Raw genomic sequence first — 53376 nt, forward strand, 5'->3', positions numbered from 1 at the left:
CCCCCTCCCAGAACATTGCGGTTTAAAGGAGGGAGAGCGTCACTTCTCCCCCGAGCACAAGGCGCAGCCTGCTCCTCCGGAGCCAGGATTTTCCATGGTCAGCCTCAGCCGGCCACCCACCGCTCGATCAGGAAGAGCGCGATCGACGACGGCGGCGGCAGCACCACCCCGAGTCCGTCAGCGCCGTCGGCCCACCCGCCGGTCAGCAACGTCGAGACCTCGGCACGGGTGAACCACCGGGCCCGGTCGATCTCGGTCTGGTCCGTCCGGATCCGGTCCTCCGGGTCGGCCACCGCGAAGAAGCCCAGCATGAGCGAGCCCGGGAACGGCCACGCCTGGCTGCCGACGTACGAGGTGCCCGAGACCGCCAGGCCGACCTCCTCGTCGACCTCGCGCAACACCGCCGCCTCGGCCGACTCACCCGGCTCGACGTAGCCGGCCAGGCAGGAGTAGCGCCGCTTGCCGTCCCGGTCGGCCCAGCCGGCGTTGTGGGCCAGCAGGCACCGGCCGTCCGGCCCGGCCACTCCGTCGTGAACCAGGACGATCATCGCGGGATCGGTCCGGGGCCACATCCGGTACCCGTCCTCCTCGGCCCGGGACCAGCCGCCCTCACCGGGCAGGGTGGGTCGACCGGTACGCGGTGAGAAGGCGTGCCGAGCATGCCAGTTGGCCAGCGCGACGGCCGTGGTGAGCAGGCCGGCGTCCCGATCGGACAGCAGGTGTCCGGCGGACCGCAGATCGACCCGCTCGGTCCCGGACACCGTCGGCAGCGGGGCGTCCAGGGCGAACACCGGGGTGCCGTCCGGGTCCACCCCGAGGAACAGCCGGTCGGCCGGCTGGTGCTCGGGCGCCGATTCGGCGTCGAGCAGCGCCAGCACGGGCCGGTCACCGTCCCGGGTGACCAGGACCCGGGCGCCGTTGACCACGTCCACCACCAGTACCCGGCCGCGCTTCCATGCCTCGGCCAACCACTCCGCGTCGGAGCGCCGATGCCCGGCGCGGTCCATCGCCGCCCGCGCCAGCGGCGGCACCACCACCGGCCCGGTCACGACGGCACCTCTTCCGTCCGGACGTCGGCCAGCGCGGACACCGGCTCGGCGATCCGCTCCGCGTCGCCGAGGATCACCGTCACGGCTCGGGCCGGGGCCAGGTACCGGGCGGCCGCCGCGGCGACCTCCTCCCGGGTCGCTCCGGCCACCCGCTCGGCGTATTCGGCCAGGTACGGCAGCCGCAGCCCGGCTCCGGCGTACGCGCTGGCCAGCCCGGCCAGACCGGCCTGGGTGGAGACGCCCAACTGAAGGGTGCCGAGCAGGTACTGCCGGGCCTGCTCCAGTTCCTCGGGCTGGGCCGGCAGCGCGGCCAGCCGACCGAGTTCGTAGCTGGTCTCCAGCAGCGCCGGCGCGGTGACCTCGGTGGCGACCTCCGCCGAGACGACCAGGGCCGACCCGGCGACCGAGTGCTCGACCATCGAGTGTGGACCGTACGTGTAGCCCTTGTCCTCGCGGATGTTCTCCACCCACCGGGACGAGAAGTAGCCCCCGAAGATCAGATTGGCCAGTTGCAGCGCGGCGTGGTCGGGATGGGTCCGCGGTACGGCCGGCAGCGCGATCCGCAGCGACGACTGCACCGAGCCGGGCCGGTCCACCACCAGGACCGGGCCGGGTTCCAGGGGCGGGGTCGGGGGCAGCTCGACCGGCTCGCCGGCCCCGGACCAGCCGCCGAGTGCCTGTTCCGCCGCGTCCAGCGCCCGCTGTGGGGCCACGTCGCCGACCAGCACCAGCACCGCGCCGGCCGGCTGCACCCGGTCGGTGTGCAGGCCGCGCAGGTCGTCCGGATCGACCACCTTGACCTCGCCGGCGTCGGGTGTCTGCACCGCGTACGGGTGACCGCCGTACATCCGCTTCAGCAGCGCCACCCGGGCCAGGTGCGCGGGCTGGCTGCCGGCCACCTGGATGTGGTCGATCAGCCGGTCCCGCTCGGTGGCCACCTCGTCGGCCGGGTAGGAGGCGCCGGACAGCACCTGGGCGAGCAGGTCGAGGATCCGGTCGAGGCCGCTGACCAGCCCGTTCCCGGAGACCATCAGCCGGTCCGGGTCGACACCGGCGGACAGGCCACCGCCGACCGTCTGCAACTCGGCGGCGATGTCCACGTTCGACAGGTCGGCCGTGCCGGACAGCAGCGTCTGGGCCAGCAGCGCGGACCGGGCCAGGTGGGCACCGCCGAACGGCACCCACAACCGCATCTCCACCAGCGGTACGGCGGGGCGGTGGACGGCGAGCACGGTGAGTCCGTTGCCGAGGGTCCGCTCGGCCTGGTCCGGCAGCGTGAGCCGACGGTTGGGACCGAGCGGGGGCAGCGTACGGGTGGTCACTTGGCACCTCCGGCGACGACGTCGATCGAGGCCCGGCGCTCGGGCCGGAGGGTGGCGGCGGCGGCCTGGACCTGCTCCGCGGTCACCTCGCCGATCCGCCGGGGCAGCTCGTTGAGCAGGCCCGGGTCGGCCCGCTGCTGTTCCAGCACGGCCATCGTCAGGGCCCGGCCGAGCACCGCGTCGGTCTCCCGGAGCAGGTGGGTGGCCATCCGTGCCTGGGTCCGCTCCAGCTCGCCCTCGGCCAACCCGTCGGCGGCCAGCCGGTCCAGTTCCTCGTCGACCGTGCGCAGGGTCTTGTCGACCGAACCGCCCGGTGGCAGGTGGGCCTGCAACAGCAGCGCCGTGGGATCGCGGACGTCGAAGGGGTCGCCCATGAAGCCCAGGTAGCCGCCCACCGAGGTGGCGAGACGGTCGCGCTGCACGAGCCGCCGGACCAGCCGGGACGCCTCACCGTCGGTCAGCACCTCGGCCAGCACGACGTACGGCAGGTAACCGGCGAAGTCGGTGACCGGGTCGGGCACCCGCCAGGCGCTCGCGACCGCCGGCAGCGGCGCCAACGGGTCGGTGTACGTCTCGCGACGCTCGCTCGTCAGGTCCGGCTCGGTGAAGTCGGGACGCTCCGGCGCGGGCCGGGCCGGCACGTCACCGAAGTGCCGCTCGACCAGTGCGGTCGCTTCCGCCACGTCGAGGTCACCGGAGATCGCCAACACGGCGTTGCCGCAGGCGTAGTAGCGGGCGAAGAAGTCCGCCGCGTCGGCCACGGTGGCGCTCTCCAGGTCCGTGAACGAGCCGTACCCGTCGTGCGCGTTGGGAAACGTGTCGAACATGACCGGTGGCAGCTTGAGCCAGGGGAACCCGCCGTACGGCCGGTTCAGCACGTTGACCCGGATCTCCTCCTTGACCACGTCGACCTGGTTGCGGAGGTTCTCCTCGGTCAGCCGGGGACCGCGCATCCGGTCCGCCTCCAGGAACAGCGCACGTTCCAGGGCGTTCGACGGCAGCGTCTCGAAGTAGTCGGTGTAGTCCAGGTGGGTGGAGCCGTTGAACGTGCCGCCCGCGCCCTGGATGTGCCGAAAGTGGGCCAGCTTCTCCAGGTTCTCCGAACCCTGGAACATCAGGTGTTCGAAGAGGTGCGCGAAGCCGGTCCTCCCCTCGGGTTCGGACCGGATGCCCACGTCGTAGACAACCGCCACCCCTACCACCGGTGCGCTCCGGTCGGGGGTGAGCACCACCCGGAGGCCGTTGTCGAGGGTGAACCGTTCCACCGGATATGTCGTGGCTGGAATCGCCGATCTCCGCGCCGTCACGGTCCGACCCTAGCGTGTCGCGGCGCGAGGCGGGACCGGTGGTGACCCGGCACGCCCAGCCACCCGGACGCCCCGCCGCGGGCCACCGGACGCCCGGCGGCGCCTCGGACGAACGGGCGGATCAGCCCCGGCGGCGACCCGGGTGGTTGACGAATCCCCCGAGTTGAATCACTATCCCTATCAAGTTAGTCGACATTTAGATGGGACGGCGATGACACGTCTTCCGTACCGCCGGTGGGCAACGCTGGCGACGCTCGTGCTGACCACTGCCGCGCTGGGCGGCGTGGCCGCCTGCGGCGACGGGAACGACGCCAAGGGCGGCGGGTCCGGCCCGGTGACCCTGCGCCTGGGCTACTTCCCCAACATCACCCACGCCCCCGCCATCGTGGGCGTGGAAAAGGGGATCTTCGCCGACAAGCTCGGCAGCGACGTCAAGCTGGAGACCAAGACCTTCAACGCCGGCCCGGCGGCGGTCGAGGCGGTCTTCTCCGGGGCGTTGGACGCCACGTACGTGGGCCCCAACCCCACGATCAACGCCTTCGCGAAGTCGCACGGAGAGGCCATCCGGGTCATCTCGGGCGCCGCCTCCGGTGGGGTTGCCCTGGTGGTCAAGCCGGGTATCAACTCCCCCGCCGACCTGCGGGGCAAGAAGATCGCCACGCCGCAGCTCGGTAACACCCAGGATGTCGCGGTGCGGTACTGGCTCAAGGAGAAGGGCCTGACCACCACCAAGGAGGGCGGCGGCGACGTCAAGATCCTTCCGCAGGAGAACCCGCAGACCGTCGACACCTTCCACAGCGGCGCCATCGACGGCGCCTGGGTGCCCGAACCGTACGTCTCCCGACTGGTCAACGACGGCGGCAAGGTGCTGGTGGACGAGCGCGACCTGTGGCCGGACGGCAAGTTCGTCATCACCAACCTGATCGTCAGCACGAAGTTCCTCAAGGCCCACCCGGAAGCGGTCAAGAAGTTGCTGGAGGGCCAGGTGGCGGCGAACGAGCTGGTCAACTCCAAGCCCGACGAGGCCCAGGCGGCCATCGCCGCGCACATCGGCAAGGTGACCGGCAAGCCGCTCGACGTCAAGCTCATCAAGCAGGCCTGGCCGACCCTGTCGTTCCTGAACGACCCGATCGCCAGCTCGCTCAAGACCGGACTGGACCACGCCGTCGCGATCGGCCTCACCCAACCGGTCGACCTCAAGGGCCTGTACGACCTGGGGCCGCTCAACGAGGTGCTCGTCGCGCAGGGCAAGTCCGGGGTACCGCTGCCGTGACCGCCACCACGACGGCGCCGTCGAGCGCGACCACCGCGCTCGCGCTCGACGGCGTGACCAAGGTGTACGGCCGGGGCGAGCACGCCGTGCTGGCCCTGGACCAGCTGTCCCTGACCGTACGTCCCGGCGAGTTCGTCTGCCTGGTGGGCGCCTCCGGTTGTGGGAAGAGCACGCTGCTGAACCTGATCGCCGGGCTCGACTCGCCGAGCGCCGGCCGGATCACGGTCGCCGCCGCCGCCGACGCGGGCCGGGCCGCCACGCCGGGCCTGATGTTCCAGGAGTCGGCGCTGTTTCCGTGGCTGACCGTGGCCGCGAACGTCGACCTGCCGTTGAAGCTGCGTGGGCTGTCCCGGTCGGAACGCCGGGACAAGGTCGCCGAACTGCTCGACACCGTCCACCTCGGCGAGTTCGCCCGGCGCCGCCCGCACGAGCTGTCCGGCGGGATGCGCCAGCGGGTGGCGCTGGCCCGCACCCTGGCCCTGGACACCCCGGTGCTGCTGATGGACGAGCCGTTCGGCGCGCTCGACGCGATGACCCGGGACCTGCTGCACGACGAGCTGGAGCGGATCTGGTCGCAGCGACGGCTGACCGTCCTGTTCGTCACGCACAACGTCCGGGAGGCGGCCCGGCTCGCCGACCGGATCGTGCTGCTGTCCAGCCGACCCGGCCGGATCATCCACAGCACGGAGGTCGCCGTCCCGCGACCCCGCCGGATCGACTCGCCGGAGATCGCCGCAATCGCGGCGGACGTCACCCGGCGACTGAGGACGGAGGTCGGTCGGCATGGCCGGTGACACCCTGACCCGCGACGCCGGCGTACTCACCGGGCTGGACGCCCTGGAGATCGCCGGCCAGGACAGCGGGCCCAGCCGCGCCGGCCGGATCTGGTCGTCGTTCTGGCCGAAGCTGGCCGCCCTGGCCCTGGCCGTGGGCCTCTGGCAGGTGGTCGTCTGGACCGGCTGGAAGGACCCCTGGGTGCTCCCCGGCCCGGTCGCCGTCTTCGGTGACCTCGGGCGCTACCTGACCACCGCCGCGCTGTGGGAGGGCCTGGCCAACACGGGCCGCCGGGCCGCCATCGGGTTCGGCGTCGCGGTGGCGGTCGGGCTGCTGCTCGGGCTGGCGGTGGCCCGGGTACGGATCCTCCGCGCCGCGCTCGGCTCGATGATCACCGCGTTGCAGACGATGCCGTCGATCGCCTGGTTCCCGCTGGCGATCGTGCTGTTCCAGCTCAGCGAGCAGGCGATCTTCTTCGTCGTGGTGCTCGGTGCCGCGCCGTCGGTCGCGAACGGCGTCATCCACGGCGTCGACTACGTGCCGCCGCTGCTGGTCCGCGCCGGTCGCAACCTGGGGGCGCGGGGCATCGGTCTCTACCGGTACATCATCGCGCCGGCCGCGCTGCCGGCCATCGTGGCCGGGCTCAAGCAGGGCTGGGCGTTCGCCTGGCGCAGCCTGATGGCCGGCGAACTGCTGGTGGTGATCGCCGACAAGACCTCGATCGGCGTCCAACTCCAGTACGCCCGGGAGTTCAACGACGCCGTCCGGGTGATCGCCATCATGATCGTCATCCTGGTGCTGGGTCTGCTGGTGGACAGCGCCTTCTCCGCCGCCGACCGGGCCATCCGGCGCCGTTGGGGCGTACTCGACCAGGCCAACGGCTGACCCCGTCGGCACCCTGACCCGGCCGGCGGACTGACTCGACCGGCGGGCTGACTCGACCGGCGGGCTGACCCGATCGGCGAGCACATGTCCAGGAAGGGCCCTCTCGCTGCACCTGTCAGCAGGGGGCCCTTCCGATACGAAAAGCGATAACAGGGGGCCCTTCCTTTCCGGCGGTCAGGCTGGGCGGACCGAGGCGAGCGCGGCGTCCACCACCCAGTCGTACTGGCGGTGGGTGCCGGGGATCGAGACGTACAGGATGGCGGCCGTCGGGCGACCGACGTCGATGCAGGCCACCGCGGCCAGCTCGTCGTGGGCCCGCAGCCCCGGCGTGCTGAAGTGCAGCCGGAAGACCGTCACCCAGGCGGGCAGCCCGCCCAGGTCGGTGCGCTCGTCCCGCAGCACCTCAGCGGTGTTGGGCTGCGGGTAGTAGCCGGACCGGACATCCGCCGCCACCTGCCGCCCCACGCACTCCAGGTCGAGCGCCAGGGCGTCGTTGTCGGCCGCCGGCACCGACCCGGACAGGATCGAGGCGTGGTAGTCGCTGCTGCCGTCGTACGCGGGCTCGGTCACGAAGTGCTGACCCACCCGGTACGCCACCCGCAGCGTTCCGGCCCGCCACACCGTGCGCCACGGCTCCCAGGGCGCCGGGAACGCCGCGTAGGAGATGCCGGCCTCCCGGTCCACCGTGCGTGGCCCGGTGGGCGCCGGTGCCGGTTGAGCGGGCCCCGACGGGCGGTCCGGCACGACGACCGTGGGCCCCGGGCAGGCCCGGACCAGCGGCGGACGGTTGTCGGCGGCCGCCCGGTGGGGCAACCCTGGCAGCGGACCGGACGCGGTCCGGACAAGGATCAGGATCAGCCCGACCAGCAGGATGGTGCCGGCCGCGCCGGCGAACCACCACAGGGTACGGCGACCGGCCGCCGGTCCCGGCGGTCCCGTGCTGTCGTACCGGCCCGATGGTCCGCTGCCACCGGGTGGACCCGTGGTCCCGGCGCGGCCGCCGGGTGGACCCTGCGCTTCGACGCCGCCGGGCGGACCAGGTTGGTTACGCCGGCCCGCGCCGGTCACCGGACCGGCCGGCCAACCGGCGCCGACGGGCGCACCGCGCCGGCCCGCGCCGGTCACCGGGCCGGCGGGCCAATCCGGACCGGTCGCCGGGCCAGCCGGCCAACCGGCACCCTCCGGTGCGCCACGCCGGGCGGGATCTGGGCCTGGCGTGGCGGATTCCGCAGGGTCCGGAGCGGGTGCGGAGCCGAAGGGTGGGACGGCGGCCATCGTGACCAGTGAACACCATCGGCGAGTGGTCCGCGCCCCCTCAGCCCGCCCGTCGCGCGGACAGGCCCGGTCCGTCCGGCGAACCCGGCGAGTGCAGGTCGACCACGACGGCGTGCGGTCGCTCGTACCAGGGCATGAAGGCGGCCACGCCGGCCAGGGTCACGCCCACCAGGGCCAACAGCAACACCATGGCGATCTCCCGGCGCGCTTCCGCGCCGCGCCGCACGCCCATCGCCGCCTCCAGCGGTCCGGCCCGGCCCCCGCGCCGGACATCCCCGATGCCAGGATTCCGGAACCGGCCGCCCTGGGCAGTCGCCCATCGGACGCAACCGGCCGAATGTCGGAAGAAAACTCGCGAATGCCGACCATCGGCCCAGCGGGCACGATGGGGAACGTGATTACCGTCGAGTTGGCCGGTCGGCTGCGCGCCGCGGGCCTGGTCTGGCGGCCGGTACCCGGTGACCGGTTCGCCATCCCGGATCGCGGCCTGGACGACGAGACCTTCGTGCTGAGTCAGATGACGATCGAGGTGCATCACCTGCCCGAGGGCCCGGTGCTCGGGTTCAACGGCACCACCGAGTGGGCCCTGGACGACATCGAGCAGGACGAGGCGCTGTGGCTGCCGCGCGAGGACCAGCTACGTGAGTTGCTCGGGGGCACCTTCCAGCGCCTCGACCGGTCCGTCGACGGTTACCGGGTGCTGCTCACGCTGCCCTCGGGGCAGGTGGAGGTGTCCGCCGGAAATGTCGAGCAGGCGTACGGCGAGGCGCTGCTGCGACTGATCGAATCCAGCCACTAGCCCGGCGCGAACCGGTCCGGAAATGAATCTTGGACGTGAACCGCCCGCTGGGCGGTTCACGTCCAAGATCTACGCCAGCCTCCGCCGCGATCGTCGTGGCGGAGGGCGGGGCACTACACGAACCGGCCCGGCACCCCGATCGGGGATACCGGACCGGTCCGCAGATGTCACACCGGGCGGATGTTGGCCGCCTGCGGGCCCTTCTGGCCCTGGGTGACCTCGAACTCCACCCGCTGGTTCTCGTCCAGGCTCCGGTAGCCGGAGCTCTGGATCGCCGAGAAGTGGGCGAAGACGTCAGCGCCGCCGTCGTCCGGGGTGATGAAGCCGAAGCCCTTGTCAGCGTTGAACCACTTGACAGTGCCGATCGCCATTCCTACGTCTCCTTGACGCCAACCACCGGCCCGATGTGGGCCGGCGAGCCCGTCCGCGGCCGATGCACGCGGACCGTCGTCGCGTTGGTAACCCGCCCGGAAACGCCGGACACAACAAATGGCGCCTGGGCCACGATCGCACCAGGCGCACACAGAGTCTGCGGAAACCGGCACCGGGCCTTGAAGGGAATCAACAAAAGCTCGTACCGACCTCTGGGAACCAAAACTGCAACGCCTCCGACCATAGCATGTCGCACCGGCCACCGCGCCGTGTCGATCATCACCGGGATCCGAGCGCCGGCAGGCCGGCGACCAGCCGGGCCAGCCCCTCCGCGTCCAGCAGATCGGCCGGGCGGACGGTCACCCCGTCCCGCACGTAGTGGAAGGCGGCCCGGACCTCATCCACCGCCACGCCGGCCAGTTCGGCCCAGGCCAGCCGGTACGCGGCCAGCTGCACCGCCGCGGCCCGGGCGGCCGCCCCGGTGGGTTGCCGGCCGGTCTTCCAGTCGACCACCTCGAACCGGCCACCGGGCGCGGAGAAGACCGCGTCCATCCGGCCGCGCACCACCACCCCGGCGACCACCGTCGCGAACGGCACCTCCACCTCGATCGGGGTCCGGTCCGCCCACTCACTGGCCAGGAACCGCTCCTGCAACACCAGCAGCTCGTCGTCGGGCGCCGCGTCCTCGTCCGCCGAGCCAGGCAGCTCGTCGATGTCCAGCAGCCGCACCGCGCCGAAGCGCTGTTCCAGCCAGCCGTGGAACGCCGTGCCCCGGCGGGCGTACGGATCGGGGCGCGCGGGCAGCGGCCGGCGCAGCGTCCGGGCCAGTTCCTGCGGGTCGCGGTGCAGGGTCACCAGCTGGGACACGGTGAGATGTTCGGGCAGCGGTACGTCCACCGGGCCCGCCCGGGTGGCCAGCCGGGCCCGTTCGGCCAGCAGCAGGTCCGCCTCCCGTCGCCAGCGCTCGGCGTCGGCGGCCACGGGGTCGGCCGGTACCGGGTCCGGCACCACGTCGGGCATCCCCGGCCCGGGATCCGCCGGTTCGGCGGAACCGGCGGTGAGGAACTGCCGGACCAGCGCGGCCCCCTCGGCCACCACCGGGCGCCGTACGCCCAGTGGGTCCGCCGGCCAGTCCGCCCGGGGCACGATCTGGGTCGTCGGATTGGCCGCCTCCGGCGATGGCTCAGGCGCCCACTCGTCGACAGTTCCGCCGCCGGCGAGGCAGAGGTCCCGGATCTCGGTGAGGAATCTGGACGGCCCGCGCGGTCGCTTGGTGCCGTCCCCCCACCAGTGCCCGGAGCAGAGCAGCAACCGGCGCGGCCGGGTGACGGCCACGTACCCGAGGCGACGTTCCTCCCGCTCGTCATGCGCCCGCCACTGCTCGGTGAACCGGCTCAACGCGCCGGCCACCCCTTTCTGATCATCGGCGTCGGCCAGCGCGAACTCGGGCAGCCCGGCCGCGTCGCCGCGCAGCGGGAAGGGCAGCACACCCAGCCCGTACAGGTAGTGGTCGGAGCCGCGGACCACACCCGGCCACACCCCGCGGCTGAGGCCGGCCACGGCGACCACGTCCCACTCCAGGCCCTTCGCGGCGTGCGCGGTGAGCACCTGAACGGCGCCCTCCACCACCTCCACCTCGCCGGGCGCCAGGCCCCGCTCCTCGTCCTGCGCGGCGGACAGGAAAGCCAGGAACGCCGACAGCGGCGCCCCGGCCGAGTCCCGGGTGAACCGCGCGGCCACGTCGCCCAGCGCGTCCAGATGACCCCGGGCCAGGCCCGCGTCGCCGCCCGAACCACCCAGGCCGGCCCGGACCGCCACCTCGACATCCAGCCCCGTGGTGCGCTCGATGTCCGCGATCAGGTCCGGCAGCGACTGGTCCAGCCGGTGCCGTAACAGCGCCAGCTCCCGCCCGTACGCACGCAGTCGCGCGTAACCCTCGGCCGAGTAGAGCTGCGCCGGCCCGAGGTCGGCCAGCGCCTCCACCAGCGTCGCCTCGTCCAGGCTGTCGGTGACGATCTCCGGATCCACGGCGCCGGCCTCGTCCTCGGCGGGAGAATCAGGCCGGTGCTCACCTCCGCCAGACCCCGGCTCCGGCTGCGCCCCGGCGGGATTACGGGGCCGGTGCTCACCTCCGCCAAACCCCGGCTCCGGCTGCGCCCCGGCGGGATTACGGGGCCGGTGCTCACCTCCGCCAAACCCCGGCTCCGGCTGCGCCCCGGCGGTTAGGCGGGGGAGTTCCCGGCGGGCGGTGGCGATCGCCCGGGCCCTGCGGTGCAGTGCCACCAGATCACGTGGGCCGATCCGCCAGCGGGCGCCGGTGAGTAGTCGCAGCAACGCCGCGCCGTCCGTCGGGTCGGCCAGCACCCGAAGCGTGCAGACCACGTCCCGTACCTCGGGGGTGTCCAGCAGGCCGCCCAGACCCATCACCTCGACGGGCAACCCGCGCGAGCGCAGCGCGGCCTCGATGGCGGGGATCTGGCTGCGCAGCCGGACCAGCACGGCCGTGGTGGGTCGCCGGTCCACCGGGATCTGCTCGGGTGGCGCGGTGCTGCGCGCCGCACCGCGCCAGGCCGCCAGCACGCTGTCGGCGATCCACGCGGCCTCGTCGGCGTACGTGGTCAGCAGCGCGCAGCCGACGGTGCTGGCCGGGGCGCCCCGGGCGGTCCGACCGGGGATCGGCTCCGCCACGCTGTACGCGGCGGCCAGCTCGGCGACCTCGGCACCCGCGCTACGCAGCGGCGCGGACATGGCGTTGGCCACCCGGAGGATCTCGGGTCGGTTCCGCCAGCTCGTGCTGAGGGTCAACACCCGGGCCGGGCGCCCGCCGGCGCGGGCGAACTCGGTCGGGAACCGGTCCAGGGTGCCGGCGCTGGCCCCCCGCCAGCCGTAGATGGACTGGCACGGGTCGCCCACCGCGGTCACCGGATGCCCGCCGCCGAACAGTGATCGCAGCAGCACCACCTGGGCGTGGCTGGTGTCCTGGTACTCGTCCAGCAGCACCACCCGGTAGCGCTCCCGCTCGATCGCGCCGACCTCCGGATGGTCCCGGGCCACCCGGGCGGCCCGGAACAGCTGGTCGCCGAAGTCCATCGCCTCGAAAGTGTCCTTGCGCTGCTGGAAGGCTCGGACCAGGGGCAGCAGCTTGAGCCGGATCTGCTGCACCGTGAGGGCCTTGCGGACGTCCGCGTACACCCGGCCGGGCCGGGACTGCACGTCGGCGAAGAACCGGCCGGTCCAGGCCGCCAGGTCTCCCGGCTCGATCAGGTGCTCGGCCAGTTCGGACGCGAGGGCCAGCACCGCGTCGGTGATCGTCGCCGGCGCCCGGTCCACGCCCGTCATGTCACCGTCGTAGGTGCGTACCAGCCAGTCCACCACCTGCCAGCGGGCCGCCTCGGTGAGCAGCCGGGCGGCCGGTTCGTACCCGGCCCGCAAGCCGTGCTCGGTGACCACCCGGGCGGCGTACGAGTGGTAGGTGGCCACCGTCGGCTCACCGCTGAGCAGGTCGCCGTGCTGGTCCCGCGGGTCCCGGCCGAGCCGCCGGACGAGTTGGCCGAGCCGGGTACGCACCCGGTGACCCAGCTCGCCGGCGGCCTTGCGGGTGAACGTGAGCCCGAGGATCTGCTCGGGCCGGGCGTACCCGTTGGCGACCAGCCAGACCACCCGCGCGGCCATCGTCTCGGTCTTGCCCGAGCCGGCGCCGGCCACCACCAGCATCGGTTCCACCGGGGCGGCGACGATGGCCGCCTGTTCCAGGGTCGGTGCCGGCAGCCGGAGCAGCCGGGCCAGCTCGATCGGCGTGTACCGGGGGCCGGCATCGGCCGTTCGCTGGGACGGCGTACCGGCGAAGAGGGAGGGCTGGGTCACCGGCTCACCCCTGCGGGTCCGACGGCGACCCGGCGGTCCCGGACGGCTCGGCGGGTGGCTCGACCACCTGGCGGCCCTGGCCGGAGATCGGGCAGGCGTCCCGCACCGGGCAGACCCGGCATCGCGAGTTCGCGACGGCCGCGAAGGTCGACGCGGCCATCGTCTCGGCGGTGCGCCGCACCATCGCCCGCGCCCAACCCGGCTCGCCCTCGGTGGGCTGGTTCTGTTCCCTGGCCTCCTTGGCGGTCGTGCCGAGCTGTAGCAGGGCCGCTCCGCCCGAGCTGTCGCCGTACTCGGCGAACGCCCCCGCCTCGACCGCGGCCTGGTAACCGGCGAGCTGCGGATGGTCGGTCAGCTCGGCGGCGGCGACCGCGGTGGTACGACCGGTCTTGAGGTCCACCACGACGAGCCGGCCCTGGTCGTCCACCTCCAGCCGGTCGACCCGACCGGTCAGCTCGATCGGCCGGACCGGGTCGTCCAGCCGGACCGCGAACTCCTGCTCGATGGCCAGCAGCCGGCGCGGGTTGTCGGCCAGCCAACGCAGCAGCTTGTCCACCATCTCCTCGGCCCGGGCGCGCTCCGGCCCCACCATCCACCGCGCCGCCAGCTCGATGGCGTCGAACCGGGCCGCCACGTAGTCGATGAGCCGTTCCCGGTCCACCGTCGCGTCCTCGGCCAGCATCGCCGCGGCGTGTACCAGGTTGCCGATCCCCTGCGCCGGGCTGGCCGGCGCCCGACCGCCGTGCCGCTCCAGCAACCAGCGCAGGCTGCACCGCTGCGCGCTCTCCATCGCCGAAGGGCTGACCCGGACCGGCTCGCCCTCGTCGACCAGCGGCCGATCGTCGGAGAGGGCGCGCAGCCCCCACCACTCGTCCGGGTGCGCGCCCGGCACACCGGCCGCGGCCAGCCGGGCCAACTCGGCGGCGGCGGCCCGGCGGCGTTCGAGCGCGGCGGCCGGATCGGTGACCGCGGTACGCAGCTCCGCCACCAGCGCCGCCAGGGTGAGAGCCCGCGGCAGGCGGCCCGCCGGCAGCTCGGCCCCGCCCGCCGGCCCGGTCGACCCGGGTGGCACCGCCGGACTCCGGTCGGGCCCACCGGTCTGCTCCGGTACGCCGTCCCGGCCGGCACCGCCGTTCGACCCCGGCGCACCGTCGGGGCCGGGACCCCCGGCCGGACCAGGGCCACCGCCGGTCGGCCCCGGAGCGCCGTCGGGGCCGGGACCACCGGCCGGGCCGGCCGCATCGCCGGGCTCGGTGCCGGGCTCATCGTCGGGCTCATCGCCGGGTTCGGCGCCGCCCAGCTCGTAGAGGAACCGGCTGGGCTGCTCCTCGTGGTCGGTCCCGCCCACCGACGCCGACGACACGGCGCTGACCAGCAGCCGGCGCCGGGCGCGGCTCACCGCCACGTGGAACAGCCGACGCTCCTCGTCCAACAGTGCCGAGGTCTGCCCCACCAGGGTCGCCGTGGTCCCCGCGCCCTGCGCCCGACCCGCGAGCAGATCGACCAGGCGTTCCGAACCGAGCAGGCTGCCCCGCAGCCGCAGGTCCGGCCAGATGCCCTCCTGGACGCCGACCACGGCCACCACGTCCCACTCCAGGCCCTTGGCCGCGTGCGCGGTGAGCAGGCGTACCGCCTCGCCCCGGTCCGCCGTCGGCGCGAGCGTGTCGGCCGGCAGGTCCTGGCCGAGCACGTGGTCCAGGAAGACCTCGGTACGCGCGCCCGGCAGCCGGTCGACGAACCGCGCGGCGGCGTCGAAGAGCACCATCACCGCGTCCAGGTCCCGGTCGGCGGCCTCAGCCCGCCACCGGACCCCGGCCTCGACGTCACCGGCCGCGGCCCGCCCCCGCAGGGTGGCGGAAAACCAGCGATCGGCCAGCCCGCTGCCCTGCCACACCGCCCAGAGCACATCCTCGGCCGTGGCACCCGGACGGCCGGCCGTCGCGCGGGCCGTCTCGATCAGCCCGGCCACGGCCTTCGCGGGCGCCGCCCAGCGCCGGTCCACGGCGGCCAGCTCGGCCGGATCCCGCAGCGCGGCCACCAGCAGATCCCCCGAAGGCCGCCGATCGCCGGCCGCCAGCGCGAGCGCCCGCAGCCCCTGCCGCAGCCGCCGCTCGGCCAGCGGGTCGGCACCGCCCAACGGGGAGTGCAGCAGGGTGACCGCGGCCTCCTCGTCGAGCCGGTCCGGCTCCAGCGCGCAGCGCAGCAACAGCAGCAGCGGCGCCACCGCCGGTTGCAGATGCACCGGGAGGTCCTCGCCGTGTACCACCGTCGGGATGCCGGCGGTGTGCAACGCGCGCTGCACCGAGGGCAGTTGCAGGGTGGTGGACCGGACCAGCACCGCCATCCGGGACCACGGCACCCCGTCGACCAGGTGTGCCCGGCGCAGCGCGTGGGCCAGATAGGCCGACTCGCTGGTCGCCGAGCGGAACGTGCGGACCTGCACCTCGCCCGGCTCGGCGGCGGGCACCGCCCGCAGGTCACGGTGCGCCACCGGGCCGCGCAACCGGCGGCTCACCCGGTGCAACCCGGCCAGCAGCACCGGACCGGCCCGATAGGAGGTGCCCAGCAGCACGGTCCCGGCCACCGCACCCGACGAGGTGCGGAACCGGTGCGGAAAGGTGGGCACCCCGCTCGGGTCGGCGCCCCGGAAGGCGTACGTCGAGGAGTCCGGATCGGCGAACACGACGAGGTTCTTGCCGCCACCGGCCACCAGCGCCAGCAGGTCCCGCTGCGCCGGGTCGGTGTCGGCGAACTCGTCCACGTACACGTGACTGAGCCGGTGACGCTCGGCGGCCAGCAGCTCCGGCTCGTCGGCGAACAACCCCGCCGCCGCCCGGACCAGCTCGGCCGGGTCGTACGCGACCGAACCCCGGGTCGTGGCGTCCCGCAGCGCCAACACCGAGACGTACTCCCGGAGGAAGCGGGCCGCCGCGGGCCAGTCCGCCCGGTCCACCGCCCGACCGATCCGGGCCAGCTCGTCGGGGCCGATCCCCCGCTCCGCGGCCCGCATCAGCAGGTCCCGCAACTGCTCGGCGAAGGCCCGGGTACGCAGCGCCGGACGCAGCCCGGCGGGCCAGCCCACCGGATCCGCGTCGTCGTCGCCGACCGAGTCCAGCAGCTCCCGGATCACCAGATCCTGCTCGGGTCCGGTGAGCAGCCGGGGGGACGGCTCGCCGCGTTCGGCCGCGGCCCGGCGCAGCAGGCCGAAGGCGTACCCGGGGAACGTCCGCACCATCGGCTCGGCGACCACCCGCCGGCCGGCGCCGGCGATCCGGCGCTCGACCCGCTGCCGCAGGTCCACCGCCATCCGCCGGCCGAAGGTCAGCACCAGGATCCGGCCCGGGTCGACCCCCTCGGCCACCCGGGCCGCGACGGACTCGACGAGCACACTCGTCTTACCGGTGCCCGGCCCACCGACCACCAGCAGCGGACCGTCGGTGTGCGCCACGACGCCGGCGTGTGCGGGGTCGTCGAACCGCACCGGCGCGGCGTCGGCCCGCCGGCGGACCAGCCGGTACGCCTGCACGCCGACAATCAGATCACGCCGGTACGACGCCCGCCCGCACCGAGGCCCCCCGTCGAAAGGAAGGGCCCCCTGTTATCGCTTTTCGTATAGGAAGGGCCCCCGCTCAACTCGGCACGCCGGGCTGGCCGAGCCGTTCCTCGATCGCGTCCAGCGCGGCCGGAACCGAGTCGGCGACCACCAGCCGGTCGGCCGCGTCCCTGGAGACGAAACGGGTGCCGGCCAGCCCGGCCAGCCAGTCGACCAGGCCGGTGTAGAAGCCGTCGATGTCGAGCAGCACGACCGGCTTGCGGTGCAGTCCCAGGGTCGCGGTGGTCCACACCTCGAACAGTTCGTCGAGGGTGCCCAGACCGCCGGGCAGGGTCAGGAAGGCGTCCGACTTCTCGATCATGACATTCTTCCGCGCGAGCATGTCCACGGTGACCACCAGCTCATCGGCGTGTACGTCGGCGACCTCGCGATCCACCAGCAGCTGAGGGATCACCCCGAGGGTGTGGCCACCGCCGGCCCGTACGCCGTCGGCCACCGCTCCCATCATGCCGACGCAGCCACCGCCGGAGACCAGCGTGTGCCCCCGCCGGACCAGCTCCCGGCCGGTCTCGGTGGCAAGGTCCAGCCAGGACTGCTCAAGGGTCCGGGACGAGGCGCAGAAGACGCAGATGGCGGCCATCGGATCACGGCTCCTTCCGGTGGGCGGTCGGCCGGTGACCGGCCGCCGCGCGCTGATCGGCCCCGGTGCGGGCGACCGCCTCGTTCTCCCGGGCCCGCTGCTCGGCGGCGAGCGCCGCGTCCGCGTCAACGATATGCGCCACGGCCGCCGAGACACTGTCGGTGACACACAGCAGCTCGAGGTCGGCCGGTCCGATCATGCCGTTCGCGGCCATCGTGTCGCGGAGCCAGTCGAGCAGACCCCCCCAGTACGCCTCGCCCATCAGCACCACCGGGAACCGGGTGACCTTGCCGGTCTGCACCAGGGTCAACGCTTCGAACAGTTCGTCCATCGTGCCGAACCCGCCCGGCAGCACGACGAACGCCTGGGCGTACTTCACGAACATCGTCTTGCGGGCGAAGAAGTACCGGAAGTCGATGGCCAGGTCGACCCAGTCGTTGAGGCCCTGTTCGAACGGCAGCTCGATGCCGAGCCCGACGGACAGCCCACCGGCCTCGCTGACTCCCCGGTTGGCCGCCTCCATCACCCCCGGGCCGCCGCCGGTGATGACGGCGTATCCGGCCCGGGCCAACTCCCCGCCCAGTTCCTCGGCGAGGCGGCACTCGTGGCTGCCCGGCTTGCTGCGGGCCGATCCGAACACGCTGACCGCCTGGGGCAGGTCGGCCAGCGTGTCGAAGCCCTCGACGAACTCGGAGAGGATTCGCAGGGCCCGCCAGGCGTCCCTGGTCTGCCAGTCGGCCCGCGACCGGGAGTCGAGCAACCGTTGGTCCGCCGTACTCGCCGGGATCGCGTTCCGCCGTAGCGTGACGGCACCCCGATGCCGTTCCTCGGTCGGCTCCCGGGCACCGTCCTCACCGTGTGTCATGCGATAAACCGTAGTGCCGGTGTCCGGCGCCCGCCGGGTGCCCGGCGTTGCGGCTCATCCCGCGTCCTCGGAACCCCGCTGCGGAACCCCGTCGACACCCGCCTCGGCGCGTCACCGGAACCCCTGTTCCCGGCGCCACCCGAAGCCCGACCCCGGTGCCGCCGGCGACCCGTCCGACGCACTCGCGGTGATCGAACGAGTACCGAACGCATTGGTTGATATGCGCGTTATGGAGCGGAATAAGGTGATGTGCCCGCCAAGCTTGGCGGAAAGTTCGGCCTTCTGTGAACTTCCCGACGGAAACATCCGGCTCCGACTCAACCAATTATGTCGCAGGAACGTCATAGCCTGCGGATACTGGTTTGCACGGCGGTCCGACACCGGGGGGGTTCGGACGCCGCGCGGGGGGAGGGAACAACCGTGATGACGAACCGGGAGAAGCTTCGCTACCGCCGGGAGATGCACCAGCGGATCCGGGCGGTCGTGGCGGAACGCCGGTTGGCCCGGTACGACGGTGGCACGCTCGACGACGGCGGCGATCCGACGGCCGGGGCCGGCCTGGACCAGCGGGCCAACCGTGACGAGGAATCGCTGATCGGCGGCTGACACCGCCGGTCCGCCACCATTCGGCCGTACGGCCCGCCCGGGATCACCCCGAGCGGGCCGGCACTTTCAGCGGCCCAACCAGCGGTGCAGGGTGGCGGCGCCGTCCCGCAGCTTGGTGATCTCGACGTGCTCATCCGGGTGGTGGGCGAGGTTCGGGTCACCGGGTCCGAAGTTCAGCGCCGGGATGCCCATCGCGGCGAAGCGGGCCACGTCGGTCCAACCCAGTTTGCCCACCGGGGCTTCACCGACGGCGGCCAGGAACTCCAGCGCCGGCTCGGCGGTCAGCCCGGGCAGCGCGCCGGGTGCCACGTCGGTCACCACCAGCTCGAAGCCGTCGAACACCTCCCGGATGTGCGCCTCGGCCTGCTCCGGGGACCGGTCCGGGGCGAAGCGGAAGTTCACCTCGATCTCGCAGCGGTCCGGCACGACGTTCCCGGCGACACCGCCGGTGATCCGTACGGCGTTCATCCCCTCCCGGTAGGTGCAGCCGTCGATGGCCACCGTGCGAGGCTGGTACGCGGTCAGCCGGTTCAGCACCTCGGCGGCGGCGTGGATGGCGTTCACGCCGTGCCAGGACCGGGCCGAGTGCGCCCGCCGGCCGGTCGTGCTCACGATGGTCCGCATGGTGCCCTGACAGCCCGCCTCGACCACGCCGTACGTGGGTTCCAGCAGCACCGCGAAGTCGGCGGTCAGCCAGTCGGGGTGCGCCTGCGAGACGAGGTACAGCCCGTTGTACCGGGACTCGATCTCCTCCGCCTCGTAGAAGAAGTACGTGATGTCGTAGCGCGGGTCGGCCAGGGTGACCGCCAGGTGCAGCGCGTAGGCCACTCCCGACTTCATGTCGGAGGTGCCGCAGCCGTACATCAGGTCGTCGCGCAGGGTCGACGGAAAGTTGTTGTTGATCGGCACGGTGTCCAGGTGCCCGGCGAGCACCACGCGCTGGTCGCGGCCCAGATCGGTCCGCGCCATCACGGTGTTGCCCAGGCGCTCCACGCTCAGGTGCGGTACGAGGCGAAGGACCTCCTCGACGTGGTCGGCGAGCTCCTTCTCGTTGAGGGAGACGGACTCGATGTCGACGAGGGCACGGGTCAGCGCGACCGGGTCGGCCAGGACCTCAGGGGTCAGCGGGTTCACCATGTCCGGCACGGTACCGTCATGACGGGTCCGGCGAGTGGTCCACCCGGTCGCGGGTACCCGCCCGCACCGGCGCGGGCAACGGCCCAGGGGCAGGACGACCCGGGGTGAGACGCCCGAGGGCGCCGCGGCCCGAGAGTGACGCGGCCCGAGGGCACCGACTAGGAGAGGGCAACCGCCGTGACTTCTGCGCAGCCGGCCTGGGGCATCGGCCTGGCCACCGTGGCACCGGGCGACCAGGTGCTGGACACCTGGTACCCGACCGGCAAGCTCGGTCTCGGCCCGCTGCCCCTGGTGTCCGGGGAGGACTCCGGGGACGCGCTCGACCTGCCGCCGTCGGCGGTCGGCGACCGGGCCCTGCCCGGACTGCGTACGGTCGAGGTGGTGACCGAGATCGGTTCGCTGGCCGACCCGATCAAGGACACGGCCGACGCGTACCTGCGACTGCACCTGCTCTCCCACCGCCTGGTGCGGCCGAACGAGCTCAACCTCGACGGCATCTTCGGGGCGCTGCCGAACGTGGCCTGGACCTCCGCCGGGCCGTGCCCGCCGGACCGGGTCGACGAGCTGCGGGTGATCGAGCGCGCGGCCGGTCGCCACCTCGCGGTGTACGGGGTGGACAAGTTTCCCCGGATGACCGACTACGTGGTGCCGGGCGGGGTACGGATCGCCGACGCGGACCGGGTCCGGCTGGGCGCCCACCTGGCCCCCGGTACGACGGTGATGCACGAGGGCTTCTGCAACTTCAACGCCGGCACGCTCGGGACGTCCATGGTCGAGGGCAGGATCGTCCAGGGCGTGGTGGTCGGGGACGGCTCGGACGTCGGCGCCGGCGCGTCGATCATGGGCACCCTGTCCGGGGGTGGCACCGAGAAGGTCCGGATCGGCGAGCGCAGCCTGGTGGGCGCGAACGCCGGCATCGGCATCTCGCTCGGCGACGACTGCGTGGTCGAGGCGGGTTGTTACGTCACGGCCGGCTCGAAGATCACCCTGCCCGACGGGCGGGTGGTCAAGGCGCGTGAGCTGTCCGGCGTCAACGGGCTGCTGTTCTGGCGCAACTCGGTCACCGGCACGCTGGAGGCGAAGCCGCGCACGGGTCGGGGCATCGAACTGAACTCGGCGCTGCACGCCAACGACTGACGCGCGAGGCGTCCGGCGCCTGGGCCGACCCAGCCGAACCGCCCGAATCACCAGCACGGACTCCCCCTTTCGGGTGCCCATATCCCAACCGAACGGACGATCCGCTCGAACTCCTGTACGCGCACTCTGAGTAATGAAGCGATTACTCTCCGGGGGGATGAGGTGCGCGGGCGAATCCTCGAACTGCGCGTCCACGGAGTGTCCAACACTCCGCCGGCGGAAATCCTCGGCGTCAACGACGCCGAGGACACCGACTGCCCCCAGCCGCCGCGGCTGGTGGCCGGGGACGCGACGACCGGTTTCTACCGCCCGGCCCGTCCCGATCCGCACGAGGCGGTCGACGTCGAGGCGTACAGCTGGGGCCAGCTCACCTCCGGGGCCCGCACCGCCAAGGACGTCGAGCGCGGCCTGTGGACCCTGCTGCTGCCGTTCACCCTCGCCAACGTCGCCCTGCACGCCCGGCCCGAGGTGCCGGCCGATCCGCTGGAGGAACGCTGGAACAGCCGCAGCGGCATCGACGCCTGGCTCATCCGGCTGTTCTGCCTCAGCCTCACCGCCACCCTGGTGCTCGCCGCGACCGGGGTCGGCGTGGACCTGATCGGTTGGCAGTGCGTCGACGCGCGCTGCCTCGGCCAACTGCCGGGCTCCTGGGAGTTCCTCGCCAACGGCTGGTGGAGCCATTCGGCCCGACCCCTGGCGGTGGGCCTGCTGCTGCCGTACGCGCTGCTCATGCTCGTCGGGTTGCTCACCTGGCGGACCTACCAGTACGAGGCGGACCTGCCCGCCGGGTCGGCGGGACCGATCGACGACGAGCCGCCGGACAACCCGCTGCGACACCCGACGTTCTGGTGCGGCGAGGGCCAGGTCCGCCGGCTCGCCGCGCTGCACCTGGTCACCGGCGTGGCCGTGGCCACCGTCGTACCGCTTGCAGCCGTGCTCTCGGTCGGCCCGCCGACCGGCGTCCGCGCGGCGCTGGCCTGGGCGGCGGCGGTCGCGCTGGTGGGCACCGTGACGCTGGCCGCCGGGGCGCTCGGGCATCCGCACGTCGCCCGCCGCGCCGGTCAGGCCCCGCTCGGTTGGTACGCCACCGGCCTGATCTGCCTGACCCTGGCCGGCGTGGTGGGCGCCATCGTCGTGCTGCTGCTGCCGGACGGACCGGCCGGGCCGCTCAGCCAGTTCCGGACCTCGACCGACTGCCTCGCCGTTCCCCGCCCGGCCGGCTGCGGGCCGGACCGTTCCCTGCCCGGCTTCGACGGGCTGCTCTGCGGCCTGGCCAGCGCCCAGGTGCTGCTGCTGATCGCCATCGGCGGGGTGTCCCGGACCGGGCGGCGCGCCCTCGCCGGGCCGCTCACCGGTGCGGCCGCCCTGCTCGGCGCCATCGGCTGGTTCACCGGCCGGCTGCCGGGCGTACCACCGGCACCCGGCTGGCTGCCCGCGTGGGTGGCGCTGGTCGGGATCTTCGCCGGAACCGCCGCCGGGACGCTGCTGCTCCCCCGCCGACCCCCGGCACCGCCGGGCGCCGGGCGGTACGACCGGATGGCCTGGGGTGGCTGCGCGCCGGCCGTGCTGGCCGGCCTCGGCTGGTTGCTCGGTTCCTCGTACAGCGCCGGCGCGTTGTACTGGACCACCGCCCGGCTCAACCGGGGTGGCTCGGTGGCCCAGGTCCTCATCCCGGTCCCGGTGGCCTGGGCCGGTCCGGCGTTCCTGATCGCCGTGCTGGCGCTGCTCGGCACCATGTTCCGGATGTGGGTGGAGTTCCTGCTGCTCCGCCGGCGCATCCTCGTCGATCTGGTGACCACCGGACCCCCGCTGTCGGCCCACGAGCGGCGACGGGTCCGGGACGTCGCGGCGTTCCGCGCCCTGCACCGGCTGGTCGGCGACCGCGCGCTGCGGCTCGTCGGCCAGTTCACCGCGCTGGCCGGGATCCTCGCCGCGCTGGCCACCGCCGCCGCGCTGGCCGGGCTGCGGCCGGTGGCGGTCAGTCCCGCCGGCTGGGCGATGCTGGTCCGCGCCGCCGTCGACGGTGGCGCGTCCCTGGCCGGGTTGCTGCCGGTGCTCGTCTCCGCCCTGGGGCTGCTGGTCTACCGCAACGACACGGTGCGCCGGGCGGTCGGGGTGGTCTGGGACATCGGCACCTTCTGGCCCCGGGCGGCGCACCCGCTCGCCCCGCCCAGCTACGCGGAACGGGCCGTGCCGCAACTACAGACCCGGGCCATCGGCCTGATGGCGCTCCCGGTGGACGACCCCCGCCGGGTCGACGCGGTGATCCTGTCCGGACACAGTCAGGGTGCCGTGATCGCCGCCGCGGTGATCCTGCAGACCCCCGTACGCTGGCGCCGCCGGATCTGGTTCTTCTCCTACGGCTGCCAGCTCAGCAAGCTCTACGGCCGGGTGTTCCCGGCGTACTTCGGGCCCGACCGGCTACCGGCGGTGGCGACGGCGCTGACCCCGCCGGGCGGACGGGCGGCCTGGACCAACTTCTGGCGACCCACCGACCCGCTCGGCTGGCCGGTGCCGGCCGCCGGCCGGGAGCGGACCCTGCGGGACCCGGAGGCGCTGCACCCGCGCGATGGTGAGGTCCGGGACCCACCGATCCGCAGCCACGGCGGCTACCCCCGGGACCCGGAGTACCGCCGGGAGCGGACCGAGGTCGCCGCCTGGCTCGGCACCATCCCACCGCCGACCATCCCACCGCCGGCCAACACGCCGGCGGCCGAAACCCTGCCGGCCGGTGCCGAGTCCTGCGACGCGCCGCCGACCAGCGCCGACAGGGCAGGTACCTGACGACCGCTTCCGCGCCGCGGCTAACCCTCGACGAGTCGGACCACCAGATCGGCCCGGCCCGCCGTACCGGCGATCAGCTCCGCGTTGGTCTGGTCGTTGCCCCGGGCGCGGGCCGCCGCCACCTCCGGCGGACGCCCGTACGAGATGTGCCGCTCGGTCAGCCGGTGCAGCCGCAGCCCTTCGTCCACGTCGAGAAACCACACCTCGTCGAGCAGGTCCCGCAGCTGGCGCCACGGCTCGCCCGGCAGCAGCAGATAGTTGCCCTCGGTCACCACCAACCGCACCTCGGGAGGTACCGGGATCTCGCCGGCGATGGACTCCTCCAGCTCACGGTGGAACCGTGGCGCGTACACCGGGTCGACGCCCGGCTCGCGCAGCCGCCGGATCAGCGCCACGAAGCCGGCCGCGTCGAAGGTGTCCGCCGCACCCTTGCGGTCGTGCCGGCCGAGCCGGCGCAGCTCCGCCTCGGCCAGGTGGAAACCGTCCATCGGCACCAGCGCGGCGGCCGGACCGACCTCGGCCACCAGGCGCTCGGCCAGGGTCGACTTGCCGGCTCCGGGAGCACCCGCGATGCCCAGCAGCCGGCGCCGGCCCGCCCGGGACAGCGCCCGGGCCCGGTCGACCAGCCCGGCCAGCGGGTACGGCACCGCCGTGACCACCGCCGGTCAGCCTTCGGCGCCGGCGGGCCGCGGACGGTACGCGGTCCAGGTGACCCCGTCCGGTTCCGGCTCGCAGCCGGTCAGCCACCCGCCGTCGGCGCCCAGACCGAGCAGCCAGGCCAGCTCCGCCGCCCCGCCGTCCGCCGAGAACCGGACCCGTTCCCCCGGGCCGTCGACCGGCCCGCCGGAGGCCGGTGGTCGGGCCGCCGCCTGAGCCGGTGGTTGGGTGGCGCCCGGCGTTGGGTGCCCTACCATCGACCGAGCCGGTGGCTGGGCGGCGTCCGCAGCCGACGGGCGGACCGGCAGTGCCGACCGCAGCGCGCGGGCGTCGCCGAGCAGCCGGGTCAGTGCCGCGCCGTCGGCGTCGCGGACGGCCGCGCCAAGTTCGTCGAGGTACGCCCGCACCGCGGCCAACTGGTCCAGCACGGCGGCCCGGTTTCCCAGCAGCATGTCGGCGGTTCGGCGGCTCGGCGTACCGGCCACCCGGGTGCCGTCCCGGAAGCTCCCGGCGGCCAGCGCCAGCACGGCGGCCCGACCGACGGACCGGTACGCGGCGCCGGCCAGTGCCCCGGCCAGCAGGTGCGGAACGTGCGACGCCAGCGCGGCCACCTCGTCGTGCAGGTCGGGGGTCATCGGCGCCACCCGGGCCGCGAAAACGTCGAGCAGCAGCCGCGCCAACGCACGGAACGGAACCAGGTCACCGGCCGGATCCGGGCAGAGCACCCAGGCCGCTCCCCGCAGCAGTTCCGGGTCGGCCGCCGCCAGGCCGGCCCGTTCGGCACCGGCCATCGGGTGACCGGGCACGAACCGCCCGCCCAGGCCCTGCCGCCGGGCCGCCGCCGCGACCACCGCCTTGGTGCTGCCGACGTCGGTGAGCACGCAACCCGGCGGCACCGCACCGGCCACCTCGGCCAACATCCCGGGCAGCGTGACCAGCGGACCGGCCAGGAAGACCACGTCGGCGTCCCGGACCGCTCCGGTGACGTCGTCGGGAAATTCGATGCCCCGCTCCCGGCCGTACCGGCGGGTGTCCGGGTCGGGATCCCAACCCCGCACCGGTACGCCGGCCGCGGCCAGCCGCAGCAGCACCGAACCGCCGATCAGGCCCGTGCCCACCACGGCCGTCCGCACCGCGTCCATCGTCGTACGGGTCAGCCGGCCAGCCGGGCCGGAACCGCGGCGATCTTCTCGTCGGTCTCGGTGAGCGCCAACCGCACGTGCCGGTCCCCGGCCGGGCCGTAGAAGATGCCCGGCGCCGCCAGGATGCCCCGGCGGGCCAGCCACTCGGCGGTCTCCCAGCACTCCTCGCCACGGGTGGCCCAGAGGTACAGCCCGCCGTCCGACTGCTCGATCGTGAACCCGGCCCCGACCAGAGCCGCCCGGAGCACCTCGCGGCGGGTGGCGTACCGGTCCCGCTGGAGGGTCGCGTGTTCTTCGTCACTCAGCGCCGCCACCATGGCGGCCTGGACGGGCGCCGGCACGATCATGCCGGCGTGCTTGCGGATCTTCAGCAACTCGGCCACCAGGGCCGGGTCCCCGGCCACGAACCCGGCCCGGTATCCGGCCAGGTTGGACCGCTTGGAGAGCGAGTGCAGCGCCAGCACGCCATCGTACGACCCGCCGTTGACCTCCGGCGCGAGCGCCGAGACCGGATCGGCCGTCCAGCCCAGCGGCAGGTAGCACTCGTCGCTGGCCACCACCGCGCCGCGCTCACGCGCCCAGTCGACCACCTTGCGCAGGTGGGCGGCGGGCAGCACCTGACCGGTGGGGTTGCTCGGGGAGTTGACCCAGACCAACCGGACCCGGGTACTCGGGCCGAGCGCGGTCAGCGAGTCGGCGCGTACCGTCTCGGCGCCGACCAGCCGGGCCCCGTCCTCGTACGTCGGGTAACAGATCCGGGGCACCACCACCACGTCGCCCGGCCCGAGTCCGAGCAGGGTCGGCAGCCAGGCCACCAACTCCTTGGAGCCGATGGTCGGCAGCACGCCGAACTCCCGGTCCGCCGTGCCGCAGGACCGGGCCACCCAGTCGGTGATGGCCCGCCGCAGTGCCGGCGTACCGGCGGTCAACGGATAGCCGGGTGAGTTCGCGCCCGCGACGAGGGCCGCCCGCACGACCTCCGGTACGGCGTCCACGGGCGTACCCATGGACAGGTTGACCACGCCGTCCGGATGGTTCGCGGCGAGCGCGCCGATCTTCTCCAGAGCGTCCCAGGTGAACTCGGGCAGCCGGGCCGACACGGCCCGGCCACCCGACGACACGACCGGGCCGCTCAGTGCGCTTCCTCGCGCGGCGGCTGCGCCGCGATGAACGGCGTGTCCTTCTCGATCTTCCCGACCTTGGATGCGCCACCGGGCGAACCGAGATCCTCGAAGAACTCGTAGTTCGCCGTGGTGTAGTCCTTCCAGTGCTCGGGAACGTCATCCTCGTAGAAGATCGCCTCCACCGGGCACACCGGCTCACAGGCCCCGCAGTCGACACACTCGTCGGGGTGAATGTAAAGCATCCGGTTGCCCTCATAGATGCAGTCGACCGGGCACTCCTCGATGCAGGCCTTGTCGAGCACATCGACGCACGGCTCGGCGATGATGTAGGTCACCGATCTTCTCCTCTGCGAAGCCACGCCGCGATCTCCCGCGACGAGTAGAGCCTAGTATCTCGCCCGGAAGGGAGTCGATTGTGCTCCGGCCACAGGACGTGGGTCACCGGATCGTGGTCCGGCGGATCGCCGGAACGCGCGACGGACGCACCCTCTTCACCGACCTCCTCGGCGAACTGACCGAGCTGACCAACAGCCACCTCACCCTGCTTACCACGCGCGGCGGGGTCCGCGTACCCCTGTCGGAGGTTCACCGCGCGAAGCGGGTGCCGGCGGCGCGGCGGCCGGGCGCGGCGGAGATCGCGGAGGTCGAGCGGGCCGCCGACGAGAGCTGGCCGGCGCCGGTCCGGGACCGGCTCGGCGACTGGGTGTTGCGGGCGGCGGGCGGCTGGACCAGCCGGGCCAACTCCGCCCTGCCGGTGGGCGACCCCGGTCGGCCACTGACCGCCGCGATCGACGCGGTGGAATCCTGGTACGCCGAGCGGGGCCTGCCGGCGCTGGTCAACGTGCCACTGCCGCTGGCCACCCCGGTGTCGGCAGAGCTGGATCGCCGGGGCTGGGGCGCCCGGCCACCGGTCCTGGTCCAGACCGCCGCGCTGCGAACAATCCGGGCCGCCACACCGGGCCTCACCGTCCGCGCCGCCGACGTCGGCTCCCCCGGCCCCGATTCCCCCGCCCCCGATTCCGCCGGCCCATCGGCGGTCGGCCCGGATCCCGCCAAACCATCGCCCACCGATCCGCGGCCTGGGTCGACGGTCGGCGGTTCGACCCTGGCCCCGGGGATCGTGATCGGGCTGCGCGCGGCACCGTCGGACGCCTGGCTGGCCCTGGTCACGAGTCGCAAGGGCGGCCTGCCGGCGGCAGCGCGGCACGTACTGACCGCCGTGGACCGGGTCCGCTTCGCCGAGGCGTACCCGGAGGGTTCCGACGACGGCCCGCTGGCCATCGCCCGGGGAACGGTCACCGGCGACGGACGCTGGTTGGGGCTGAGCCTGGTCGAGGTGGTTCCGGCCGCCCGCCGCCGTGGGCTGGCCCGGCTGCTGGTCGGGACCCTTGTCGACTGGGCCGTCGAGTCGGGGGCCACCGACGCGTTCCTCCAGGTGGAGGAGCGCAACGCGGCGGCCGTCGCGCTCTACCGGTCGCTCGGCTTCCGCACCCAGCACCGGTACGTCACCCGTACGAGTGACGGTGCGGGCGAGCCGGGGTAGGCCGCTGACCCCGACACGGTGCGGCGTTCCACCTGGATTCGATGGGAGCCCGCACGCCCGACCGCGTTAAGAAGGGGCCCCTCCTAGACCGAAAGCGATAAGAAGGGGCCCTTCCTTTCAGGTCAGCGGCGGACGACCCGGCGCGGTTTGGCCTGCCGGACCTCGGCGAACCGCTTCAGCGACTCCGACCGGTGATCGAGGCCCAGGGCGGTCAGCACGAGATATCCGAGCAGCGCGCCGAGCGCGCTACAGCCGACGTACAGCCAGATCTGCGAGAAGAACTCGCCGGCGCCGTTCGCGAACGGATAGCTGCCGCTGATGAGCGGGCCGACGAAAATGGTCAGGGCCATCGCCACCAGTACGGCGACCGCCACCTCACCGGTCCAGCGGGCCAACGGCCAGCGCCGCCCCCAGCGGAAGGCGACGACGGCGAGGATGAGCCCCAGCACCCCGAACATCGCCAGCGAGATCCGATCCGACATCTCGGTGTCGTTGTCGAACCCGAACCGGGTCACCAGTCGGGCCACCACGTTGACCGCGAACAGCACAGCAGCGAGCAGCGCGATCGGCCGCCATCGTTCCTTCATCACATGTTCCTCCGCAGCGCATCCTGGTGTTCAGATATGTACCACTCGATGCTGGGAGGTTCATTAATACGTCCGGTCAGGGTCGGGGCGGCACCATCAGCCGGTACGCGGCCACGGCGAACGACACCGCCCCCGCGAAGATCATGACGAGTCCCACCCAGTTGTTGCCGGCGAGCAGGAAGTCCCCCTCGCTGGTACCCCCCGCGGCCACCACCATCAGCGCGAACCAGGGCACGGCCGGCAGCGCCACGGCCCAGCGGCGGCCCACCGCGCGGTAGGCGAACCAGCTCAGCGCCACGTTCGCCAGCACCGCCATCGGGATCGACATGCCGATCAGGTGGCCGGCGATCCGGACGGCCGCGAACATCAGCTCGATGAACCCGGTGACCAGGGCGGCGACGACCGCCACGAGCCCACCGGCGACCCGCAGCAGCCGGTCGACCAGCACCGACGGGCGGTTCGGCTCGGCCGGCGGCGGTGTCTCGGTCGGGGCGGACATCGACGGGAGCCTCACCGGGCGTAGGCGTTCGGGAGGGCCCCGGCGGCCGGGCCGCCACCTGTCCCCGGGTCCGCGCCACCGGCTGCGTCCAACGGGCCGGCGCCACCGGTCACGGCGTCGGCGGCGTCCGGGGCCGTCGGGTCCGGGGCCGTCGGGTCCGGGGCGATTCCGGCGAACAGGTCGCTCTCCCAGCCGTACGGGCCGGAGCCCGGCCCCCGCTCACCAACCGCGAGCGTGTAGTACTCGACACCCATGAACTCGGCCCCGAAGTTGCTGGCCACGACGTACAGCCACGAGTTGTCGGGGATCTGGGTTGCGTGGGCCCGCATCGCCGCCTCCTTGGCCGCGCTGACGTCCGTGCCGTCGATCCGGGCCGCGATCTCGTGGTCGGGCGTGCCGAACGGCAGGTCCTCGGGGCGTTCGGCGCCGGCGAACGGATTGTCCGACGAGTCGGCGAAGGTGGCCATCCCGGCCGCCAGCACGCTGCGGGGCAGCGCGGTCCAGTAGACCTTGGCGGGGGCGCAGCCTTCGGCCCTCGCCAGTTCCGCCGCGCGCATCGCCACCCGGTGCGCCTGGATGTGGTCGGGGTGTCCGTAGAAGCCCTGCTCGTCGTACGTGATCATCACCTGCGGACGGACCTCGCGGATGATCTCGACCAGGTGTCCCGCCGCCTCGTCCAGGTCGGCCCGCCAGAACGCCCTCGGGTGGTCGTTCGTCGGCAGCCCCATCATCCCGGAGTCCCGGTACCGGCCGGCGCCGCCGAGGAACCGGTGGTCGTCCACGCCCATGGCCCGACACGCCTCGGCCAGCTCCCCGATGCGGTACCCACCGAGCTGGTCGGCCTCCCCGGCGGCCAACCCGGCCAGCTCGGGTACGTGGATCTCACCCTCCTCGCCGAGGGTGCAGGTCACCAGCGTCACGTGGACGCCGAGCGCCGCGTAGTGCGCCATCGTGGCGCCGGTGCCGATCGCCTCGTCGTCCGGGTGGGCGTGGACCAGGAGCAGCCGCTGCCGGGCGGGATTCGTCACGTCGACACTGTACGCGGAGCCGACCGGGAGTCACCGAACACCGGACCCGGCGTCACCGCGCCCGGACCAGGAGCCGGCACGAACCGGACCAGGACCGGCACGGGTCGGAGTCGGACCCACCGGCCCGGTCCCGGACCAGGAGCCGGTGCCGGCCCGACCGGGCGGACGATCGCGGAGCCGGCCCCACGCCCGAGCGCCCGGACCTACGATCGCGGCATGGAGTATCCGGAGCTGGCGGTCCGTACCCGCCGCTGCACCCGCGGCGCCCCACGGGCGGTGACGGTGGTCGGCGACGGTTCCCGGGTGCTCTTCCTGCGCTCCGCCGGTCCCGAGGACGCGCCCGCGGCGCTGTGGTCGTTCGAGGTGGCGACCCGGACCGAACGGCTGGTCGCCGATCCGGTGCGGCTGCTGTCAGACCCGCCGGAGCGGCCGGGCGACCCCGGGTCCGCCGGCATCGAGCGGTACGTCGCGGACCCGGCCGGCCAGGTGGCCGTGTTCGCGCTGGCCGGCCGGCTGTTCCGGGCCGACCTCCGGCACGGGGATGTGGTCGAGGTACCGACCAACGGCCCGGCCCTCGACCCACGGCCGGATCCCACCGGCCAGCGGATCGCGTACGTGCTGGCGTCGCAGCCGGACTCCGGGCCGGGCGGTGACCAGCTCCGGGTGATCGATCCGGACGGCTCCGACACGCTGCTCGGCGGCGAGGACGGCGGGGTGAGCTGGGGGGTCGCCGAGTTCGCGGCATCCGCCGACTTCGACCGCCGGCGCGGGTACTGGTGGGCCCCGGACGGGCGCTCGGTGCTCGCGGCCCGGGTCGACGAGTCGCGGCTGCCCCGCTGGCACCTGGCCGACCCGGCGCGTCCGGACCGGTCGCCGCGGGTGCTGGCCGACCCGGTGGCCGGCGGTCCGAACGTCGAGGTGAGCCTGCACCTGCTGGATCTCGACGGCGGCTGGGTCGACGTCCACTGGGATCGGGAAACCTACCCCTACCTGGTCTCGGTGAGCTGGGTCGACGGCGGGCCGCTGATCACCGTGCTGCGCCGGTTGCAGCAGCACGGTCTGGTGCTGGCCGTGGACCCGCGGACCGGGGAGACGCAGGTGCACGCCGAGCTGGCCGATCCGCGCTGGGTGGAGCCGGTGGCCGGTACCCCGATCCACCTGCCGGACGGCCGCGTGCTGGTCGGTGGCGAGCTGGCGCACGACGGGTACGACGCCCGCTGCCTGTTCGCCGACGGCACGCTGCTGACCCCGCCATCGCTGTACGTCCGGCGCGTGGTCGGCCAGTTGCCGACCTCCGCCGGCCCGCCCGACCTGCTGGTCGAGGCGAGCGAGGGAGAGCCGAGCCAGCAGCACCTGTTCCGGGTGCGTACCGCCATCGGCGGCGGCGGGGTCGACTCCCGGCGCCTCACCGCCGAACCCGGCTGGCACGTCGCGGCCGTGGGCGGTGGCATTCTCGCGGTGGGTACGGCCAGCCTGGACCACCCGGGGATGCGCTGGACGATCTGGCGCAGCGACGGGGAGGAACTGGGCACGCTGCGCTCGGCGGCGGCGGTCCCGCCGTACGCCCCGCAACCGGCCCTCGAACGGGTGACCGACCGACGGCTGCCGGCCGCGGTGCTCTACCCACGCGACCATGTGACCGGTCGGCGGCTGCCGGTGCTGCTCGACATCGACGGGGGTCCGGGCCGGCAGGAGGTGCGCGCCGCCCGTTCCTGCTGGCTCGAACGGCAGTGGTGGGCGGACGCCGGCTTCGTGGTGGTCACCGTCGACAACCGGGGTACGGCCGGGGTGGCGCCGTCGTTCGAGAAGGTGGTCCACCGGCGGCTGGCCGACGTGATCCTGGCCGACCAGATCGACGCGCTGACCGCGCTGGCCGGCAAGCATCCCGATCTCGACCTGGATCGGACGGCGATCCGGGGTCGGGGTTTCGGCGGCTGGTTGGCGGCGTTGGCCGTGTTGCGCCGGCCGGAGACGTTCCGCTGCGCGATCGCTCGAAGCCCGGTCACGGACTGGGCCCGGTACCGTTCCGCGTACGCCGAGCGCTACCTGGGGTTGCCGGACGACAGCGCCGAGGTCTACGCCCACCACTCGTTGCTGGAGTCGGCGGCCGAGCCGCCGGACGACCCGGCGAGCGCCCGGCCGCTGCTGCTGGTGCACCGGCTGACCGACCGGTACGTACCGGCGGCGCACACCCTGCTGTTGTCGGCCGCCCTGCTGTCGGTCGGCCGTCCGCACGCGGTCCTGCCGCTGCCCTCGTCTGCCGGCTGCCCGACCGACGGGCTCGACGACGCGGGTCCCGCCAGCGGCTGCGGCGGACCCGACGACGGTACGTCCGACCGGCTGCTCGCACTGGAACTCGACTTCCTCCGCCGGCACCTGTGACGGCCGCCGGCAGCGCACGAGCCTCCGGCCGGCGCCGGTGAGAGCCACCCCGGGTCCGCCGACCGCGCGGCCCGGGCGTCAGGAAGGGGCCCCTCCTATACAAAAAGCGATAAGAAGGTGCCCTTCCTTTCCGGTCCGTCACCGACGCGAGGACAGCTCGTTGTTGTGGAAGACTCGGCCGGACACCAGTCGGAGGTGAGCATGACCGCGGCGATCTTCGGGCATCCGGGGCCGTGGACCGAGGAGGAGTACCTCACCCTCGGGGAAACGCCGGACCGCGTCGAACTCTTCGACGGGAGCCTGCACGTGACCCCTGCCCCCACACCTCGCCACCAGCGCATCTCGCATCGGCTCAGCGTCGCGCTGGACCCGGGCGCCGACGCGGCCGGACTGCATGTCCTCGAAGCGGTGAACGTCCGGCTGCGGCCGGGCCGGATCCCGATTCCCGATCTGGTCATCACCGGAGACATCGATTTCAACGAGCTGGTGATCGACGCCGCCGCGGTGCGGTTGGTCTGCGAGATCGTCTCGCCGAGCAATCCCTCGGCCGACAAGGTCTTCAAGATGCACCACTACGCCGTCGCGGGCATTCCGTGGTACCTGCTCGTCGAGCAGGACACCGGCGAGCTGCACCTGTACCGCCGCGACGGCGAGCACTACCTGGAGCACTCCGTCACCCGCCGGGGTCAGGTGTTGCGGCTGGTCGAGCCGGTGATGGCGGAGATCGACCCGAACCGCCTGCTGCCACCGGCCTGATCCACCCGGTTCGGCGAAGCTGCCACCCGTTCTGATCCGCCGACTCGGCGAAACAAGATCCACGGAAGCGGGCGGAATCGCATAGGGTCGGTCCATGACCCACTTCGACGTGGCCACCGCCGCGGTGCGGGCGGCGCTCGACGCGGGGGCACGGTACGCCGATGCCCGGGTGATGCACCGCCGCTACGAGTCGATGTCCGCCCGCAACGGCGAGATCGAGGAGCTGACCCAGAACGAGGACGCCGGGATCGGCGTACGGGCGCTGGTCGGCGCGGGGTGGGGCTTCTACGCCGTACCCGATCTGTCGGAGTCGGCGGCCCGGTCGGCGGGTGAGCGGGCCGCGCGGATCGCCGCGGCCAGTGCCGAGGTCCCGGGGCCGGGCAGCGACCTGATCCCGGGCAGCGCGACGGTCGCCTCCTGGTCCTCGCCGTGCCGCGTGGATCCGCTCTCGGTCAGCCTCGCCGACAAGGGTGACCTGCTGGTCTCGGCGACCCGGACGATGAGCGAGCACGGCGCCGACCTGGCCGAGGGGCTCTACCAGATCTGGGACACCCGCAAGTGGTTCGTGTCCAGCGAGGGACACCGGATCGACCAGCACATCCGGGAGTGTGGCGGCGGGATCTGGGCGACCGTCATCGGTGACGGTGAGACCCAGCGGCGCTCCTACCCGAGTCACCGGGGTCAGTACGGCACCAGCGGCTGGGAACTTGTCGACTCGCTCGACCTGCCGGCGCACGCGGCCCGGATCGCCGAGGAGGCCCGGGAGCTGCTGACCGCGCCGCCCTGCCCGGCTGGCGAGACCACGCTGATCCTCGGCGGCGAGCAGATGGCGTTGCAGATCCACGAGTCGGTGGGGCACGCGATCGAGCTGGACCGGATCCTCGGCTGGGAGGCGGCGTTCGCCGGGACCTCCTGGTTGGATCTGCGCCAGCTCGGTGACCTGCGGTACGGCTCGGAGCTGATGAACATCACCATCGACCCCACCATCCCGGGGGCGCTGGGCAGTTTCGGCTTCGACGACGAGGGCACCCCGGCGACGAAGCGCGCGGCGGTCCGGGACGGCCGGTGGGTCGGGGTGTTGGCCGGCCGGGACTCGGCCGCGGTCGCCGGGCTGGACTACGCCGGCAGCGTCCGGGCCGACGGGTGGGCCCGGCTGCCGATGGTGCGGATGACGAACGTGGGTCTCGAACCGGGGCCGCACACGCTGGACGAGATCATCGCGGCCACCGACGACGGGGTGCTGATGGACATCAACCGGTCCTGGTCGATCGACGACAAGCGGCTCAACTTCCAGTTCGGCTGCGAGATCGGCTGGGAGATCAAGAACGGCCGGCGCGGGCGGATGTTGCGCAACCCCACCTACACCGGCATCGGGCCCCGGTTCTGGCAGTCGATGGACATGCTCTCCGGCGAGACCGTGGCCTGGGGAACGCCGAACTGCGGGAAGGGCCAGCCCGGCCAGATCGGGCACACCGGGCATCCGGCGGCGCCGGCCCGGTTCCAGAACGTCCGGATCGGAGTGCGGGGGTGACCGGCGGGATGACGTCCGAACTGGACCTGGCCGCCCGGGTGGTGGAGTTGGCCCGCTCGCTGGGCGGTGCCGACGTGCAGGCCGAGGTGCTGGCCCAGCACACCGCGCTGTCACTCACCCGGTTCGCCAACTCGGTCATCCACCAGAACGTGGCGGACGCGACCACCCGGGTGCGGTTGCGGGTGCACGTCGCCGGGCGTACCGCCGTGGGTTCGACCACGCTGCGGGACGCGGACGGGCTGCGCGGGCTGGTCGAGCGGACCCTCGCGGCGGCCCGGCTCTGCCCGCCGGATCCCGGCTGGCCGGGGTTGGCTCCGGTCGCGCCGGTCCGCTCGGCCATCGGCTTCGACGAGGAGACCGCCGCCGCGGACCCGGCGGAGCGGGCCCATCGGGTGCGGGACTTCGTGGCCGAGGCCGGCGGGCTGGAGACCGCCGGCTACTGCCGGACGGTGTGGCGGTCGGCGGCGTTCGTCAACTCGACGGGACAGACCGCGCAGGCCCGCACCGCCGACGCGGCCATGGACGGCATCGTCCGGTCGGCCGGCGCGGACGGGGTGGCCCGGCTCGCGGGGGCGCGGCTGGGCGACATCGACGGCGCGACGCTCGGCGCCCGGGCCGCCGCCAAGGCGCGTGCCGGGACCGACCCGGTCGAGCTGCCCCCCGGGGAGTACGAGGTGGTGCTGGAGCCGACCGCCGTCGCCGACATCCTGGCCAACCTCGCGTACTACGGCTTCAACGGCAAGGTGGCCAACGAGCGCCAGTCCTTCGCCGAGTTGGGCGCCGCGCAGTTCGACCGCTCGGTGACCCTGGTGGACGACGCCCCGGGCACCCCGGCGTTGCCGTTCGACGGCGAGGGCACGCCGCGGAACCGGCTCGTCCTGGTGGACTCCGGGGTCACCCGGGCGGTGGCACACGACCGGCGGACCGCCGTCGAGGCGGGCGCCGCGTCGACCGGCCACGACGTGACCGGCTCGGCCTGGCCGATGCCCACCAGCCTGCGCCTGGAGCCGGCCCCTTCGGCCGGTCCCCGCAGCGCCGGTGATCCGGCCGGGGCCGGCGGCGATCCGACCGGAGCCGACTCCGCTGCCGGGCCGGCCGGTCCGCCGCCGGCCGAGGTCGCCGGGCCGGCCGCCGACTCCGAGGTGGCCGCGCTGGTGGCCGGGGTACGGCGTGGCCTGCTGGTGACCGACTTCTGGTACACCCGGGTGCTGGACCCGAAGAGCCTGGTGGTCACCGGCCTGACCCGCAACGGCGTCTGGTTGATCTCCGATGGCGAGATCGCCGGACCGGTGCGGAACTTCCGGTTCACCCAGGCGTACCCGCAGGCGCTCGCCCCGGGCGCCGTGCTGGGACTGGGCCGGCACGCCAGCACCCACCCGGACAGTTGGGACAGTGCCTGGTGGACGGCGCCCGCGCTGCGGTTGGCCGGCTGGAACTTCACGGGTGGAGCAGCCGGCTAGGCACCGGACCGGCAGCAGAACCGGCACCGGGACGGCGCCGGAACAGCCGCCGATGAGGGCTGGATAGTGAAATTTCCCACCTTCTATCAACAAATCCGGCGACGACCCTTCCATTGACTGGGCGGCCGGGCCACACTCCCTGCGCGTACTGGCATTTGTGAGCGGCGTAACGTGTGCAACCGAAACTGCCCCGGGTTCCTCGGACGCAGTCCCCGAGCGCGCAGGTGGTCGCCCGGCTGTGGGTCACCGGCCCCGGCGCGTCCGGCGAGAGACACCAGCCGTGCCCGTCAGCCAGACCGGGCCCCGTGAGGGAGAAATAGATGACGACGACGAAGTCGGCTCCGCCGGCGCTGCGACCGGGGTGGGCGCGTCCACGCGCCGCCATCGCGGCGCGGACGCTGCGTACCGACCGCTGGTGGTTCGCACCACTGATCACCGTGCTCGGGTTGAGCGCCTGGGTGGCGTACGCGACGGTCCGGGTGTTCATGCACAAGTGGTACTGGGTCGAGCAGTACCACTACCTGACGCCCTTCTACTCGCCCTGCGTCACCGACCGGTGCGTACCGGACGCCTCGCACTTCGGCTCGTTCCTGCCCGGCTGGTGGATCATCCCCGACGCCGCGCTGACCCTGCCGTTCCTGCTGCTGTTCCGGCTGACCTGCTACTACTACCGGAAGGCCTACTACCGGTCGTTCTGGTTGTCGCCGCCCGCGTGCGCGGTCCCGGACGGGCACAAGACGTACACCGGGGAGACCCGTTTCCCGCTGCTGGGCCAGAACCTGCACCGGTACTTCTTCTACGCCGCGGCGATCATCTCGCTGATCAACACGTACGACGCGATTCTCGCGTTCCAGAGCCCGCAGGGCTTCGGGTTCGGCCTCGGCAACCTCATCCTGCTGGGCAACGTCGTGATGCTCTGGGCGTACACGATCTCCTGCCACTCCTGCCGACACATCATCGGCGGCCGGCTCAAGCACTTCTCCCAGCACCCGGTGCGGTACCGCGCCTGGACGTTGGTGTCCAAGCTGAACACCCGGCACATGCAACTGGCCTGGATCACCCTCGGCACGCTGGCGCTGACCGACTTCTACGTCATGGCCGTGTCCGCCGGCTGGTTCTCCGACCTGCGGTTCATTCACTGAGGGCGCTGACAACATGACCACACGAATCGAACGACACCACTACGACGTCGTCGTGATCGGCGCCGGTGGGGCCGGGCTGCGGGCGGCGATCGAGGCCCGACTGGCCGGCAAGCGTACGGCGATCATCTCGAAGTCGCTGTTCGGCAAGGCGCACACGGTGATGGCCGAGGGCGGCGCCGCCGCCGCGATGGGCAACGTGAACAGCCGGGACAACTGGCAGGTCCACTACCGCGACACGATGCGCGGCGGCAAGTTCCTGAACAACTTCCGGATGGCCGAGCTGCACGCCAGGGAGGCGCCGGCCCGGATCTGGGAGCTGGAGACGTACGGGGCGCTGTTCGACCGTACGAAGGACGGCAAGATCTCGCAGCGCAACTTCGGCGGCCACGAGTACCCGCGACTCGCCCACGTCGGCGACCGCACCGGCCTGGAACTGATCCGCACCCTGCAACAGAAGATCGTCTCGTTGCAGCAGGAGGACAAGCGGGAGCACGGCGACTACGAGGCCCGGATCAAGGTCTTCGCCGAGACGACCATCACCGAGCTGCTGCTGGACGGCGCCGGGCCGGATGGCGCCAGGATTGCCGGCGCGTTCGGCTACTACCGGGAGTCCGGCGAGTTCATCCTGCTGGAGGCGCCGGCCGTGGTGCTGGCCACCGGCGGGGTGGGTCGGTCGTACAAGGTGACCTCGAACTCCTGGGAGTACACCGGCGACGGCCACGCGCTGGCGCTGCGGGCCGGCGCCACGCTGATCAACATGGAGTTCCTCCAGTTCCACCCGACCGGCATGGTCTGGCCGCCCTCGGTCAAGGGCATCCTGGTCACCGAGTCGGTCCGCGGTGACGGCGGCGTGCTGCGCAACTCCGAGGGCAAGCGGTTCATGTTCGACTACGTCCCCGACGTCTTCCGCAGGCAGTACGCGGAGACCGAGGAGGAGGCGGACCGCTGGTACACCGACCCGGACAACAACCGCCGTCCGCCGGAGCTGCTGCCCCGGGACGAGGTGGCGCGGGCGATCAACAGCGAGGTCAAGGCCGGCCGGGGCACCCCGGCCGGCGGCGTCTACCTGGACATCGCCTCCCGGCGCTCCGCCGAGGAGATCCGGCGCCGACTGCCGTCGATGTACCACCAGTTCAAGGAGCTGGCCGACGTCGACATCACGAAGGAGCCGATGGAGGTCGGCCCCACCTGCCACTACGTGATGGGCGGAGTGGAGGTCGACCCGGACACCGCCGCGGCGGCCGGCACGGTACGCGGGCTGTTCGCCGCGGGTGAGGTGTCCGGCGGCATGCACGGCTCCAACCGGCTGGGCGGCAACTCCCTGTCCGACCTGCTGGTCTTCGGCAAGCGGGCCGGCGAGTACGCCGCCGCGTACGTCGACGGGGCCGGCAACCGGCCGAAGGTGCGGACCGCCGACGTGGAGGCCGCGGTGGACACCGCGCTGGCACCGTTGCAGCGGGACACCGGGGAGAGCCCGTACGCCCTCCAGCAGGACCTCCAGGCGGTGATGGGCGAGCTGGTCGGCATCATCCGGCGCGAGGGTGAGCTGGCCGAGTCCCTGACCAAGCTCGCCGAACTGCGCGAGCGGGTGTCCAAGGTGAGCGCCGCCGGCGGCCGGCGGTACAACCCGGGCTGGCACCTCGCGCTCGACCTGCGGAACATGCTGGTGGTCTCGGAGTGCACCGCCAAGGCCGCGCTGGAGCGTCGGGAGTCGCGTGGCGGGCACACCCGGGAGGACTTCCCCGGGATGGACCCGCAGTGGCGCCGGGTGAATCTGGTCTGCTCGCTCGACGGTGACACCGTGCGGTTGGAGCGCAAGCCGCTGCCGGTGATGCGCCCCGAGCTGATCCAGCTCTTCGACCGCGCCGAGCTGGCCAAGTACCTGACCGACGAGGAACTCGTCGATTTCGACGCCCTCGGTTCGGAGCACAGCGCTGAGGAGGCGAAGTAATGGGTACACAGAGTTCGCCCGGCGCGGCCGGCGCATCGGGCAGCAAGCGCCAGTTCCGGATCTGGCGCGGGGACGAGTCCGGCGGCGACCTGCAGGACTACCAGGTCGAGGTGAACGAGGGCGAGGTCGTCCTGGACGTCGTACACCGGCTCCAGGCCACCGACGCCCCCGACCTGGCCTGCCGGTGGAACTGCAAGGCCGGCAAGTGCGGCTCCTGCTCGATGGAGATCAACGGCATGCCGCGGCTGGCCTGCATGACCCGGATGTCGACGTTCGAGGAGAACGAGACGGTCACGGTCACCCCGTTGCGGACGTTCCCGGTCATCCGGGACCTGGTGACGGATGTCTCGTTCAACTACGTCAAGGCCCGCGAGACGCCGGCGTTCGCCCCGCCCGCGGACCTGGCCCCCGGTGACTACCGGATGCAGCAGGTCGACGTGGAGCGCTCGCAGGAGTTCCGCAAGTGCATCGAGTGCTTCCTGTGCCAGAACACCTGTCACGTGGTCCGCGACCACGAGGAGAACAAGACCGCCTTCGCCGGCCCGCGGTACTTCATCCGGGCGGCCGAGCTGGACATGCACCCGCTGGATGCCAGGACCGACCGCAAGCAGTACGCGCAGGCGGAGCAGGGGCTCGGCTTCTGCAACATCACCAAGTGCTGCACCGAGGTCTGCCCGGAACACATCAAGATCACCGACAACGCGATCATCCCGATGAAGGAACGGGTCGTCGATCGACGGTACGATCCCCTTGTGTGGCTAGGTAGCAAGATCTTCCGACGCGGTCAGAACGAGCGTGACCAGCAGGAACAGGACGCCCGGCGCAAGACGGGCGAGTCGGCGGGCGCCTCCGGGCGCGAGCCGGTGAGCCTGCACTCGCACGCCGGGGCGTCCCATGACCCGGGCGCCGAGCTGGAAGCCGAGCGGGGCGTGCACTGGCACCGTCAGGTGCCCCAGCCGCAGGCCGCACCGGTCGACGCCAACGGCCGGCTGCCGCTCACCGAGTTCACCTTCGACCGGCCGGCGGCTCCGTCGCCGTTCGGTGAGGACGTCGAGTTCCCGCTGCCCAGCGACGGGCTCAACTACGCCCACCCGGACCAGGGCGACAAGTCCTGACATCCGGTTCCACCCAGTACCGCGCCGGGGATCGGCGGCCGTCCGGCCGCCGGTCCCCGGTCCGCTTCCGGCCCGTGCGGGCCGGTCGGGACGCCGTGGGCCTGCGTGGGTGAACAGGTGTTCGGGTGGGTGGCCGGGTTGTCAGCCGAGGTCGGCGAGCACCGGACGCAGCGCCGCGACGATCGGCAGGTCGGCGGGCAGCCACGGCACGCTGCCCAGTTCGTCCGCGTCGAGCCAGCGCAGCGCGGCGTGTTCCAGCGGGCGCGGCTGCGTCCCGTCGACCAGTTCGGCCAGATAGACCCGCAGCACCACCCGACCGTGGGCCATCGGAACGTCCGCGCCGATCCGATCGCCCACCCGGATCCGTACGTCCAACTCCTCGACACACTCCCGGGCCAGCGCCGCCGGTTCGGTCTCCCCCGGTTCGACCTTGCCGCCCGGAAACTCCCAGCGGCCGGCGGTCTCCGGTGGACTGGCCCGTTCGCAGGCGAGTACCCGGCCGGCCGAGATGATGGCCGCACCGACCACGACCCTCACGAGCCACACTCCAGGATGCCGTTTTTCTGGCGTTTTCCCGTCATTCGGCCGGTATCAGCGACCCCTCGTATGGCACTTTCGGTTCGCACGGGCGTCAAGGGTGCCAGATCAGTCGCCGGTTCGGGTGCCAATGCGGCCCGCATGGTCAGCGGAACACGGAAGTGTGGGCGTGGACACGTCCACGCCTGATCGACAGACTGAGAGGCATCAAGTAGACAACGGGACGGCGACGATTTGGCCACAAGCCGACAACGAAGCCCGGGAGGTGCGATGATGCGAGCCCTGTGGAGCCGGCCACGGCAGGACCACGTCAGCGACGCGCTGGCCCTGCTCGGTGGTTGGACGCGGGAGGGCTCCCTGATCAAGCGCACCCTCCTGTTGGACGACTCCCAGCACGCCGCGCTCACCGAGCGGATCAAGGTGGCCGCTGACGTCCTGCACCTCCGTCCGGAGATCCGCCGGCTCGACGGCCACACGCAGATCAAGATCTCACCCTGGGACGGCGAGGACATCACGGAACGCGAGGTTACCCTGGCCGCCCGGGTCGAGGACGTCTACCGGTCCTGCACCACACCCTCCTGAGCCTGCCCCGCGCCGACCCGCCCCGGTAGTGGTCGCCCGGACCGGTTGCGATGGCCCTTTAGGCTCGAAAACATGACAGACGTACGCTTCGACCGGCGTGAGCAGCTCCACCAGATCGAGAGCGGCCTGCTCGACGGCGAACAGATCATCGCCGTGTACGACGCGATCGGCGCCGGCACCGGATTCCTCGGCCTGACCAATCGCCGGGTCATCATCCAGGACAAGTCGTTCGTGGGTAAGCGGTACGCCATCACCAGCATCCCGTACTCGAAGATCACCAGCGTGAGCGTGGTCAGCAACAAGTCCTGGGGTGGTTCGTTCTTCTCCACCGGCTCGATCGCGATCGGCGTCGGCGCGCAGAGCTACGAGGTGGAGTTCCGGGGAGCAGAAAAGAGCCACCACGTGCACAACGTGATCCTCCACTTCATCTCCTGACCTTTCCCCGGCCTAACCGCGGACCAACTCCGCCCGGCCGTCCCGCAGGTGCAACTCGGCGTCGCAGCTGGCCGCCGCCTCGGCGTCATGGGTGGCCAGCACGACCGCGGCACCCCGCCGCGCCTCGGCGTGCAGCAGCTCCAGGACCCGCTCGCGGTTGGCGACGTCCAGCTCACTGGTGATCTCGTCGGCCAGCAGCACGTCCCCGTGCAGCGCCAGCCCACGGGCGATGGCCGTGCGCTGCTGCTGACCGCCGGAGAGCTCCTCGACCAGCTGGTCCGCCTGGCCGGACAGGCCCAGCCGATCCAGGTACCCACCGGTGATCCGGCCCGCCTCGACCGGTTCGAGGCCACCCGCGATCAGGGCGACCCGGAGATTTTCCCCGGCGGTGAGGATCGCGGCGAGCCCGTTGTCCTGCGGGACGATGACCACCCGCTGGGCCACGGCATGGTCCCGGTCCCGCAGCGGTACGCCGTCCACGGTGACGCTGCCGGTGGTGGGGCGTAACAGGCCGGCCATCGTCGCCAGCAGGGTGGACTTGCCGGCGCCGGAGGGACCGGTGACGGCGAGTATCTGGCCGGGCCAGGCGGTCGCCGAGACCTCCCGCAGCACCGGGCGGTGGGGGACGTAGGCCACACTCACCCGGTCCACCACGACGGGCCTGGTCAAGACTCCTCCTGAGGGGATTTGACGGGTACGAGCAGCAGGGTGCCATCCGGTCGCGCCTCCACCCGCAGCAGCGTGCCCGGTCCCAGCGAGGCGGCGACCTCGGGCGGCAGGTGCAGCGATCCGTCCCGGCCGAGAACGCTGTAGTCCTCGCCCTGGCGCCCCTCGGCTCCGACCCGGCCGTCCCGGATGGTGATCACCCGCTCCATGCTGCCGGCCACCTCCTGGTCGTGGGTGACCAGCACGACCGTGCTGCCGGCCCGGTGCGCGTCCGCCAGGGCGGTCAGCACCTCACTCCGGGCGTCGGCATCGAGTTGGCTGGTGGGTTCGTCCGCCAGCAGCAGACCCGGTCGGTTGGCCAGGCCGACGGCGAGCGCGAGTCGCTGCCGACCCCCGGGACTGAGCTCGCCCGGGCGGCGCCGGGCGGACCCGGCGAGGCCGACCAGTTCAAGGACCTCCCGGGGCACGGGTACGGCCCGGCCGGCGGGCGCGCCGCGCTGGGCGAACCGGACGTTCTGTTCGGCGGTCAGGTACGGCAACAGGTTGCGCTCGCTGCCCTGCAACACGACTCCGACATCGCCGGCGCGCATCCGCTGCAACTCCACCGGCCCGGCCTTGACCAGGTCGTGGTGGCCCACCCGGAGCCGGCCAGCAGCGGGCTGGAGCAGCCCGGCCAGCAGCGAGAGCAGGGTGGACTTGCCGGAGCCGGACGGACCGACCAGCGCCACCGACTGCCCGGGAGCGATCTCCAGGTCGACCCCGGACAGCGCGACCACGTCGTAGCCCTCCAGCCGGTAGATGTAGACCAGGCCGCGACAGGTGACGCCGAGTGGCTCGGTGCGCGGTCCGAGGTCGGGACCGGAGCTGACGGTGGTGAGGCTCATCGGACCCCCTCCGACTCGGCGCGGCGGACCACCCGGGGCGCCGCGAGCACGATGCCCACGAGGCAGCACCCCAGGACGACCAGGGCTCCCGGCAGCCACAACCCGGCCAGCCGGTACACCGGCCGCAACGCGTCCGGACCGATGCTGACCAGCGGGATCGCCGGGAGCAGCAGCGCCGCCCCGACCAGCCCGGCCGGGACGCCGATCAGGATGGCCACGCCGAACAGGCTCGCGTACTCGCCCCGCATCGCCCGGCGCAGGACCGCCCGGGGTACGCCGACGGTCCGCAGCGCCGCCAGTTCCCGGATCCGGGCACGCACCCCGACGGACGCGGTCAGCAGCAACGTACCGATCGCCAGCAGCACCGCGATGGCAGCGGCCGCGAGGTAGAGGCGCAGGGCCAGCGCGGGCGCGAGGCGACCCAGCTCGGTACGCCGGTCCGCGACGGTGTGTACCGAGACGACCTGGACGCCGTCGGCGGAGAGCCGGGCCAGCAGGTCGGGGTCGGCGGCTCCGGTCGTCCACACCTGGTATTCGACGCCGCTGCTCGTGAACCCGGTCCGGCCGGCCTGGCGCAGGTCCGTCTCCAGGTCGAACAGCATGGCCCGGTCACCGGCGCCGGGCAGCGCGGCGAACCGGTCGGCGACCTGCCAACGGTCGGGCGCGGAGCCGAACCCGGCGAAGTCGAACGTCCCGGCATCCGCGTCCTCGGCGGGCGGCGGGCCGGCGAGCACCACCGGCAACTCCGCCGGGGTGTCGGCGTACTCGATCAGCGGGTCGCTGATCGCCGTGCTGGTCACGGAGATGCGCAGGCCGCCGTCGCCGGGCGCGACCGAGAGCCGTTCGCCCTGCGGCGAGACCGGGCCGGGCCGCCAGGCAAGCCCGTCCGTCAGCCGGGCCTCGACCGGACCGGCGCCGTCCCCGACCGCGTTGACGGTCAGCTCCGCCCGGATCGGCGCGGTGTTACCCGGGAAGTGGCGCACGGTCAGCGCCATCACCCGACAGCCGGCCGGGCAGTCGGTCAGCGCCGCGCTGTACGTGTGCCGGCCCCCGACCAGGTCACCGAGGTCCACCACCCGGGGTCCGCTCCCGCTGTCCAGGACCACCCCCAGCGACATCGGCAGGGCGGAACTGTGCGCGGTGACCGTGGCCGCCACGGTGATCCGTGGACCGCGCAGTCGCAGCACCGGCGCCGTCTCCACGTTGAGGTGCCCGGCGACCGCCGCCGCCGTGCCGGCGTCCCGGCCCGGCCAGAGGGCGATGCCGGGCAGCCGCGCGGCGTCCACGCCGACCAGCACGGTCTGGCCCTCGCCGTAGAACTGGAACCGGCGTACCACCGCCATCGCCCGGTGGCCCGCCGGGTCGGCCGCCCGGACGGCGGCCAGCAGCGTCGCCGGATCCGCCGCGGTCACCCGGTACACCCAGGGCGCGCCCATCGAGGCCCGGGCCGCCGTCTCCCGGTTCCCGGCGGCGACGTCCCAACTGGTCGCCGCGAAGGTGAGCAACGCGACGGCGACCGTGAGCAGCGCGGCCGCCCGCGCGGCGGCCGGCCGGCGGGCGAGCTGGGCGGTGGCCAGCAGCGCCGCCAACCGGCCCTGCGCAGCCGCCCGGCGGCCACGCGCCCGGGCCCACCAGCCGAGGAACCGACCCGCGAGCAGGCCGGCGGCCAGCGCCACCAGGGCGGGTGCCGCGTACGCGATCGGGCTGCTCCGGTCCCGGCCGGCGAGCACCTGGTAGAGGGCGGCGAGGGTGAGGGCGCCGATCGCGGCCTCGATCGCGGCGGCCCGGCGGCGGGCCCGGGGCGGGATCCGGCGCAGCAGTTCCAGCACGCCGGTCCGGAGCGTACGCCGGCCGGCCAGGACGATCGCCACGGCGGCCCCGAGCGGCGCGGCGCCGGCCGCCAGCAGCACCGTCCCGGTCAACTCGGCGCGCACGCCGGCCGCGAGGAACGCCCGAGCGGCCAGCGCGGTGGCGGCCAGCCCGAGGCCCAGTCCGACCGGGGCGGCCAACAGCACCAGCAGCAGCGGCTCGCCCACGCCGAAACCGCCGAGCTGGGCCGGGCGCAGTCCACGCAACCGGCCGAGGGCGATCTCCGGCCCCCGTTCCTCGGTGACCGCGGCGGCGACCACGAACAGCACGAACAGGCAGAGCACGACCAGCGGCAGGGCCACCAGTGGCACGGACCGGGCGATCGCCCGCTGCTGGCGCCGCGCGTCATCCAGAAACCCCGGCAGGCTGGACTCGATGGCCAGGTTCGCGGCGGCGATCCCCGCCCCGACCTCGGCGAGGCCCGCCCGCAGCCCGGGCACGTCGGACAGCCGGACATCGGCGGTACGCAGCGGATACTCCACGGACACCGTGGGCGGCCAGGCGCGGCCGTACAACCCGTCGGTCACCGCCACGAACGCGGTGTCCAGGCTGTACGTGCCGGTCCTCTCGCTGTGGCCCATCCCGAAGTAGAGCCCGCGGCCCCAGTACGGGTCCTGAGCGGTCGCGGTCGGATCGTAGATGCCGGTGACGGTGACCGGCGTGGCCCGGCCGGAGCCGGCACCCGGAACGTTCGGAACGCGTTCCCGCAGTGGCACCCGCCCGCCCACCGACACGCCCAGGAACCTGGCCGACCGGTCGGCCAGCGCCACCTCGCCGGCCCGGGACGGGCAGGCCCCGGCGACCAGCCGCAGATGGGCACACACGTCGCCCCGCCAGACCAGCTGCAGCTGGGTCGGATCCGGCCGACCCGGGACGACCATCTCCAGTTCGACGGCGACCCGCGGCTCGGCCAACCGGCGGGCCAGCGTGGGCGATCCGGCCACCGCCGCCTCGCTGGCCGCCAGCGCGGCACCATCGTCGATCTCCGTGCTACGGGTGACGACGCCCGCCACGGCGGGCTGTTCGGCGGTGAGCACGTCGGTCAGCACCGACTGCTGCGCCGCACGGGTGTAGGCCGGTATGGCCACCGCACTGGCCATGGTGACCGCGATCAGCAGCGCCACGACGACCGACCGACCCGGCCGGTACGCGATCCCACGGACGACCACCCACCACGCTGGCATGTACCACTCCCCGCGAGTCCTGCCCCGAATGCTGCAACGTCGAACCGCCGAGCGGGGGTTGCCGCCGTGTCCGGACCGTTATCCGGATCGGCCTCGTATCCGGTTGGCCTCGGCAGGACTCGCCGACGATTATTGCCTCATCCCGCTGGATCTGATCGGATCCCCCTGGCTCTGATCGGCACGCGGGGAGGGTGGCTATGCCGGAAAGATGGCGGTTGCGGCCAGCGAGGATCGACGAGACAACCGACCGGATCGATCGGCTACGCGCGGCGTACGACCGCGCGGTCGACTACCGCGACGAGCTGGAGAAGACGTCGTGGAAGCTCGCCGAGCGGGCGGCGTTCCTCGACCGGTTACGGGCCGAGGGCCGTACCCGGTTGGTGGAGATCGGCGCCGGCACCGGGCAGGACAGCGAGTTCTTCGCGGCCAACGGTGTCGAGGTGCTGGCCACCGACCTGTCGCCGGAGTCGGTGGAGCGATGCCGCCGGAAGGGCCTGAACGCCCGGACAATGGACCTTCGCCAACCCGACCTGCCGACCGGCTCGTTCGACGCGGCGTACTCGGTCAACTGCCTGCTGCACGTCCCGAACACCGAGCTGGCCGCGGCGCTCGCGGCGGTCGCGTCGCTGCTGCGCCCCGGCGGGTTGCTCTTCCTCGGCCTGTACGGCAGTGACGTCGCGGAGGAGGGCATCGCGCCCTGGGACCGGCACGACCCACCCCGGTTCTTCTCCTGGCGTACCGACGAGCAGATCCAGCGGTACGCCGCGGAGTCCTTCGAGATCGTCGACTTCCACACCGTGCTGACGGACGACATCCACTTCCAGTCCCTCACCCTGCGCCGACCAGCCTGATCGTCGGTGGTGGACGCGGAGCGGCTGGGTTGAGCGGGGACCCTTCCTGTACCGGAAGCGATAGCAGGGGGCCCTTCCTTCCAGGGGGGCGGCTAGGGTCTGGCGATGCGGGTGCGGGGCAGGTCGCTCGGGGCGGACTTCGGCCGACTGTGGCGGGCGTACGCGGTCAGCCAGCTCGGTAGCGCGGTCGGGACAGGCGCCCTGCCGCTGGTCGCCGTCACCATGCTGCACACCAGCACGTTCCAGGTGTCGCTGCTGGCGGCGCTGTCCGGGATCGCCAGCGCGGTGATCGTGCTGCCGCTGGGCGTCCGGATCGACGCCCGTCGCAAACGCCCGGTGATGGTGGCCAGCGACCTGATCCGGTTCGCCGCCCTGGGCAGTGTCCCGCTGGCCGGGGCGCTCGGGCTGCTGACGTACCCGCAACTGTGCCTGGTGGGCGTCATCCAGACGGCCGCGACCATGACCTTCACCGCCGCCAGCGGCGCCCACCTGAAGTCGCTGCTGCCGCCGGCCGACCGGGCCGAGGGCAACGGCCGGCTGGAGTCTGTCTTCTGGCTCACCATGAGCGCCGGCCCGCCGGCCGGTGGCGCCCTGATCGGGTGGTTCGGCGGCACCGTCACCCTGCTGGTGGACGCCTTCTCCTACCTGGTCTCGGCCGCCTGGATCCGCCGGATCCGCTGGCCCGAACCCCCGCCCGCCGCAGCCTCACCACCCGCCCCGACCGCGCCACCCGCTTTGACCTCGCCACCCGCCCCGGCCGCGCCACCCGGTCTGACCGCGCCACCCGCCCCGACCGCGCCACCCGGTCTGACCTCGCCACCCGGCGCGGCCCGGGCCGGGGGCCGGTTCGCCGAGCTGACCGCCGGGTGGCGGTACATTCTCGGCCACCACGACCTGCGGGCGCTGTTCTGGAACTCGATGCTGTTCGGCGGTCCGATAATGCTGACCGCGCCGCTGCTGGCGGTGCTGATGCTCCGCGAACTGCACCTGACGCCCTGGCAGTACGGTGTCTCGCTCGGCCTGCCGTGTCTCGGCGCGGTCCTCGGCTCCCGACTCGCCCCGGCGCTGACCCGCCGGCTCGGCCTGCGCCGGGTGCTGCTGCTGTCCGGGGTGCTGCGGGCGCCGTGGTTGCTGCTGCTCCCGTTCACCCCGGCGGGCACGCCAGGGCTGCTGGTCATCGTGCTGGTCGAGACCGGGATGCTGCTCGGAGCCGGAGCGTTCAACCCGTCCTTCGCGACGTTCCGGATGGCCGCCACCGAGGACCGGGTGATGGCCCGGGTGCTGACCTCGTGGTCGATCGGGTCGAAGATCGCGCAGCCGCTGTTCATCGCCGGCGGCGGGCTGCTCGCGGCGGTCAGCTCCACCCGGTTCGCGCTCGGGGTCGGTGGGGTGTTCTGCCTGGCCAGTGCCCTGGTATTGCCCTGGCGGCCGGCGGACGGCACCGGGAACACGGCGCAGGAAAAGTCGGAAGCGGTTGTTACGGTCGCCGGATGAGCAAGCGGGTGCCCTTCACGGGCGATGAGAAGGAAGTCCTCAAGGTCAGCCTCGATCGGCACCGCGACGTGGTGCTGTGGAAGGTCGACGGGCTCACCGACGAGCAGTTGCGCCGGCCCATGACCCCGTCGGGCACGAACCTGCTGGGTCTGGTCAAGCACCTCGCCGCCGTCGAGTACAGCTGGTTCTGTGACACCTTCGGCCGGCCGACCGAACCACTGCCGTTCGACGACGATGATCCCGACGCCGACCTGCGGGTCGAGCCGCACGAGAGCACCGCCGACATTGTCGCGTTCTACGGCCGGGCCAGGGCCGCGGCGGACAAGGTCATCGACGAGTTGGCGGTCGAGGACCGTGGCATGGCCTGGTTCGGCGAGGCCGTCACGTTGCGCTGGGTGCTGGTCCACATGATCGAGGAAACCGCCCGGCACGCCGGACACCTGGACATCGTCCGGGAGCTGGTCGACGGTGCCACGGGCGACCACCGCGAGCAGTGAGCTTCGGTGGTACCACTCGCGCCCAGCGGGCGGCATGGGTGGCGGCGCGGTGCCAGCCGACGACCCCCGGATTACGTGGCCGCCGGCCGGCCCCACCGGGTGGCGCGGCGCCAACCGACGACCCCCGGAGCGCGTGGCCGCCGGCCGGCCCACCGGGTGACGCGGGTGGGTGGCGTCGCCCGCGACATGGTGCCGATACCGGCTGCCGTCGTCGCTCCGGGCTGCTAGCGTCCGGGCATGACCGGATCAGCGGCGACCAGCAGCGGCACCACCGCGCGGTCGCGGCAGGCGCCGGACTACCACCTGATCGACCGGCCGGATGAGATCACCCACCTCGTCTGCTGCCGTGACGCGTCCTGGCGGGTCGCGTTCTGCGGCGCCGAGGAGACCGAGATCAACCCGGTTGCCGAGGTGATCTGCGCGATGTGCGTCGCCGAGGCCCGGGCCATGCGGCCGGAGTTCGACACCGATGAGGAACTGGTCTGTCCGGTCGACGGCAACCGGTGCCCGAACGAGCCGGAGATCGACGAGCGGATCGCGCGGGAGATCGGCCCGCTGCGCTGACCGGGCGGCGTCCGGCATGGTGATTCCGCGGCTTACCGAGCCGAAGCGTGCAGGTCCAGGAACATCACGTGCAGTCCGACCAGACCGTGCTCGGGGTGGTCGAACGCTTCCGGAACGGTGGCGAGCACCTCGAAGCCCAGCGAGCGCCAGAGCCGTACCGCGGTCTCGTTGGTCTCGACCACGGCGTTGAACTGGATGCTGCGGTACCCGGCCTCGCGGGCCCAGTCGATGACGTGCTCGCCGAGGGCGCGACCGACACCGCGGCCGGAGTGTCGCGGGTCGACCATGAAGCTGGCTGTCGCCACATGGGATCCCCGACCGGGACGGTTGGGACCCATCTTGGCGCTACCGAGAATCGTCGAACCGTCCACGGCCACCACGGTGCGACCCGGCGGCGATTCCATCCACCACCCGCGAGCCTCGTCCAGGGTGAGGTTCTCCGGAAACGCGTACGAATGCCCCGCCGCGACGATCCGGCTGAAGAATGGGTAGATCGCCGGCCAGTCGCTCTCCTGGGCGTCTCTGATCATCACCGGTTCACGGTAGGACCGGCCGGCGACACCGAGCAACACGATTGGGACACTGCACCCGCGACCCGGCCGGAACGTCGAAGCGAACCCGCCCGGATGTCGTCGTGGTGCGACACCGGGACTGCGAAGCGCAGCAGCTCAGGGCCCCCTCACCAACGTAGGGTGACGGCATGACTGCGGTGCCCGAGTGGATGCGGCCGCCTCACCCTGAAGGCTGGTACTCCGAGGATCTCGACAGGCTCGCCGAAGCGCCGCGCCACACCGAATTGATCGATGGAGCGCTCGTCTTCATGCTGTCTCCCCAGCGGGCTTGGCACACCCGGATGATCACCGCGCTGGTGAACTCCCTGACAGCTCAGGCACCGGCGGGCGTCGAGGTCGAGCGGGAGATGACGATCCGGCTCGACAGATGGAACCGTCCCGAGCCGGATCTCCTGGCCACTACCGCCGCTTACGATCCGGACCGCACCTTTTACCCGCCTGAGGAAACGCTTCTGGTGGTGGAGGTGGTGTCGCCGGAGCCGGCGCATCGCGACCGCAACGTCAAGGTACGCAAGTACGCCGAGGCCGGCATCGCGAACTACTGGCGCGTTGAGGACGAGGATGGATCACCGGTGGTCCACGCCTACGAATTCGACGAACCCACTCGGTCGTACGTGCCGACCGGAATTCATCGACACGAGCTGCGCACCACGACGCCGTTCGCGATCGAAATCGACCTGGACAAGCTGGTGCCCGGTCGCAAGGGCCAGGGCGCCGACTCCGCCGGAGGTTGAACCGGAACCTCGCTAGACGTTGAACCGGAACTCGACCGGATTCCGTCGTCGGGCAACATCACGCGGTGCTCTGTCAGCGAAGCCGCAGCCAGTCCGGGATCGTCGGAGAGGGGACCCGCAACGGTCCGTGCCGATCCCGGATGTACGTCGCATAGTCCCGGAAGTGCCGACGGCGCCCCAGGTAGTGCGGGTAGTGGTCGAAGTGCCACCGGCAGGCCTCGATGAACTCTGCGTGATCATCAAGCCAGAGGCGAGCACAGACACCGGCGAACTCGTCCAGAGCGACGAGCATCTCGGCGCACTGCTCGGGCGTCGCGCCATCGGCGCCGTGAAGCACGCCGGCTGGAAGCTCGTGGACCGCGTAACCAAGCCATTGGCGATCATGGTGGTAGCGAGCTTGATCGACGTCCGCCGGGACAACGGCAAGGCTCCGCTCACCCTCCGTCGTCTCCATCCCGTACGGCAGCATCACGACCACCGAACCGCCGTCGACGCTCTCGACTTCCGCCTCAATCCAAAAAGCAGTCGGGAAAGACGAATCAGCCTCTGTGTCCGGCGTCGTGACGACGGAGACCTTCTCGATGATGCGGTGTTCCTGCCCAAGGGCGTCGCGCACGGAAATCTCGACCCAGCCAGGAGGTTCGTCCGAGTGCCAGCGCACCGCTGACACCCTGAGCTTCACCATGGGGCGAAGCCTAGTCGGCAGACGTTGGAGCGGAATCAGACGTTGAACCGGAACTCGACGACGTCGCCGTCCTGCATCACGTAGTCCTTGCCCTCGATGCGGACCCGGCCGGCGGCCTTGGCAGCAGCCATCGAACCGGCGGCGATCAGGTCGTCGTACGACACGATCTCGGCCTTGATGAAGCCACGCTGGAAGTCGCTGTGGATGACCCCCGCGGCCTCCGGCGCGGTCGCGCCCTTCGGGATGGTCCAGGCCCGCGTCTCCTTCGGCCCGGCCGTGAGGTACGTCTGCAGCCCGAGCGTGCCGAAGCCGACCCGGATGAGCTGGTCCAGACCCGGTTCGGACTGCCCGATCGACTCCAGCAGTTCCCGGGCCTCGTCGTCGGGCAGCTCGATCAGCTCCGACTCGACCTTGGCGTCCATGAACACCGCGTCGGCCGGGGCCACCAGGGCACGCAGCTCGTCGAGGAATCCGGCGTTCGCCAGTTCCTCCTCGTCGACGTTGAAGACGTACAGGAAGGGCTTGGTGGTGAGCAGGTGCAGCTCGCGCAGGTCGGCCACGTCGATCCCGGCGTCCCTGGCGCCCGCGTACAGGGTGGTGCCGTTGTTCAGCAGTTCGACGGCGGCCTTGGCGGCGGTGACCATGGCGGCCCGGTCCTTGCGGAGCTTGGCCTCCTTCTCCAGCCGGGGCAGCGCCTTCTCGATCGTCTGGAGGTCGGCCAGGATCAGCTCGGTGTTGATCGTCTCGATGTCGTCGGCCGGGGACACCTTGCCATCGACGTGTACGACGTTCGGGTCGGAGAACGCCCGGACGACCTGGCAGATCGCCGAGGCGTCGCGGATGTTGGCCAGGAAGGCGTTGCCCCGGCCCTGCCCCTTGGACGCGCCACGCACCAGGCCGGCGATGTCGACGAACGACACCGGCGCGGGGATGATCTTCTGTGAGCCGTGGATCTCGGCCAGCTTGGCCAGCCGCTCGTCGGGCAACCCGACCACGCCGACGTTCGGCTCGATCGTGGCGAACGGGTAGTTGGCCGCGAGGACGTCGTTCTTGGTCAGGGCGTTGAAGAGCGTGCTCTTCCCGACGTTGGGCAGCCCGACGATTCCGATGGTGAGACTCACGACCAGCCAGCTTACGCGCCCCTCCGACCCGCCGCGTTGATCATGAGGTTAGCGGCGTTTTTGATCACCAAATCGACCGCTAACTTCATGATCAACCCGGAGGGTGGGGGTGGGGTGGGGGTGGGGTGGGGGTGGGGTGGGT

At 72.6% G+C, this 53376-nt stretch carries 46 protein-coding genes and 2 pseudogenes; 23 read left to right on the top strand and 25 right to left on the bottom strand.

The features are described from left to right. Positions 1-104 precede the first annotated feature (104 nt). Genes nudC through ACXN5W_RS21405 form a run of 3 tightly spaced genes read right to left on the bottom strand, consistent with a single transcriptional unit; the run spans position 105 to position 3678 of the window. Positions 105-1049: an NAD(+) diphosphatase gene (nudC, locus tag ACXN5W_RS21395; RefSeq protein ID WP_473160120.1), complete on the bottom strand. Its 945-nt coding sequence runs from the start codon at positions 1047-1049 to the stop codon at positions 105-107. Further along, positions 1046-2371: a M16 family metallopeptidase gene (locus tag ACXN5W_RS21400; RefSeq protein WP_473160121.1), complete on the bottom strand. Its 1326-nt coding sequence runs from the start codon at positions 2369-2371 to the stop codon at positions 1046-1048. The genes nudC and ACXN5W_RS21400 overlap by 4 nt, the downstream gene beginning before the upstream one ends. Further along, positions 2368-3678: a M16 family metallopeptidase gene (locus ACXN5W_RS21405; protein WP_473160122.1), complete on the bottom strand. Its 1311-nt coding sequence runs from the start codon at positions 3676-3678 to the stop codon at positions 2368-2370. Before ACXN5W_RS21405 ends, ACXN5W_RS21400 begins: the two co-directional genes overlap by 4 nt. Positions 3679-3889: 211 nt before the next feature. Here ACXN5W_RS21405 and ACXN5W_RS21410 point away from each other — a divergent pair, with 211 nt between their 5' ends. The 3 genes from ACXN5W_RS21410 to ACXN5W_RS21420 are packed head-to-tail and all read left to right on the top strand — an operon-like array spanning position 3890 to position 6610. Beyond that, positions 3890-4951, top strand: a complete 1062-nt coding sequence (locus ACXN5W_RS21410; RefSeq protein WP_473160123.1) for an ABC transporter substrate-binding protein — start codon at positions 3890-3892, stop codon at positions 4949-4951. Beyond that, the gene (locus ACXN5W_RS21415) at positions 4948-5745 is read left to right on the top strand and encodes an ABC transporter ATP-binding protein (protein WP_473160124.1); all 798 of its coding nucleotides are present in this window, start codon (positions 4948-4950) and stop codon (positions 5743-5745) included. The genes ACXN5W_RS21410 and ACXN5W_RS21415 overlap by 4 nt, the downstream gene beginning before the upstream one ends. Further along, the gene (locus tag ACXN5W_RS21420) at positions 5735-6610 is read left to right on the top strand and encodes an ABC transporter permease (RefSeq protein ID WP_473160125.1); all 876 of its coding nucleotides are present in this window, start codon (positions 5735-5737) and stop codon (positions 6608-6610) included. Before ACXN5W_RS21415 ends, ACXN5W_RS21420 begins: the two co-directional genes overlap by 11 nt. Before the next feature lie 174 nt (positions 6611-6784). Here the strand turns inward: ACXN5W_RS21420 and ACXN5W_RS21425 are convergent, their stop codons facing one another. Further along, a complete protein-coding gene (locus ACXN5W_RS21425; protein ID WP_473160126.1) occupies positions 6785-7735 on the bottom strand; it encodes a hypothetical protein in 951 nt (316 codons plus the stop codon). 190 nt (positions 7736-7925) lie between these two features. Continuing rightward, positions 7926-8117 carry a hypothetical protein gene (locus ACXN5W_RS21430; protein WP_473160127.1) on the bottom strand — a complete coding sequence of 64 codons (192 nt, stop codon included), beginning with the start codon at positions 8115-8117 and terminating at the stop codon, positions 7926-7928. Positions 8118-8279: 162 nt separating this feature from the next. Here ACXN5W_RS21430 and ACXN5W_RS21435 point away from each other — a divergent pair, with 162 nt between their 5' ends. Beyond that, the gene (locus tag ACXN5W_RS21435) at positions 8280-8684 is read left to right on the top strand and encodes a pilus assembly protein CpaE (RefSeq protein ID WP_473160128.1); all 405 of its coding nucleotides are present in this window, start codon (positions 8280-8282) and stop codon (positions 8682-8684) included. Between the two features lie 167 nt (positions 8685-8851). On the opposite strand, the gene cspE is transcribed toward ACXN5W_RS21435, so the two are convergent. The 5 genes from cspE to ACXN5W_RS21460 all read right to left on the bottom strand — a co-directional run bounded on the left by cspE (position 8852) and on the right by ACXN5W_RS21460 (position 17978). Further along, entirely contained in the window at positions 8852-9055 is a 204-nt protein-coding gene (gene cspE / locus ACXN5W_RS21440; RefSeq protein ID WP_473160129.1) for a transcription antiterminator/RNA stability regulator CspE, read from the bottom strand. 280 nt (positions 9056-9335) lie between these two features. Next, on the bottom strand, positions 9336-12920 hold the full coding sequence (locus ACXN5W_RS21445; protein WP_473160130.1) for a UvrD-helicase domain-containing protein: 3585 nt from the start codon (positions 12918-12920) through the stop codon (positions 9336-9338). 4 nt (positions 12921-12924) lie between these two features. Then, positions 12925-16446, bottom strand: a complete 3522-nt coding sequence (locus ACXN5W_RS21450) for an ATP-dependent helicase (RefSeq protein ID WP_473160131.1) — start codon at positions 16444-16446, stop codon at positions 12925-12927. A gap of 103 nt (positions 16447-16549) precedes the next feature. Next, entirely contained in the window at positions 16550-17113 is a 564-nt protein-coding gene (locus ACXN5W_RS21455; protein ID WP_473160132.1) for an LOG family protein, read from the bottom strand. 4 nt (positions 17114-17117) lie between these two features. Further along, positions 17118-17978, bottom strand: a complete 861-nt coding sequence (locus ACXN5W_RS21460) for an LOG family protein (protein WP_473160133.1) — start codon at positions 17976-17978, stop codon at positions 17118-17120. A 423-nt stretch (positions 17979-18401) separates the two neighbouring features. On the opposite strand from ACXN5W_RS21460, the gene ACXN5W_RS21465 reads away from it, so the two are divergent. Next, positions 18402-18584 carry a hypothetical protein gene (locus ACXN5W_RS21465; protein WP_473160134.1) on the top strand — a complete coding sequence of 61 codons (183 nt, stop codon included), beginning with the start codon at positions 18402-18404 and terminating at the stop codon, positions 18582-18584. A gap of 66 nt (positions 18585-18650) precedes the next feature. Here ACXN5W_RS21465 and dapE read toward each other — a convergent pair whose 3' ends face one another. Beyond that, a complete protein-coding gene (dapE, locus tag ACXN5W_RS21470; protein ID WP_473160135.1) occupies positions 18651-19721 on the bottom strand; it encodes a succinyl-diaminopimelate desuccinylase in 1071 nt (356 codons plus the stop codon). Between the two features lie 177 nt (positions 19722-19898). Here dapE and dapD point away from each other — a divergent pair, with 177 nt between their 5' ends. After that, positions 19899-20858, top strand: coding sequence for a 2,3,4,5-tetrahydropyridine-2,6-dicarboxylate N-succinyltransferase (dapD, locus tag ACXN5W_RS21475; protein WP_473160136.1), 960 nt, complete (start codon positions 19899-19901; stop codon positions 20856-20858). Positions 20859-21020: 162 nt separating this feature from the next. Then, positions 21021-23642 carry a hypothetical protein gene (locus ACXN5W_RS21480; protein ID WP_473160137.1) on the top strand — a complete coding sequence of 874 codons (2622 nt, stop codon included), beginning with the start codon at positions 21021-21023 and terminating at the stop codon, positions 23640-23642. Between the two features lie 20 nt (positions 23643-23662). Here the strand turns inward: ACXN5W_RS21480 and ACXN5W_RS21485 are convergent, their stop codons facing one another. The 4 genes from ACXN5W_RS21485 to fdxA are packed head-to-tail and all read right to left on the bottom strand — an operon-like array spanning position 23663 to position 26900. Then, entirely contained in the window at positions 23663-24301 is a 639-nt protein-coding gene (locus ACXN5W_RS21485) for a nucleoside/nucleotide kinase family protein (protein WP_473160138.1), read from the bottom strand. Positions 24302-24307: 6 nt separating this feature from the next. Next, complete coding sequence (locus ACXN5W_RS21490) at positions 24308-25441, bottom strand: prephenate dehydrogenase (RefSeq protein ID WP_473160139.1); 1134 nt, start codon at positions 25439-25441, stop codon at positions 24308-24310. A gap of 11 nt (positions 25442-25452) precedes the next feature. Then, positions 25453-26541 carry a succinyldiaminopimelate transaminase gene (gene dapC, locus ACXN5W_RS21495; RefSeq protein WP_473160140.1) on the bottom strand — a complete coding sequence of 363 codons (1089 nt, stop codon included), beginning with the start codon at positions 26539-26541 and terminating at the stop codon, positions 25453-25455. A 32-nt stretch (positions 26542-26573) separates the two neighbouring features. Next, positions 26574-26900: a ferredoxin gene (fdxA, locus tag ACXN5W_RS21500; protein ID WP_473160141.1), complete on the bottom strand. Its 327-nt coding sequence runs from the start codon at positions 26898-26900 to the stop codon at positions 26574-26576. Between the two features lie 80 nt (positions 26901-26980). Here fdxA and ACXN5W_RS21505 point away from each other — a divergent pair, with 80 nt between their 5' ends. Beyond that, positions 26981-28108 carry a GNAT family N-acetyltransferase gene (locus tag ACXN5W_RS21505; RefSeq protein ID WP_473160142.1) on the top strand — a complete coding sequence of 376 codons (1128 nt, stop codon included), beginning with the start codon at positions 26981-26983 and terminating at the stop codon, positions 28106-28108. Between the two features lie 122 nt (positions 28109-28230). Here the strand turns inward: ACXN5W_RS21505 and ACXN5W_RS21510 are convergent, their stop codons facing one another. The 3 genes from ACXN5W_RS21510 to mshB form a co-directional block, all read right to left on the bottom strand. After that, the gene (locus ACXN5W_RS21510; protein ID WP_473160143.1) at positions 28231-28695 is read right to left on the bottom strand and encodes a hypothetical protein; all 465 of its coding nucleotides are present in this window, start codon (positions 28693-28695) and stop codon (positions 28231-28233) included. Positions 28696-28771: 76 nt separating this feature from the next. Further along, the gene (locus ACXN5W_RS21515) at positions 28772-29194 is read right to left on the bottom strand and encodes a hypothetical protein (RefSeq protein ID WP_473160144.1); all 423 of its coding nucleotides are present in this window, start codon (positions 29192-29194) and stop codon (positions 28772-28774) included. Positions 29195-29205: 11 nt separating this feature from the next. Beyond that, positions 29206-30222: an N-acetyl-1-D-myo-inositol-2-amino-2-deoxy-alpha-D-glucopyranoside deacetylase gene (gene mshB / locus ACXN5W_RS21520; protein ID WP_473160145.1), complete on the bottom strand. Its 1017-nt coding sequence runs from the start codon at positions 30220-30222 to the stop codon at positions 29206-29208. A gap of 216 nt (positions 30223-30438) precedes the next feature. Between mshB and ACXN5W_RS21525 the strand changes: the two genes are divergently transcribed. From ACXN5W_RS21525 to ACXN5W_RS21560, 8 genes and pseudogenes are all read left to right on the top strand, one after another. Then, a complete protein-coding gene (locus tag ACXN5W_RS21525) occupies positions 30439-32604 on the top strand; it encodes a prolyl oligopeptidase family serine peptidase (protein WP_473160146.1) in 2166 nt (721 codons plus the stop codon). Between the two features lie 201 nt (positions 32605-32805). Next, entirely contained in the window at positions 32806-33360 is a 555-nt protein-coding gene (locus ACXN5W_RS21530) for a Uma2 family endonuclease (RefSeq protein WP_473160147.1), read from the top strand. Between the two features lie 94 nt (positions 33361-33454). After that, the gene (locus ACXN5W_RS21535; protein WP_473160148.1) at positions 33455-34891 is read left to right on the top strand and encodes a TldD/PmbA family protein; all 1437 of its coding nucleotides are present in this window, start codon (positions 33455-33457) and stop codon (positions 34889-34891) included. 8 nt (positions 34892-34899) lie between these two features. Next, the gene (locus tag ACXN5W_RS21540; RefSeq protein ID WP_473160149.1) at positions 34900-36351 is read left to right on the top strand and encodes a TldD/PmbA family protein; all 1452 of its coding nucleotides are present in this window, start codon (positions 34900-34902) and stop codon (positions 36349-36351) included. A gap of 320 nt (positions 36352-36671) precedes the next feature. Further along, entirely contained in the window at positions 36672-37493 is an 822-nt protein-coding gene (locus ACXN5W_RS21545; RefSeq protein ID WP_473160150.1) for a hypothetical protein, read from the top strand. A gap of 13 nt (positions 37494-37506) precedes the next feature. After that, positions 37507-39444, top strand: coding sequence for a fumarate reductase/succinate dehydrogenase flavoprotein subunit (locus ACXN5W_RS21550; protein ID WP_473160151.1), 1938 nt, complete (start codon positions 37507-37509; stop codon positions 39442-39444). Further along, positions 39444-40232 (top strand): annotated as a pseudogene (locus ACXN5W_RS21555) (succinate dehydrogenase/fumarate reductase iron-sulfur subunit); the annotation flags it as partial. The gene ACXN5W_RS21550 and the pseudogene ACXN5W_RS21555, both read left to right, overlap by 1 nt. 78 nt (positions 40233-40310) lie before the next feature. Continuing rightward, positions 40311-40559 (top strand): annotated as a pseudogene (locus ACXN5W_RS21560) (succinate dehydrogenase/fumarate reductase iron-sulfur subunit); the annotation flags it as partial. Positions 40560-40700: 141 nt separating this feature from the next. Here the strand turns inward: ACXN5W_RS21560 and ACXN5W_RS21565 are convergent. Beyond that, positions 40701-41096: a (deoxy)nucleoside triphosphate pyrophosphohydrolase gene (locus ACXN5W_RS21565; RefSeq protein WP_473160152.1), complete on the bottom strand. Its 396-nt coding sequence runs from the start codon at positions 41094-41096 to the stop codon at positions 40701-40703. Between the two features lie 273 nt (positions 41097-41369). Between ACXN5W_RS21565 and ACXN5W_RS21570 the strand changes: the two genes are divergently transcribed. Continuing rightward, positions 41370-41678: a 4a-hydroxytetrahydrobiopterin dehydratase gene (locus ACXN5W_RS21570; RefSeq protein WP_473160153.1), complete on the top strand. Its 309-nt coding sequence runs from the start codon at positions 41370-41372 to the stop codon at positions 41676-41678. Between the two features lie 72 nt (positions 41679-41750). Next, entirely contained in the window at positions 41751-42113 is a 363-nt protein-coding gene (locus tag ACXN5W_RS21575) for a PH domain-containing protein (RefSeq protein ID WP_473160154.1), read from the top strand. A 12-nt stretch (positions 42114-42125) separates the two neighbouring features. Here the strand turns inward: ACXN5W_RS21575 and ACXN5W_RS21580 are convergent, their stop codons facing one another. Genes ACXN5W_RS21580 through ACXN5W_RS21590 form a run of 3 tightly spaced genes read right to left on the bottom strand, consistent with a single transcriptional unit; the run spans position 42126 to position 46716 of the window. After that, positions 42126-42782, bottom strand: a complete 657-nt coding sequence (locus ACXN5W_RS21580; RefSeq protein WP_473160155.1) for an ABC transporter ATP-binding protein — start codon at positions 42780-42782, stop codon at positions 42126-42128. Further along, a complete protein-coding gene (locus ACXN5W_RS21585; protein ID WP_473160156.1) occupies positions 42779-43663 on the bottom strand; it encodes an ABC transporter ATP-binding protein in 885 nt (294 codons plus the stop codon). Before ACXN5W_RS21585 ends, ACXN5W_RS21580 begins: the two co-directional genes overlap by 4 nt. After that, a complete protein-coding gene (locus ACXN5W_RS21590; protein ID WP_473160157.1) occupies positions 43660-46716 on the bottom strand; it encodes an FtsX-like permease family protein in 3057 nt (1018 codons plus the stop codon). The genes ACXN5W_RS21585 and ACXN5W_RS21590 overlap by 4 nt, the downstream gene beginning before the upstream one ends. 197 nt (positions 46717-46913) lie before the next feature. Between ACXN5W_RS21590 and ACXN5W_RS21595 the strand changes: the two genes are divergently transcribed. The 4 genes from ACXN5W_RS21595 (at position 46914) to ACXN5W_RS21610 (ending at position 50122) form a co-directional block, all read left to right on the top strand. Further along, the gene (locus tag ACXN5W_RS21595) at positions 46914-47567 is read left to right on the top strand and encodes a class I SAM-dependent methyltransferase (RefSeq protein ID WP_473160158.1); all 654 of its coding nucleotides are present in this window, start codon (positions 46914-46916) and stop codon (positions 47565-47567) included. A gap of 105 nt (positions 47568-47672) precedes the next feature. Continuing rightward, positions 47673-49061 (top strand): MFS transporter, encoded by a 1389-nt coding sequence (locus tag ACXN5W_RS21600; RefSeq protein ID WP_473160159.1) that lies wholly within the window; start codon positions 47673-47675, stop codon positions 49059-49061. After that, a complete protein-coding gene (locus ACXN5W_RS21605; protein ID WP_473160160.1) occupies positions 49058-49558 on the top strand; it encodes a DinB family protein in 501 nt (166 codons plus the stop codon). Before ACXN5W_RS21600 ends, ACXN5W_RS21605 begins: the two co-directional genes overlap by 4 nt. Before the next feature lie 237 nt (positions 49559-49795). Further along, positions 49796-50122, top strand: a complete 327-nt coding sequence (locus ACXN5W_RS21610) for a hypothetical protein (protein WP_473160161.1) — start codon at positions 49796-49798, stop codon at positions 50120-50122. A gap of 32 nt (positions 50123-50154) precedes the next feature. Here the strand turns inward: ACXN5W_RS21610 and ACXN5W_RS21615 are convergent, their stop codons facing one another. Further along, a complete protein-coding gene (locus ACXN5W_RS21615; RefSeq protein WP_473160165.1) occupies positions 50155-50652 on the bottom strand; it encodes a GNAT family N-acetyltransferase in 498 nt (165 codons plus the stop codon). A 170-nt stretch (positions 50653-50822) separates the two neighbouring features. Here ACXN5W_RS21615 and ACXN5W_RS21620 point away from each other — a divergent pair, with 170 nt between their 5' ends. Next, positions 50823-51428, top strand: coding sequence for a Uma2 family endonuclease (locus ACXN5W_RS21620; protein ID WP_473160162.1), 606 nt, complete (start codon positions 50823-50825; stop codon positions 51426-51428). A 73-nt stretch (positions 51429-51501) separates the two neighbouring features. Here ACXN5W_RS21620 and ACXN5W_RS21625 read toward each other — a convergent pair whose 3' ends face one another. Further along, the gene (locus ACXN5W_RS21625) at positions 51502-52113 is read right to left on the bottom strand and encodes a hypothetical protein (protein WP_473160163.1); all 612 of its coding nucleotides are present in this window, start codon (positions 52111-52113) and stop codon (positions 51502-51504) included. 35 nt (positions 52114-52148) lie between these two features. Beyond that, positions 52149-53234, bottom strand: a complete 1086-nt coding sequence (ychF, locus tag ACXN5W_RS21630) for a redox-regulated ATPase YchF (RefSeq protein ID WP_473160164.1) — start codon at positions 53232-53234, stop codon at positions 52149-52151. Between the last annotated feature and the right edge of the window lie 142 nt (positions 53235-53376).

The sequence above is a fragment of the Plantactinospora sp. A48 genome, assembly GCF_055793945.1.

Bases quoted from the DNA above. Each gene is read 5' to 3' on its own strand.
- ACXN5W_RS21410 (WP_473160123.1), top strand. From the start codon at position 3,890: ATGACACGTCTTCCGTACCGCCGGTGGGCAACGCTGGCGACGCTCGTG.
- ACXN5W_RS21420 (WP_473160125.1), top strand. From the start codon at position 5,735: ATGGCCGGTGACACCCTGACCCGCGACGCCGGCGTACTCACCGGGCTG.
- ACXN5W_RS21430 (WP_473160127.1), bottom strand. From the start codon at position 8,117: ATGGGCGTGCGGCGCGGCGCGGAAGCGCGCCGGGAGATCGCCATGGTG.
- cspE (WP_473160129.1), bottom strand. From the start codon at position 9,055: ATGGCGATCGGCACTGTCAAGTGGTTCAACGCTGACAAGGGCTTCGGC.
- ACXN5W_RS21455 (WP_473160132.1), bottom strand. From the start codon at position 17,113: ATGGCCGCCATCTGCGTCTTCTGCGCCTCGTCCCGGACCCTTGAGCAG.
- ACXN5W_RS21460 (WP_473160133.1), bottom strand. From the start codon at position 17,978: ATGACACACGGTGAGGACGGTGCCCGGGAGCCGACCGAGGAACGGCAT.
- ACXN5W_RS21465 (WP_473160134.1), top strand. From the start codon at position 18,402: ATGACGAACCGGGAGAAGCTTCGCTACCGCCGGGAGATGCACCAGCGG.
- dapE (WP_473160135.1), bottom strand. From the start codon at position 19,721: ATGGTGAACCCGCTGACCCCTGAGGTCCTGGCCGACCCGGTCGCGCTG.
- ACXN5W_RS21490 (WP_473160139.1), bottom strand. From the start codon at position 25,441: ATGGACGCGGTGCGGACGGCCGTGGTGGGCACGGGCCTGATCGGCGGT.
- ACXN5W_RS21510 (WP_473160143.1), bottom strand. From the start codon at position 28,695: ATGAAGGAACGATGGCGGCCGATCGCGCTGCTCGCTGCTGTGCTGTTC.
- ACXN5W_RS21515 (WP_473160144.1), bottom strand. From the start codon at position 29,194: ATGTCCGCCCCGACCGAGACACCGCCGCCGGCCGAGCCGAACCGCCCG.
- ACXN5W_RS21525 (WP_473160146.1), top strand. From the start codon at position 30,439: ATGGAGTATCCGGAGCTGGCGGTCCGTACCCGCCGCTGCACCCGCGGC.
- ACXN5W_RS21530 (WP_473160147.1), top strand. From the start codon at position 32,806: ATGACCGCGGCGATCTTCGGGCATCCGGGGCCGTGGACCGAGGAGGAG.
- ACXN5W_RS21535 (WP_473160148.1), top strand. From the start codon at position 33,455: ATGACCCACTTCGACGTGGCCACCGCCGCGGTGCGGGCGGCGCTCGAC.
- ACXN5W_RS21540 (WP_473160149.1), top strand. From the start codon at position 34,900: ATGACGTCCGAACTGGACCTGGCCGCCCGGGTGGTGGAGTTGGCCCGC.
- ACXN5W_RS21545 (WP_473160150.1), top strand. From the start codon at position 36,672: ATGACGACGACGAAGTCGGCTCCGCCGGCGCTGCGACCGGGGTGGGCG.
- ACXN5W_RS21550 (WP_473160151.1), top strand. From the start codon at position 37,507: ATGACCACACGAATCGAACGACACCACTACGACGTCGTCGTGATCGGC.
- ACXN5W_RS21570 (WP_473160153.1), top strand. From the start codon at position 41,370: ATGCGAGCCCTGTGGAGCCGGCCACGGCAGGACCACGTCAGCGACGCG.
- ACXN5W_RS21575 (WP_473160154.1), top strand. From the start codon at position 41,751: ATGACAGACGTACGCTTCGACCGGCGTGAGCAGCTCCACCAGATCGAG.
- ACXN5W_RS21585 (WP_473160156.1), bottom strand. From the start codon at position 43,663: ATGAGCCTCACCACCGTCAGCTCCGGTCCCGACCTCGGACCGCGCACC.
- ACXN5W_RS21590 (WP_473160157.1), bottom strand. From the start codon at position 46,716: ATGCCAGCGTGGTGGGTGGTCGTCCGTGGGATCGCGTACCGGCCGGGT.
- ACXN5W_RS21595 (WP_473160158.1), top strand. From the start codon at position 46,914: ATGCCGGAAAGATGGCGGTTGCGGCCAGCGAGGATCGACGAGACAACC.
- ACXN5W_RS21600 (WP_473160159.1), top strand. From the start codon at position 47,673: ATGCGGGTGCGGGGCAGGTCGCTCGGGGCGGACTTCGGCCGACTGTGG.
- ACXN5W_RS21605 (WP_473160160.1), top strand. From the start codon at position 49,058: ATGAGCAAGCGGGTGCCCTTCACGGGCGATGAGAAGGAAGTCCTCAAG.
- ACXN5W_RS21610 (WP_473160161.1), top strand. From the start codon at position 49,796: ATGACCGGATCAGCGGCGACCAGCAGCGGCACCACCGCGCGGTCGCGG.
- ACXN5W_RS21615 (WP_473160165.1), bottom strand. From the start codon at position 50,652: ATGATCAGAGACGCCCAGGAGAGCGACTGGCCGGCGATCTACCCATTC.
- ACXN5W_RS21620 (WP_473160162.1), top strand. From the start codon at position 50,823: ATGACTGCGGTGCCCGAGTGGATGCGGCCGCCTCACCCTGAAGGCTGG.
- ACXN5W_RS21625 (WP_473160163.1), bottom strand. From the start codon at position 52,113: ATGGTGAAGCTCAGGGTGTCAGCGGTGCGCTGGCACTCGGACGAACCT.